At 62.5% G+C, this 50,530-nt stretch carries 50 protein-coding genes and 2 riboswitches (1 of these 52 only partly in view); of the genes, 19 read left to right on the top strand and 31 right to left on the bottom strand.

Annotated elements, in window-relative coordinates:
• The 3 genes from AB4Y87_RS05420 to AB4Y87_RS05410 all read right to left on the bottom strand — a co-directional run.
• On the bottom strand, positions 1-202 hold a 202-nt coding region (locus AB4Y87_RS05420; protein ID WP_442003401.1), incomplete at its 3' end, for a helix-turn-helix domain-containing protein.
• 109 nt (positions 203-311) lie between these two features.
• The gene (locus AB4Y87_RS05415; RefSeq protein WP_216926797.1) at positions 312-572 is read right to left on the bottom strand and encodes a DUF4235 domain-containing protein; all 261 of its coding nucleotides are present in this window, start codon (positions 570-572) and stop codon (positions 312-314) included.
• Positions 573-608: 36 nt separating this feature from the next.
• Positions 609-1,286 carry an NUDIX hydrolase gene (locus tag AB4Y87_RS05410; protein ID WP_442003400.1) on the bottom strand — a complete coding sequence of 226 codons (678 nt, stop codon included), beginning with the start codon at positions 1,284-1,286 and terminating at the stop codon, positions 609-611.
• Positions 1,287-1,417: 131 nt separating this feature from the next.
• Positions 1,418-1,554, top strand: a riboswitch (TPP riboswitch).
• A 78-nt stretch (positions 1,555-1,632) separates the two neighbouring features.
• Here AB4Y87_RS05410 and AB4Y87_RS05405 point away from each other — a divergent pair.
• The 5 genes from AB4Y87_RS05405 (at position 1,633) to AB4Y87_RS05385 (ending at position 7,629) form a co-directional block, all read left to right on the top strand.
• Positions 1,633-2,253: an ECF transporter S component gene (locus AB4Y87_RS05405; RefSeq protein WP_442003399.1), complete on the top strand. Its 621-nt coding sequence runs from the start codon at positions 1,633-1,635 to the stop codon at positions 2,251-2,253.
• Positions 2,253-3,881 carry an ABC transporter ATP-binding protein gene (locus tag AB4Y87_RS05400; protein WP_442003398.1) on the top strand — a complete coding sequence of 543 codons (1,629 nt, stop codon included), beginning with the start codon at positions 2,253-2,255 and terminating at the stop codon, positions 3,879-3,881. Before AB4Y87_RS05405 ends, AB4Y87_RS05400 begins: the two co-directional genes overlap by 1 nt.
• Positions 3,878-4,672 carry an energy-coupling factor transporter transmembrane component T family protein gene (locus AB4Y87_RS05395; protein ID WP_442003397.1) on the top strand — a complete coding sequence of 265 codons (795 nt, stop codon included), beginning with the start codon at positions 3,878-3,880 and terminating at the stop codon, positions 4,670-4,672. The genes AB4Y87_RS05400 and AB4Y87_RS05395 overlap by 4 nt, the downstream gene beginning before the upstream one ends.
• 105 nt (positions 4,673-4,777) lie before the next feature.
• Positions 4,778-6,301 (top strand): UDP-N-acetylglucosamine 1-carboxyvinyltransferase, encoded by a 1,524-nt coding sequence (locus tag AB4Y87_RS05390; protein ID WP_442003396.1) that lies wholly within the window; start codon positions 4,778-4,780, stop codon positions 6,299-6,301.
• A gap of 128 nt (positions 6,302-6,429) precedes the next feature.
• The gene (locus AB4Y87_RS05385) at positions 6,430-7,629 is read left to right on the top strand and encodes a glutamate--cysteine ligase 2 (protein ID WP_442003410.1); all 1,200 of its coding nucleotides are present in this window, start codon (positions 6,430-6,432) and stop codon (positions 7,627-7,629) included.
• On the opposite strand, the gene AB4Y87_RS05380 is transcribed toward AB4Y87_RS05385, so the two are convergent.
• Genes AB4Y87_RS05380 through AB4Y87_RS05365 form a run of 4 tightly spaced genes read right to left on the bottom strand, consistent with a single transcriptional unit; the run spans position 7,626 to position 10,115 of the window.
• Positions 7,626-8,222 (bottom strand): hypothetical protein, encoded by a 597-nt coding sequence (locus AB4Y87_RS05380; protein ID WP_442003395.1) that lies wholly within the window; start codon positions 8,220-8,222, stop codon positions 7,626-7,628. The two genes, AB4Y87_RS05385 and AB4Y87_RS05380, sit on opposite strands and share 4 nt — an antisense overlap.
• 10 nt (positions 8,223-8,232) lie before the next feature.
• On the bottom strand, positions 8,233-9,441 hold the full coding sequence (locus AB4Y87_RS05375; RefSeq protein ID WP_442003394.1) for an O-succinylhomoserine sulfhydrylase: 1,209 nt from the start codon (positions 9,439-9,441) through the stop codon (positions 8,233-8,235).
• Positions 9,442-9,852 (bottom strand): rhodanese-like domain-containing protein, encoded by a 411-nt coding sequence (locus AB4Y87_RS05370; protein ID WP_442003393.1) that lies wholly within the window; start codon positions 9,850-9,852, stop codon positions 9,442-9,444.
• Positions 9,849-10,115 carry a DUF1737 domain-containing protein gene (locus AB4Y87_RS05365; protein ID WP_442003392.1) on the bottom strand — a complete coding sequence of 89 codons (267 nt, stop codon included), beginning with the start codon at positions 10,113-10,115 and terminating at the stop codon, positions 9,849-9,851. Before AB4Y87_RS05365 ends, AB4Y87_RS05370 begins: the two co-directional genes overlap by 4 nt.
• A 14-nt stretch (positions 10,116-10,129) precedes the next feature.
• Positions 10,130-10,241: riboswitch (SAM riboswitch) on the bottom strand.
• Between the two features lie 166 nt (positions 10,242-10,407).
• On the opposite strand from AB4Y87_RS05365, the gene AB4Y87_RS05360 reads away from it, so the two are divergent.
• Genes AB4Y87_RS05360 through AB4Y87_RS05350 form a run of 3 tightly spaced genes read left to right on the top strand, consistent with a single transcriptional unit; the run spans position 10,408 to position 14,431 of the window.
• The gene (locus AB4Y87_RS05360; RefSeq protein ID WP_442003391.1) at positions 10,408-11,736 is read left to right on the top strand and encodes an NtaA/DmoA family FMN-dependent monooxygenase; all 1,329 of its coding nucleotides are present in this window, start codon (positions 10,408-10,410) and stop codon (positions 11,734-11,736) included.
• Positions 11,737-11,738: 2 nt separating this feature from the next.
• Positions 11,739-13,382 carry an aromatic amino acid ammonia-lyase gene (locus AB4Y87_RS05355; RefSeq protein ID WP_442003390.1) on the top strand — a complete coding sequence of 548 codons (1,644 nt, stop codon included), beginning with the start codon at positions 11,739-11,741 and terminating at the stop codon, positions 13,380-13,382.
• Positions 13,379-14,431 carry a PLP-dependent cysteine synthase family protein gene (locus tag AB4Y87_RS05350; protein WP_442003389.1) on the top strand — a complete coding sequence of 351 codons (1,053 nt, stop codon included), beginning with the start codon at positions 13,379-13,381 and terminating at the stop codon, positions 14,429-14,431. The genes AB4Y87_RS05355 and AB4Y87_RS05350 overlap by 4 nt, the downstream gene beginning before the upstream one ends.
• Positions 14,432-14,595: 164 nt before the next feature.
• Here AB4Y87_RS05350 and AB4Y87_RS05345 read toward each other — a convergent pair whose 3' ends face one another.
• The 3 genes from AB4Y87_RS05345 to AB4Y87_RS05335 are packed head-to-tail and all read right to left on the bottom strand — an operon-like array spanning position 14,596 to position 17,355.
• Positions 14,596-15,198 (bottom strand): cupin domain-containing protein, encoded by a 603-nt coding sequence (locus AB4Y87_RS05345; protein ID WP_442003388.1) that lies wholly within the window; start codon positions 15,196-15,198, stop codon positions 14,596-14,598.
• Positions 15,191-15,595 carry a PAS domain-containing protein gene (locus AB4Y87_RS05340; protein WP_442003387.1) on the bottom strand — a complete coding sequence of 135 codons (405 nt, stop codon included), beginning with the start codon at positions 15,593-15,595 and terminating at the stop codon, positions 15,191-15,193. Before AB4Y87_RS05340 ends, AB4Y87_RS05345 begins: the two co-directional genes overlap by 8 nt.
• A complete protein-coding gene (locus tag AB4Y87_RS05335; protein ID WP_442003386.1) occupies positions 15,592-17,355 on the bottom strand; it encodes a GMC oxidoreductase in 1,764 nt (587 codons plus the stop codon). The genes AB4Y87_RS05340 and AB4Y87_RS05335 overlap by 4 nt, the downstream gene beginning before the upstream one ends.
• Before the next feature lie 335 nt (positions 17,356-17,690).
• Between AB4Y87_RS05335 and AB4Y87_RS05330 the strand changes: the two genes are divergently transcribed.
• Complete coding sequence (locus tag AB4Y87_RS05330; protein ID WP_442003385.1) at positions 17,691-18,179, top strand: carboxymuconolactone decarboxylase family protein; 489 nt, start codon at positions 17,691-17,693, stop codon at positions 18,177-18,179.
• Positions 18,180-18,296: 117 nt separating this feature from the next.
• Here AB4Y87_RS05330 and AB4Y87_RS05325 read toward each other — a convergent pair whose 3' ends face one another.
• Positions 18,297-19,751: an amino acid permease gene (locus tag AB4Y87_RS05325; RefSeq protein WP_442003384.1), complete on the bottom strand. Its 1,455-nt coding sequence runs from the start codon at positions 19,749-19,751 to the stop codon at positions 18,297-18,299.
• 251 nt (positions 19,752-20,002) lie between these two features.
• Positions 20,003-20,944 (bottom strand): aminodeoxychorismate lyase, encoded by a 942-nt coding sequence (locus AB4Y87_RS05320; RefSeq protein ID WP_442003383.1) that lies wholly within the window; start codon positions 20,942-20,944, stop codon positions 20,003-20,005.
• An 83-nt stretch (positions 20,945-21,027) separates the two neighbouring features.
• On the opposite strand from AB4Y87_RS05320, the gene cls reads away from it, so the two are divergent.
• Positions 21,028-22,500: a cardiolipin synthase gene (gene cls / locus AB4Y87_RS05315; RefSeq protein ID WP_442003382.1), complete on the top strand. Its 1,473-nt coding sequence runs from the start codon at positions 21,028-21,030 to the stop codon at positions 22,498-22,500.
• A gap of 5 nt (positions 22,501-22,505) precedes the next feature.
• Here cls and pabB read toward each other — a convergent pair whose 3' ends face one another.
• The 3 genes from pabB to AB4Y87_RS05300 form a co-directional block, all read right to left on the bottom strand.
• Positions 22,506-24,539: an aminodeoxychorismate synthase component I gene (gene pabB / locus AB4Y87_RS05310; RefSeq protein WP_442003381.1), complete on the bottom strand. Its 2,034-nt coding sequence runs from the start codon at positions 24,537-24,539 to the stop codon at positions 22,506-22,508.
• Complete coding sequence (locus AB4Y87_RS05305; RefSeq protein ID WP_442003380.1) at positions 24,536-25,129, bottom strand: low molecular weight protein-tyrosine-phosphatase; 594 nt, start codon at positions 25,127-25,129, stop codon at positions 24,536-24,538. The genes pabB and AB4Y87_RS05305 overlap by 4 nt, the downstream gene beginning before the upstream one ends.
• A 110-nt stretch (positions 25,130-25,239) precedes the next feature.
• Positions 25,240-25,908, bottom strand: coding sequence for a TetR/AcrR family transcriptional regulator (locus AB4Y87_RS05300; RefSeq protein ID WP_442003379.1), 669 nt, complete (start codon positions 25,906-25,908; stop codon positions 25,240-25,242).
• Between the two features lie 100 nt (positions 25,909-26,008).
• Between AB4Y87_RS05300 and AB4Y87_RS05295 the strand changes: the two genes are divergently transcribed.
• Positions 26,009-26,350 carry a hypothetical protein gene (locus tag AB4Y87_RS05295; RefSeq protein WP_442003378.1) on the top strand — a complete coding sequence of 114 codons (342 nt, stop codon included), beginning with the start codon at positions 26,009-26,011 and terminating at the stop codon, positions 26,348-26,350.
• A gap of 82 nt (positions 26,351-26,432) precedes the next feature.
• Here the strand turns inward: AB4Y87_RS05295 and AB4Y87_RS05290 are convergent, their stop codons facing one another.
• Genes AB4Y87_RS05290 through uriH form a run of 3 tightly spaced genes read right to left on the bottom strand, consistent with a single transcriptional unit; the run spans position 26,433 to position 29,952 of the window.
• On the bottom strand, positions 26,433-27,404 hold the full coding sequence (locus AB4Y87_RS05290; protein WP_442003377.1) for a ribokinase: 972 nt from the start codon (positions 27,402-27,404) through the stop codon (positions 26,433-26,435).
• Positions 27,401-28,867 (bottom strand): uridine transporter UriT, encoded by a 1,467-nt coding sequence (gene uriT / locus AB4Y87_RS05285; RefSeq protein WP_442003376.1) that lies wholly within the window; start codon positions 28,865-28,867, stop codon positions 27,401-27,403. The genes AB4Y87_RS05290 and uriT overlap by 4 nt, the downstream gene beginning before the upstream one ends.
• Positions 28,867-29,952: a uridine-preferring nucleoside hydrolase UriH gene (gene uriH, locus AB4Y87_RS05280; protein ID WP_442003375.1), complete on the bottom strand. Its 1,086-nt coding sequence runs from the start codon at positions 29,950-29,952 to the stop codon at positions 28,867-28,869. The genes uriT and uriH overlap by 1 nt, the downstream gene beginning before the upstream one ends.
• Positions 29,953-30,063: 111 nt before the next feature.
• On the opposite strand from uriH, the gene AB4Y87_RS05275 reads away from it, so the two are divergent.
• On the top strand, positions 30,064-31,098 hold the full coding sequence (locus AB4Y87_RS05275; RefSeq protein ID WP_442003374.1) for a LacI family DNA-binding transcriptional regulator: 1,035 nt from the start codon (positions 30,064-30,066) through the stop codon (positions 31,096-31,098).
• Here the strand turns inward: AB4Y87_RS05275 and AB4Y87_RS05270 are convergent.
• The 3 genes from AB4Y87_RS05270 to AB4Y87_RS05260 all read right to left on the bottom strand — a co-directional run bounded on the left by AB4Y87_RS05270 (position 31,082) and on the right by AB4Y87_RS05260 (position 32,721).
• Positions 31,082-31,447: a hypothetical protein gene (locus AB4Y87_RS05270; RefSeq protein ID WP_431116856.1), complete on the bottom strand. Its 366-nt coding sequence runs from the start codon at positions 31,445-31,447 to the stop codon at positions 31,082-31,084. The genes AB4Y87_RS05275 and AB4Y87_RS05270 overlap by 17 nt on opposite strands.
• Positions 31,448-31,482: 35 nt before the next feature.
• On the bottom strand, positions 31,483-32,109 hold the full coding sequence (locus AB4Y87_RS05265; RefSeq protein WP_442003373.1) for a LysE family transporter: 627 nt from the start codon (positions 32,107-32,109) through the stop codon (positions 31,483-31,485).
• Positions 32,110-32,202: 93 nt separating this feature from the next.
• A complete protein-coding gene (locus tag AB4Y87_RS05260; RefSeq protein ID WP_442003372.1) occupies positions 32,203-32,721 on the bottom strand; it encodes a hypothetical protein in 519 nt (172 codons plus the stop codon).
• Positions 32,722-32,906: 185 nt separating this feature from the next.
• Here AB4Y87_RS05260 and AB4Y87_RS05255 point away from each other — a divergent pair, with 185 nt between their 5' ends.
• Positions 32,907-33,980: a DNA polymerase IV gene (locus tag AB4Y87_RS05255; RefSeq protein WP_442003371.1), complete on the top strand. Its 1,074-nt coding sequence runs from the start codon at positions 32,907-32,909 to the stop codon at positions 33,978-33,980.
• Positions 33,981-34,003: 23 nt separating this feature from the next.
• On the opposite strand, the gene AB4Y87_RS05250 is transcribed toward AB4Y87_RS05255, so the two are convergent.
• The 5 genes from AB4Y87_RS05250 to AB4Y87_RS05230 all read right to left on the bottom strand — a co-directional run bounded on the left by AB4Y87_RS05250 (position 34,004) and on the right by AB4Y87_RS05230 (position 38,089).
• Positions 34,004-34,987, bottom strand: a complete 984-nt coding sequence (locus tag AB4Y87_RS05250) for an aldo/keto reductase (RefSeq protein WP_431116853.1) — start codon at positions 34,985-34,987, stop codon at positions 34,004-34,006.
• Between the two features lie 18 nt (positions 34,988-35,005).
• Positions 35,006-36,241 carry an RNA polymerase sigma factor gene (locus AB4Y87_RS05245; RefSeq protein WP_442003370.1) on the bottom strand — a complete coding sequence of 412 codons (1,236 nt, stop codon included), beginning with the start codon at positions 36,239-36,241 and terminating at the stop codon, positions 35,006-35,008.
• 1 nt (position 36,242) lies between these two features.
• Complete coding sequence (locus AB4Y87_RS05240; RefSeq protein WP_442003369.1) at positions 36,243-36,602, bottom strand: YciI family protein; 360 nt, start codon at positions 36,600-36,602, stop codon at positions 36,243-36,245.
• A 117-nt stretch (positions 36,603-36,719) separates the two neighbouring features.
• Positions 36,720-37,535 carry a methyltransferase domain-containing protein gene (locus tag AB4Y87_RS05235; RefSeq protein WP_442003368.1) on the bottom strand — a complete coding sequence of 272 codons (816 nt, stop codon included), beginning with the start codon at positions 37,533-37,535 and terminating at the stop codon, positions 36,720-36,722.
• 44 nt (positions 37,536-37,579) lie between these two features.
• Entirely contained in the window at positions 37,580-38,089 is a 510-nt protein-coding gene (locus tag AB4Y87_RS05230) for a MarR family winged helix-turn-helix transcriptional regulator (RefSeq protein ID WP_442003367.1), read from the bottom strand.
• A 161-nt stretch (positions 38,090-38,250) separates the two neighbouring features.
• Here AB4Y87_RS05230 and AB4Y87_RS05225 point away from each other — a divergent pair, with 161 nt between their 5' ends.
• A complete protein-coding gene (locus AB4Y87_RS05225) occupies positions 38,251-40,422 on the top strand; it encodes an MMPL family transporter (RefSeq protein ID WP_442003366.1) in 2,172 nt (723 codons plus the stop codon).
• A 4-nt stretch (positions 40,423-40,426) separates the two neighbouring features.
• Here AB4Y87_RS05225 and AB4Y87_RS05220 read toward each other — a convergent pair whose 3' ends face one another.
• The 3 genes from AB4Y87_RS05220 to AB4Y87_RS05210 form a co-directional block, all read right to left on the bottom strand.
• Positions 40,427-42,679 (bottom strand): PEP/pyruvate-binding domain-containing protein, encoded by a 2,253-nt coding sequence (locus AB4Y87_RS05220; protein WP_442003365.1) that lies wholly within the window; start codon positions 42,677-42,679, stop codon positions 40,427-40,429.
• A gap of 52 nt (positions 42,680-42,731) precedes the next feature.
• Positions 42,732-43,214, bottom strand: a complete 483-nt coding sequence (locus AB4Y87_RS05215; protein WP_442003409.1) for a GNAT family N-acetyltransferase — start codon at positions 43,212-43,214, stop codon at positions 42,732-42,734.
• A 77-nt stretch (positions 43,215-43,291) separates the two neighbouring features.
• Positions 43,292-43,684, bottom strand: coding sequence for an ArsR/SmtB family transcription factor (locus AB4Y87_RS05210; protein ID WP_442003364.1), 393 nt, complete (start codon positions 43,682-43,684; stop codon positions 43,292-43,294).
• A gap of 110 nt (positions 43,685-43,794) precedes the next feature.
• Between AB4Y87_RS05210 and arsB the strand changes: the two genes are divergently transcribed.
• The 4 genes from arsB to AB4Y87_RS05190 are packed head-to-tail and all read left to right on the top strand — an operon-like array spanning position 43,795 to position 47,768.
• The gene (arsB, locus tag AB4Y87_RS05205) at positions 43,795-44,919 is read left to right on the top strand and encodes an ACR3 family arsenite efflux transporter (protein WP_442003363.1); all 1,125 of its coding nucleotides are present in this window, start codon (positions 43,795-43,797) and stop codon (positions 44,917-44,919) included.
• Complete coding sequence (locus AB4Y87_RS05200) at positions 44,909-45,331, top strand: arsenate reductase ArsC (protein WP_442003362.1); 423 nt, start codon at positions 44,909-44,911, stop codon at positions 45,329-45,331. The genes arsB and AB4Y87_RS05200 overlap by 11 nt, the downstream gene beginning before the upstream one ends.
• A gap of 40 nt (positions 45,332-45,371) precedes the next feature.
• Positions 45,372-46,349: a thioredoxin-disulfide reductase gene (gene trxB, locus AB4Y87_RS05195; protein WP_442003408.1), complete on the top strand. Its 978-nt coding sequence runs from the start codon at positions 45,372-45,374 to the stop codon at positions 46,347-46,349.
• A gap of 45 nt (positions 46,350-46,394) precedes the next feature.
• Complete coding sequence (locus AB4Y87_RS05190) at positions 46,395-47,768, top strand: FAD-dependent oxidoreductase (protein ID WP_442003361.1); 1,374 nt, start codon at positions 46,395-46,397, stop codon at positions 47,766-47,768.
• 3 nt (positions 47,769-47,771) lie between these two features.
• On the opposite strand, the gene AB4Y87_RS05185 is transcribed toward AB4Y87_RS05190, so the two are convergent.
• Positions 47,772-48,629: a prephenate dehydratase gene (locus AB4Y87_RS05185; protein ID WP_442003360.1), complete on the bottom strand. Its 858-nt coding sequence runs from the start codon at positions 48,627-48,629 to the stop codon at positions 47,772-47,774.
• A 112-nt stretch (positions 48,630-48,741) separates the two neighbouring features.
• The gene (locus AB4Y87_RS05180) at positions 48,742-50,154 is read right to left on the bottom strand and encodes an aldehyde dehydrogenase family protein (RefSeq protein WP_442003407.1); all 1,413 of its coding nucleotides are present in this window, start codon (positions 50,152-50,154) and stop codon (positions 48,742-48,744) included.
• Between the two features lie 162 nt (positions 50,155-50,316).
• Between AB4Y87_RS05180 and AB4Y87_RS05175 the strand changes: the two genes are divergently transcribed.
• Positions 50,317-50,530, top strand: the beginning of a protein-coding gene (locus tag AB4Y87_RS05175; RefSeq protein WP_442003359.1) for a LysE family translocator. It continues 422 nt past the right edge of the window; 214 of the gene's 636 nt are visible here — the first part of the coding sequence; it begins with the start codon at positions 50,317-50,319; the stop codon falls past the right edge of the window.

Genomic DNA, 50,530 nt, shown 5'->3' with positions numbered 1-50,530 from the left:
GAGGGGAGTTGACCGGCCGGCTGGAACGATCCTGCATGCCTGCCTCGCCGTGCTCACGGTAGCGGGCTGCCCACCGCGCCGCTGTCGTGACCGATACCTGGAAACGTTCAGCGGCCCGCCGCAGCGGCAACTTTCCATCGACAATGCACTGAGCCAGCCGGAGCCGGCCCTTCGGCGTCAAGATCGCGTTAGCATGGGACATTGAAGACCTCCTTGTGAAGCGGACTCTTAGACAAGCCCCACTCCACTCGGAGGTCTTCTTTTTGTCACCTAACCACGCCGAGTGTCCCTAACGTCCATGGTCAATACACCTAGACGATGTCCTGCGTCTTGGCGAAGCGGGCGATGGCACGCTGGGTGCCGCGGCTCGCGAAAACCTGGATGAGCGTACTGACGAAGGCCGAAATCAGCGCGAAGGACAACGCTGAGCGGAGGCTCGTTTCCATATCGTCGTGGCCCGTGGGCGGTTTGTTGCCCGTGGCCTTTTCCCAGCCCTTGTTGACCAACTTGGTGCCGACGAATCCGGCTGCCAGGCTTACTCCGGCACCCAGCAGCTTGAAAAAGAGGTTCATGCCCCCAGCCTAGCCTCACTTCCAGGTGGGTTGGGACTAGCGGCGGTTTTCCCGTTCTTTGAGGAAAGCTGCCATGGAACCGCGTGGTGCAAGGACAGGAACAACGTCGTGATCGGCTTCCCAGACGGCATCCACTGTTCCGAGGCCGGCAATTTCCTTGAGCAGGTAATACGTGGGTGGCATCAGCTGCAATGTACCGGAAGCTTCAGCCGTCAGGATCCCGTCCACAGGCATCCAGAGTGATTGCCACGCTTCGGTGGTTTGATGCTGGGGTTCTGCGTCCGGAGCAGGCTTGGCTACGTAGAAGTAGGTATCGAAACGCTTTGGCATGTCCGTCGGCGTGACCCAATTGGCCCACGGTCGCAGATCTGAGGCATCAAGGGTAAGTCCCGCCTCCTCCCAAACCTCCCGCAGGGCAGCCGTGAGAACCATGCCCGACTTTGCCGGTGCGTGTTCGGTATCGACGGCGATGGAGGTCAGGCGCCAGTCTGCAGCATGCCGTTCCAGCAAGTCAGCCGGGTAATCCCATCCGTCCTGGTCCGCGGCATCAACCCGGCCTCCCGGAAAGACCACCATGCCGGCGGCGAAGTCCATAGTGGTAACCCTGTGCTGGACGAACGCTTCGAGCCCGCCCGGGGCGTCGCGGAGCAGGATGACGCTCGCAGCAAGGCGCGGTTGGGGAACCGGGATGTCCGTAGTGGGAAGGTCCGTCATGAAATACCCCTTTGCCGCGTCGATTCTGCTGGATCATTCTCTCAGGTGTGGTTGCCAGCCGATTTGTGACTAACCCCCACCTCCCACGAACACCCACAGGTGTAAACTGAACCACGCCCATAAGGGCAGATTAATAACGACAGGGGAGCGCCGCCGTCGGACCTTGCAGAGATGCAGGAGACGCGAGGGCGCTGAGAGTGCGGACAGCCGCAGACCCTCGAACCTGATCCGGTTAGTACCGGCGCAAGGGAGTCGAGCTTCTCAGAGTGTCCGGATCCGGTCGGCGCAGGCCGACCGGGGGTTTCCGGGGAGCACTTTCCCCTCCTGTACCTCAGGAGGCAGAAAAATGACCACGGCAAGCGTGAAGAAAACCAGTTATAACTGGCGTGTTGTAGACATCGTGGTGGCAGCTTTGATTGCCATCGCCGGCGGCGTGATCTTCTGGGCCTGGTCCCAGGGCGCCGCAATCGTATCCATCCCCATGAACGCCACGTATCCGCCGCTCACCGGTTTGATCGCCGGTGGCTGGATGATCCCGGCCGTCCTGGGCATGCTCATCATCCGCAAGCCGGGCGCAGCCCTGTTCTGCGAAGCCGTCGCCGCCACCGGCGAACTCATCATGGGTTCCCAGTACGGCACCACCGTCCTCATCTCCGGCATCCTCCAGGGATTGGGCGCAGAACTCGTCTTCGCTGCGTTCAGGTACAAGAAGTTCGACCTGTCCGCTGCACTCCTCGCAGGTGCTGGCGCGGGCCTCTTCTGCGGTCTGAACGATTCCTTCCTGCCTTGGGGCTGGAACATCGCCTACGAAGCGATCGACAAGCTGGCCTACATCGCCTTCTGCACGCTTTCGGGTGCGATCATCGCCGGCGCGCTGTCCTGGGTTGCCACCCGCGGGCTGGCCAAGACGGGCGTCCTCAGCTCCTTCGCGTCGCGCAAGGCTGCTTCGGAGCCCGTCTTCAACTGATGCCTGCGAAAGAAGGCAGCAACCAGCAAAGCAGCCACCAAGTCCGGCCTGCCGCCATCACCGCCCAAGGGTGGGGATGGCGGCATGCCGGGCGTTCCACACCCGCCATCCAGGACCTCGATCTCCGGATCGAGCCTGGCGAGCGTGTGCTCCTGCTTGGTCCATCAGGCGCAGGGAAGTCCACACTGCTCCATGCCCTCGCCGGTGTACTGGGTGACGAGGAAGACGATTCGGATGAGACCGGCTCGCTGTTAATCGACGGCGTCGCTCCCCGCGAACAGCGCGGCCGCGCAGGTCTGATGCAGCAGGATCCGGAAACCCAGGTGGTGCTCTCCCGGGTGGGTGACGACGTCGCCTTTGGCGCCGAAAACCTGGCCGTTCCCCGGGATGAAATTTGGGCGCGCGTCCATGAAGCGCTCGACGACGTTGGGTTGCGAACCGCTGCAGGCGGCGGTTTGGCACTGGATCACCCGACGGCGGCCCTCTCCGGCGGGCAGAAGCAGCGCCTTGCGTTGGCTGGCATCCTGGCGATGCGGCCCGGGCTGATCCTGCTGGACGAACCCACGGCCAACCTGGATCCAGTGGGTGTGCTTGAGGTTCGCGACGCCGTGCAGCGCTGCCTCGACAAGACCGGGGCCTCCTTGGTTGTTGTGGAGCATCGTGTGTCCGTGTGGAAGGACCTGGTGGACAGGATCGTGGTCCTCCAACCGCCCTCGGCCGGGGGCGGTGTGCTCCTGGACGGCCCCCCGGATCAGGTGCTAACTGAAGCCCGCACCATGCTGATGGCCGCGGGAGTGTGGGTGCCGGGGTATGTTCCGGCTACTCGCGCCCGCAGGACCACAGCTCAGGCATTGGGCGGCCAAGAATCCACCGCCCAACTTCTCCTCGTGGCACAGGACCTGGCTGTTTCCCGTGAAAAGCCACGCCGTCGCCGCTTCAAAACCATCCCGCCCCTCCCCGTGCAATCGGGTATCAGTGCACAAGTCAGGGCGGGCCAGGCGCTCACCATCACGGGCCCGAACGGCGCCGGCAAGTCTACTTTTGCACTCACATTGGCCGGCCTTCTGGCGCCCGTGGACGGCAAGGTGAGTGCCGCCGTCGAGCTTTCCGAAGGAGCTGGAATCGACCCTTTCATGTGGAAGGCGGATCAGCTGATTTCGCGAATTGGCACCGTGTTCCAGGAACCGGAGCACCAGTTCGTCACGGGCAAGGTCCTGGACGAGCTGATGTTCGGACCAAAGCATCTGGGACACGGTGAAGAACGCGTGGATGAATTGGTGGAGCGTTTGCGGCTCACGCACTTGGTGGATGCGAACCCTTACACCTTGTCTGGCGGTGAGAAGCGCAGGTTGTCCGTGGCTACGGTCCTTGCGGCCCATCCCAAGGTGCTGGTGCTGGACGAGCCCACATTCGGACAGGATGCCAACACCTGGGCCGAACTGGCATCCTTCCTGTCGGAACTCCTCGACGCTGGAACGGCTGTTGTGTCCGTGACGCACGACGAAGAATTCAGTGCGGTCCTTGGCGGCACGGAACTCCGTCTGGATCCGGCGGCGTCGCACGTACCGGACCCGCACGTCCCGGACCCACGCAGTGACGTAGCCCACCAGGAAGCCGGTGCCGCATGAGGGACGCCCTGAACCTGCGCGGCAACCACGCCCTCCTCACACGGGCCAACCCTTTGGTGAAGTTCGTCTCCGTGTTCCTCATTTCGCTGGTGCTCGCGTTGTCGATCGACTGGGTATCCGCTTCGACTGCCCTCATCGCCGAGCTGGCCCTGTTCCCGCTGGCTGGCCTCACACTCCGGCTTCTGTGGCAGCGGGCCTGGCCGCTCATCCTTGCGGCAGCGATTGGCGGCTGGAGTACCGCAATCGTGGCGGCTGACAGCGGGGCTGTACTGCTCGACGTCGGACTCTGGTCCATCAGCGAAGGTTCCCTTCAGCTGGGACTGGGATTCATGCTGCGCGGTTTGGCGATAGCGCTGCCAGCGATCCTGCTGATGACCTGCACGGATCCCACCGACCTGGCTGATGCTCTGGCGCAGAAGGCAAGGCTGCCACACCGCTTTGTCCTTGGATCGCTGGCCGCGATGCGCCTGGTGGGGTTGATGGCTGAGGAATGGCAGACAATCGGCATGGCCAGACGCGCCCGCGGAGTGGGGTCCCAGGGCAGCCCGCTGCAACGGCTGAAGGCAACACTTGGACAGAGCTTCGGGCTGCTGGTCCAGGCGGTCCGGCGGGCCTCTCGGCTGGCCATCACCATGGAGGCACGTGGTTTTGGCGGCGGGCAGAGAACGTGGGCCCGGGAATCCACCTACTCGCTTCTGGATGTCTGGGTGCTCCTGGGCGGCCTCGTCATCGCTGCAGCTGCGGTACTCACTGCCGTCGGCGCTGGAACGTGGAGTTTTGTCTGGCGCTAGCGCTTCCAACTACAGATATCGCACTATGCGGGTAGCGTGTGATGTTTACCGCTGAATCAGCGATTTGTTGTCCGCTTCTAACTCATTTGTGATATTTTTTTGAGTATGACGCAACCTACCGCCGAACATGTAGGCCTCCTGCTCCGCAACGCGCGAAGCGAAAAGGGCTGGACGCAGGGGCAGTTGGCTTCTGAGCTGGGAACCAGCCAGAGCGCTATCGCCCGAATGGAGCAGGGCAAACAGAATCTCAGCCTCCGAATGATCGAACGGTTGGAGGCCATCTTCGGCCGCTCCATCGTCAAGGTCGGCAAACCGCAGATGACGCACCTCCGGGTGGAAGGCGGTCACACGCTATCCGGTGAAGTGGATGTCAACAGCAGCAAGAATGCCGGCGTGGCCCTGTTGTGTGCCAGCTTGATCAACCGGGGCACCACCACGCTGCGTCGCTTGGCCCGCATTGAGGAGGTCAACAGGATCGTTGAGGTGCTGACGTCCATCGGCGTCGAATGCACCTGGCTCAACGGCAGTGACCTCCGTATCCGCAGGCCTGAAGTCCTTGACCTTGAGTCGATGGACGTGGAGGCTGCTCGCCGTACACGCAGCGTCATCATGCTGCTCGGGCCGCTCCTGGACGAGACCGCCGAGTACCTGCTTCCGTATGCCGGTGGATGCGACCTCGGCACGCGAACCGTCGAACCACACATGCAGGCATTGCGCCAGTTCGGGCTCACTGTGGGGGCAAAGTCCGGCTTCTACTCCGTGGTTGCACCCCCTGCTGATGGGCACGACCGTTCCTTCGTCCTCTCCGAACGTGGCGACACCGTCACCGAGAACGCAATCATGGCTGCTGCACACCGTGAGGGCACCACCGTGATCCGTAACGCGAGCCCCAATTACATGGTCCAGGATCTTTGCTTCTACTTGCAGGGCCTGGGCGTCACCATCGAGGGCGTCGGCACAACTACATTGAAGATCACGGGCCGGTCATCCATAGATGTGGAGATCGAGTACTTCCCTTCAGAGGATCCCATCGAGGCCATGAGCCTGATCACTGCGGGCATCGTGACCAACTCCGAGGTCACCATCCGCCGGGTACCTATCGAATTCATGGAAATCGAGCTGGCAACCCTGGAACAGATGGGCCAGAAGCTCGAAATCTCAGGCGAATACATGGCCCGCAACGGCAGGACGCGTTTGGTGGATGTCACCACCAAGCCCTCCGAGCTCCACGCGCCACAGGACAAGATCCACCCCATGCCGTTCCCTGGGCTCAACATCGACAACCTGCCCTTCTTCGCCGTGATTGCGGGCAACGCCGAGGGCCAGACCATGATCCACGACTGGGTCTACGAGAACCGCGCCATCTACCTGACGGAGCTCAACAAGCTGGGCGCCCAGGTGCAACTCCTGGACCCGCACCGGATCTACGTGAACGGTCCCACCAAGTGGCGGGCCGCGGAGATCGGTTGCCCACCAGCCCTGCGTCCGGCAGCCTGCCTGCTCCTGGCGATGTTGGCTGCGCGTGGAACCTCGGAGCTTCGCAACATCTACGTGATCGAACGTGGTTACGAGGACCTCGCCGAGCGTCTGAACACCATTGGCGCCAAAGTGGAGTACTTCCAGGACTAGGCACGCTTTTCTGCTGGATCATCCAGCTTGCCACGTGGGGTGGAGCCCGGATTTCCCGGGGACGCCACGTCGGCAATGGAGGGATGGTCCAGCAGAATTTCTCCGGCCGCATGAAGCAGAATGGTGCCATGCGGACTTTCGGGGTGGAGGAAGAGCTACTCATCGTCGATCCTGTCACGGGCGAGCCCTTGGCCCTCGCGGATGCGCTGCTGGCAGGAACGGAACCCGCGCCTGAAACAGGGATGGGGCTGAGCCACGAACTGAAGCTGGAACAAATCGAAACCCAGACCCGCCCGTGCCATAGCTACAGTGAGCTCCTCCAGCAGATCCGGCGCGGACGTGCGATGGCCAATGACGGAGCCAGGAAACACAACGCCCGGGTGGCCGCGCTTGCCACGTCACCCCTGGCTAAGAACACCCATACGACTCCAGATCCGCGCTTTGCCGTGATGCTTGAACGCTTCGGGTTGACGGCCCACGAGCAACTGACGTGCGGCTTCCATGTGCACACTGCCGTGGAGTCGCCTGAAGAGGGCGTGGTGGTCCTCGATCACATTCGCGACAAACTTGCTGTTTTAACGGCCATCAGCGCCAATTCCCCATACTGGCGTGGGCTGCCCACGGGTTTCGAGAGCTACCGGATCCAGGCCTGGAACCGGTGGCCGACGTCCGGGCCTTCTGCCGTTTTTGGCTCCTTGACTGCCTACCGGCGCATGGTCCAGCGCCTCCTGGACACGGGTGTGCTCCTTGACGAGGGCATGATCTACTTCGACGCCCGCATCTCCCGCAACCATCCCACCGTGGAAGTGAGGGTGGCTGACGTCTGCCTCCGCTCGGAAGACGCGGCATTGATCGCAGTGCTGGTAAGGGCATTGGTTGAGACTGCTTCCCTGGAAATGCTCGACGGCGTTGAGCCCGCCTCAGTCCCGACGGCCCTGCTCCGGATGGCGAGTTGGCAAGCGAGCAATTCGGGACTTCGCGGAGACCTCCTGGACTTTAGCGACTTCCGTCCCCAACCGGCCGCAGATGTGGTCTGGGCATTGGTGGATTATCTGAGCCCCGTCCTGGACGACCAAGGTGAACTGGAACTGGTGAAGGCTGGAATCTCGGACATCCTTGAGCGCGGGAACGGAGCCCGGGAGCAACGCGAAGCAGCAGAGCGTTTCAACAATCGGCAACGTGAGGCACAAAATCCGCCGGGGAGTCCGCCCAGCAATGAGGCGCTGGGAGCGGTGGTTGGACATGCGGTGAAGATGACGCTTCGTGGCGCTACCGCAGACTCGCACAAGGATCCGGCCCCCATCCTGACCAGGGTCCGCCGGCCCTAGGCTTCAGTGGGATCTGTCTCTTCCCATGTCATCAGGTACGCCCCAGTCAAGCCCTCGACCAGGTAGAACACGAATGGTGGGATGTCCTTCTTGGCCACAAGGATGGCGCCGTAGATGGGCGCGCTGGCTGCGGCCGTGACCCCGATCCATCGTTTGGCGGGCGACGCCAAGAGGCTTCCGCCCAGCGCCACCAAGGCAAGAACGTGGAGCCCGGAGTAGGCGAGGAATGGCGCATTGGATCCCCGGCCGTAGGCAAAGCGTTCCAGGTCCGAGGCCCGGCGGGACAAACTCGACACAAAGAGCGGTGCCCCTGCCAGCAAAGAGACCGCGGCTGCAACAGCCCACCGCTTCGCCCGTCCGCCCGGAAGACGACGGGCAAAGGCTGCGAATCCCACAGGCACCGCGACGGTTCCAGCCGCTGCGAGGTGCTGCCCAATAACCCAGCCACGCTCGCCGGCCTCAAGCATACGAAGACGTTCGGCGGCGTCGGGAGTGATGTAAACGCGCGACACCGGCGAAATACCTGCAAACCAGATCGCCGTGCCGGCAACGATGACCGCTCCGGCACGGCGATAGGGATGATTCCCGCTCATGCGAGACAGGTTAGACCTGCTTGAGGGCCTTCTCCAGATCCAGAATGAGATCGTCTACATCTTCCAGGCCAACGGACAGACGGACCACGCCGTCGGTCAGCCCGATGGCCGCGCGACCTTCCGGACCCATGGCCCTATGGGTGGTAGTGGCCGGGTGCGTGATGAGGGATTTGGAGTCGCCCAGGTTGTTGGAGATGTCTATGACGCGCAGACCGTCCAGCAACGCGAACGCGRCATCCTTGGCGGACCGCCCGGAAGAAGGCAGCAACTCGAATGTCAGCACGGTACCGCCGGCCTTCATCTGCTTTGCAGCGAGCTCGTACTGCGGGTGCGATTTCAGCAACGGGTACTTGACCCAGCTGATGGCGGGTTGCTGCTCAAGCCATTCCGCGATTTTCAAAGCGGAGGCCGAGCTGTGGTTCACGCGCAGGCCGATGGTCTCCAGTCCCTTGGTCAACACCCACGCGTTGAACGCGGAGAGCGACGGTCCGGTGTGCCGCATCAACTGCTTGACCGGGCCATCGATGAATTCCTTGGTGCCCATGATCGCGCCGCCGAGGACGCGCCCCTGGCCATCGATGTGCTTGGTGCCGGAGTAAACAATGACGTCTGCGCCCAAGTCACCGCAACGCTGCAGCAGGGGAGTGGCAAAGACGTTGTCGACGACGACGGTCGCTCCCGCTGCATGCGCGAGCTCGCTGACGGCGGCGATGTCCACGATTTCCTGCATCGGGTTGGACGGCGACTCGAAGAACACAGCGGTGGTGGGTTCGGAGAGGGCAGCACGCCACTGATCGAGGTCGGGACCATCGACAAACACGGTCTCTACGCCCCAGCGCGGCAGGATCTCATTGAGGATCACGAAGCACGAGCCGAACAGGGAGCGGGCGGCAACCACGCGATCACCCGCAGCCAACAGGGCACCCAAGGCGGTGAACACAGCGGACATGCCGGACGCCGTCGCAAAGCAAGCCTCGGTTCCTTCGAGCAACCGCAACCGCTCTTGGAACGTGGCCACGGACGGGTTGCCGTAGCGGGAGTAAACGAAGCGTTCGTCCTCGCCAGTGAAGGCGCGTTCGGCGGCGGCAGCGGATTCGTAGACGAAGCCGGAGTTCAGGAAAACGGGTTCGGACGTCTCCTGGAAGTTGGTACGGTCAAGGCCACCGCGTACTGCCTGGGTGTCAGGGCTCCAGCTGGCGGCATCGGGATTGAAAGTCACTTAGTCGTTCCCCAGGTTGGTCGGCAGGCCACGGTTCTTCCAGCCGTTGATGGTGCGTTCGCCATACCGGTCCGGGTCACCTTCGAAGCCCTCTAGGACGTTGTAGGCGGTGAATCCGGCCTGCGTCGCGGCGATGGCAGCAGAGATGGAGCGCTGGCCTGAGCGGCAAATGAAAACGAGTTCCACGCCCTCGCCCTCAGGTGCCTGCTGCTGCAGGTCCTCGAGGAAACGGGAGTTGGGAATGCCGCCGGCGAGGTTCCACTGAATGAACAGGGGATCGTTCTCTGTGGCTTTGGTGTCCGGAATGCCGATGTGTGCCCACTCGGCCTCGGTGCGGACGTCTACCAGGATTGCGCCTTCTTCAAGCTTGGCCCATGCGTCCTGCGGGGTCAGGTCACCTGCGTAACTCATGCGTGTCCCTCGAATGCTTCTTCGTCGTCGTCGTTCTCCAACTGGTCAACAGCATTCGCGACGGCGGCGTCTGCGTTGGCGATGGCCGTGGGCAGCACGACGGCCTGCGCCACGATGACATCCGTGCCATTGAACGTGGCTGCCGGGCTGCCGTGGAGCACGTAGCCGTCGGCGAGGGCCGTGGTGATCCGCTCGCAGAATTCACGGGTATCCGGACCTGTAATCAGGCGGTAGGAGAGTTTTTCTTCAGTGGGTTCAGGCATTGGCTGGTGCTCCTCAGTCACGCTTGCAGTTCGAAGTGTCGATACGCCGAGTAGTCACCTGAGGCACCCCGCCGGAGAGAGGGTTGCCGACCAGCAAGTCAGGGCTTGGCGCTGGTGCTCATTACTCAAGAAAAACGTAACATCCCGCGGCGGCGGCCCGCACTTGCAAGCGGTTACGCGGCCGTCATGTTGCGTAACCGGCCGGTGCTGGAGTAGCAGCCCAAATGTGACGCCCCGGGAGCATAATTGACGCAGTACGACCCCCTGTAACTTCGCAAGAAATCAGGTCGCGGTGAACGGACAAGGCAGCTCTACACTCAAGCCCATGCTGCATTTTGGATGGTTCGTGGGGCACGGGTTCGGTGTCCAGGGCTGGGGAACACCCGGCTACAGCCTGGGCTACGACTGGAAGAAACCTGCCCTGTATCAAGACGCCGTGCGCGCGTTTGAGCAATCCGGCCTTGACCTTTTCATCATCGAGGATTCCCTTACTGTTCCTGATACTTATGGCGGCACTGCCGAGGTCTCGCTGGCACACGCCTCCTTTGCGCCTAAGCATGATCCTTTGGCGCTGGTCCCGTACCTTCTTTCCGCCACCGAGCACCTTGGAATTGTGCCGACGGTCAGCGCATCGTTCTACCCGCCCTTCACTGCCGCCCGGCTCCTGGCCACGCTGCAGCACTTCTCCGAGGGGCAGCTCGGCTGGAACGTTGTCACTTCCGGCAGTGACCTGGCAGCACAGAATTACGGTTTGGACCAGCAGATTGAACACGACCTTCGGTATGAGAAGGCGGAGGAATTCGTCGACGTCGTACGGAGGCTTTGGCGGAGCTGGGAACCTGACGCGGTGCTCGAGGACGTTGAGGCCGGCAGATTCGCCGACCACACCAAAGTGCACCCTATTAACCACCAGGGCGACTTCTTCAAGGTCCGCGGTCCGCTGAACACCGCACCTCTGACGGAGGAGCCCGTACTGGTTCAAGCCGGTGCTTCTCCTCGGGGCAAAGCGTTCGCGGGTGGGCATGCCGATGTGGCGATCGCCTTGGCGCGTGGCGTGGACGGCATGAAGGCCTACCGGGATTCCATCCGTGCCGAGGCTGCCAAGGCGGGCAGGAACCCCGACGACGTCAAGGTACTTTTCGTGCTCAAGCCCACCGTGGTTGGTTCATCAGCCGAGGCCGAGGAGTTGCGTGCACAGCGCCGGGAGCTTACCCAGCGTGATATCGACAGCCAGCTCAACTCGATCTCCTACCTGTCCGTGATCGACTTCAAGCAGTTCGACCTCGATGCGCCGTTGCCTGAATTGAGCACCAACAGCAACCAAGGCACATTGGAGCACTTCGCCAAAGCAGCGCCTCCGGGGTCTACCCTGCGCCAGATCCTTCAGGCACGCAGCGGTGGTGCCGGCGATTCGATCATTGGCACGGTTGGTGAACTCGCGGACTACCTTGAGGAGACTGGCGAGGCTGTGGGTGGCGACGGCTTCCTCTTCTCTGGCTTCGTGGACCCCGTCACCGTGCACGGAGTGCTGGACAAGCTCACTCCCGAACTGCGACGCCGTGGCCTGTTGAGGAAGAGTTACGGCGACGGCGGCTTCCGCCAGAATCTTCTGGACTTCTGACCATGTCTTCCGAACCAATCCCCTCCGAGCCCATTTCCTCCGAGCCCAGGACCCTGTTGATCGGCACATCGCCGGTGGACCCTGAAAGCGTGGGGCAGGCTGCCTTGGATCCGGCGTTTCACGTGAAACTCAACCAAGATGCGTTGTCTTTGATCACCCTCTCACGCGAAGTGTTGGAGCGCGCTTCGACGTCGGGGCAGAGAATCTACGGCCTCAACACACTCCTCGGGTCCGGACGCGATACGGCTGTAGAGGAGAAGTCGGTCCTGGCGTACCAGATCCAGGTAGTCAGGTACCACAACAGTGGTGTGGGCGACTATCTGGACCGACCATCTTCCCGCGCTGTGATCCTCGCACGGCTCATCGGTTTCAGCCGCGGCGGCTCCGGTGTCCGCCCGGAGACGGCCCAGTTTTATGCCGAACTGCTCAACCGCGGAGTTCTACCCGCCATCCCGCGCGACGGCTCAGTCGGCTCGTCGGACCTCACCCAACTCGCCGCCGTCGCCGCCGTTGCCATCGGTGAAGGTGAAGCGTTCGATGCGGACGGCACCTTGGTGCCCGGGGCCAAAGCGCTCGCCGACGCCGGTCTACAGCCGCTGCGGCTCGCGCCCGGTGAGGCCCTGGCCCTGGTCAGCGCAAACGCCTACTCGGTGGGGGCCGGCACCCTCGCCTTGGTGCGCCTGCAGCAGCTGGCGGAACTTGCCGACGTCGCGCTTTCGCTGTCCTTGGAAACCATTGCAAGATACGACGGCGGCGGGAACCTCAGCCCGTTTTCGCCGGTTATTCAGGCGGGAAAGGCGGTGGACGGGCAGAAGGACTCGGCGGCCGCGGTACGTTACCTGTTGCGCGGCGGCTGGTTAGAGGACGTTCGTCCCGAAGTCTCGGTGCAGGACGCTTTGTCATTCCGTGCTGCGCCCCAAACGCATGGCGCTTTTCGTTCCTTGGTTTCACAGCTTGGCGCTGCATTGAGCGTGGAGTTGAACGGGCGAGGCGACAACCCGTTGGTGGATATCGAAACGGGGCACATGGTGTCCGGCGGGAACTTTCAACCGATGCAGCTGGCTCTTTCCTTTGAGGGCCTGCGGCTTGCTCTGGCGCACGTGGGCATTTCCAGCGAGCGGCGTATCGCCAAGCTGTATCCGCCACAACGGGTGATCCGGGCGAGGCATCTGGACGCTGCCGCCAGGCACCAGGAGGATGCGTCGTCGAATGGGGTTTCTGAGTCCGGGCCGGCCGCAGGCCTTGTGGAGGAGGAGTTGCCCGGGTTGCTCTGGTACTCAGCAGCTGGACTGCTATCCGAACTGAAGTTCCTGGCAGCGCCGGCGACGCTCGGGGCACCCACCCTCTCGGCCGACGTCGAGGACCACTCCACCTTGGCGCCGCTGGCATTGCAGCAACTCGAAAAGTCCGTGGAGGCTTTGGAGAAACTGCTTGCCATTGAGGCGCTGACGGCGTCGTATTTGCTGCTCGAAGCGGGAGCCGCGCAGCCGCTCGGGAAGGGGACTGGCGCCGTCGCGGGCCGGCTGGCTGATGTGCTGGCGGATCGGCCGTCGGCTCCGGATCTGGTGGAGCGCGCGCGACGTGAATTGCGTGATGTGGTGGCGCAGGAATTGCCGCCTACGCCTCAAAGGGAGGGGACCACGTGAGTACCGCAATCCGCAAACATGGCGCACACTCGGCGGCGGGGTTGCCTGATGGGCTGGATGCCTCCGTCCTGGACAAAGTGGGCAACACTCCGCTGGTGAAATTGGAGGCGCTGGGCCGTGGATTGGGCAGCACCATCCACATCAAGCTTGAGTCCGAGAACCCAGGCGGATCGATCAAGGACCGTACTGCGTTGAGCATGGTCCGGGCGGCCGAGCGCTCCGGAGAGTTACAGCCGGGCGCAACCATTGTGGAAAGCACCTCCGGCAATACCGGCATCGGTCTGGCGCTCATTGGGCGGTTGACGGGGCATCCCGTGGTGGTGGTCACCGGCGACACCATCTCCCAGGAGAAGCTCGCCGCGCTCCACAGCTACGGGGCGCGCGTGGTCCTGACGGACTGGAGCGCGCCCTCAGAATCGCCGGAGAACGCCCGCGCTGTGGCAGCGCGCATCACGGCTGGGACGCCTGGTGCCTGGCGGCCCATGCAGTTCGATAACCCTGCCAATCCAGCCGCACATTATGAAACGACAGGACCGGAAATCTGGGAGCAGACCCACGGGTTGGTTACGCATTTTGTGGCCGGCATCGGAACCGGCGGGACGATCAGCGGCAATGGCCGGTTCCTGAAAGAGAAAGTTGCAGCTTTGCGGCCGGGCGGGCACCTTGAAGTGGTGGGCGCCGACCCCTACGGCTCCGCCTACAGCGGGGGACATCCCGGCGAGATCCTGGTGGACGGTGTGGGTAACTCCTGGCCCCAGGCTGAATGGCCCAAGGCCTTTGACCGCTCCATTGTTGACCGTTTCCTGCGCATTCCTAACGACGAGGTCTACTCCACGGTGCATCGGCTCCTCGACGAAGAAGGGCTTGCGCTTGGTCCGTCATCCGGGCTCGCGGTGGCCGCTGCCCTGCGGGTGGCGCGGGCCGCGCCCCACGGTTCCGTGGTGGTGGCCATAGCCCCCGACGCCGGCACGAACTACCTGAGTAAGGCCTTCAACCCGGTGTGGCTGGCAGAGCACGGAATCCACCTGGCCCGCGACGCCACCGACTAGCACCCTCTCTCACATCCAACGGCTATTGGGCGGTTGCTCTCTCACATCCACCGGCTTTTGGCCGGTTGTTCTTTCACATCCACCGGCTTTTGGGCGGTTGCTCTCTCACGTCCGCACCGCCACGGGGTGCACCCGCCCTCCAACGGGCGCACCCCGAGCGGCGCTTAGCCGGCCGCGAGCCTCCTGATCAACTCCGACTGACCAGGGAACTGCGCCACGAGTGCCTCCACATCTTCACTCGTGGGCTTCGCGGAATCGCTCGGTTCGTAGCCGGGCGACAGGCTGCAGCTGATCAGGACAAAGCCGTCCCCAGCCAACTCGGCCCCGAACCACGTGGAATGCGGCGCCGCGCCATGCAGGATTTCACCAGCGTCCGGGTCCGGACCGAAGACCGTTGATGAGTATCCGTCTGTCTGCGAAAAGACGTGCAGCCGTATTGATGCACCCAGATGGAAGAACCACAACTCGGCCTGCTTCAAGGTGTGCAACTGAAGGACTTCGCCCGCCTGCAGCAGGTACCAGTTGGAGCTGTACAGCGGATGGTCACTGCCGAAACGCGGAGGCAAGGCYGGACCAGCGATCAACTCGTCGCTCACCATTGCCGGCGCGAACCAGCCGCCAACGCCTGACGGCGTCATGTCCAACCGCTTGATCCATTCCTTCGCGTCGGGGCTGGCGGAGTCCGGGCTGGCTGAATGCGGGCTGGCTGAATCCCGGTTGGCGGAGTGGATGCCCGGGCGCCCGGCCGCCAGATTCACGTCAGTCATTGGGAGGATCCGCCAGTGAGAAGCAGACCGTGATCCCGATGATCGCGCCCGTGTCCAGCGACCGAAGGAGCCCCTTCTGGGTCACGATGTGCACGTTCACGTTCCCGCCATCCTTCAGCGGGACTTCGATGACTTCGTGGAAGTTGAGCAACGGCCTGCCACTCGTCATCACCTCCTTGTCATGGGCAACATGGGCCGCCCGTGAGTCCTGATGCCCGATCAGTTGGTCCTTGGTCATCCCCACGAGGTCGGCGAAGTTCTGGTTCACCCATAGGAAAACGGAGTTCGCATCCTTGACCACCCAATACACGCCGTCCTGCCTGTCCAGAACGTCGGCGACTGTCATCGGCGGCAAGGTGGGCAGGACTGCCGGATCCAGGGCCGGAACCGCGGTCACAGCGCAACTCCCGTACCGCCGTCGGCCTCCAACCGCTCGGCGAGGTCCTGCGTCAACGCAACCATGGTCATGGTTGGATTCCAGGACCCGCCGGTTGGCCACAATGAACCACCCGCTACGTAGACATTTTCGACGCCGTTGAGGCGGTAGTCGGTGCCGACGGTGGAGTCCTCCTCCTCGCCAATAGGAAGGCTCGAGCTCTCGTGCACGAGCCCCGGCACACGGCGTTCGGGAATGCCCGGCCGGTCCGATCCCCAGGTTCCGGTGTCCGGGTCGCCGTGCCAATACTCCACGTGATCCGCCCCATCGGGTGACAAAACGCGCTCCAACATCTGGAAGGTTCCCTCATCCATGGTGTCCCACGTGGCATCGTCCGTGGAGTTGGCCAGCACCTGCAAAGTCACGTTATTGGTGGGGTCCGCTCCGCCGGAGTAGCGCAGATGGTTTTCAGGGTTATCAATGTCCAATTCGCCCAGTACCGCACATACGAACACCAGGTAGTCCTCTGACGACTGGAGTTGGGCCAGCGACGCTGTTGCGACGACGTCGGGGGCATACCGCTCGGACTTCTGGGCGTTCTTGTCCGGGCTCCGGTCCGAAAGCACTGAAAGCTGCACGTGGTACTGCATGCCAGCGGGGCTCATGCCCGCCATGTAGATGGCAGCCAGTTCCAACTCTCCCAGGGCCTCACTGAAGTCAAAGTCCTTGCGGGGAACCCTTGCCACGACGGATGTGATGAAGTGGGCGCTGAACTGCTCACCAACTCCAGGTACTTCCGGGAAGGAATTGAGGACCAGAGTGGCAGGTGGCAACGTGCCCATGGCAAGCACCAGGTTTGCGTTTCCGATGTTCACCACGCCCCGGGTGGTATCGAGCGCTGTGGCCCGGCCGTCCTGCTGGATGATGCTGTTCACCGTGCAGTCGGTAATGATGCGGAGCGGCGATCCCTTCCCTGCCGCTGCCAACCGCTGCTGCTTGTCCGATAGTTCAAGCAAGACCGACGGCGTGGAGAATTTGGCGAAGTCAATGCCTGAGGTCGCGCCCGAAGCTGCTGCCAGCGGTGCCGGCATGGATCGGGTGGCGGAATCGATCTTGTGCAGACCCACCGCCAGCCGATCCTGAAGCGCCTTCTGCATGATCCCGTAGACCGGGCGGGTGTTGTTGATGAGATCAACGACGTCGGCAGACGCGCCGGCGTCGATTTGGTCGGCGCTGACCACATTCAGCAGGTCCTCTGCAGTGGTGAAATGCGCCTTTGCGGCATCCATGACGGTGCGCGGCCATCCACGCATCTCATCCTCTTCAGGGCGCGGACACCAGGCACTCCACATAATGGAGCGGCCACCATAGAAGGGGACCATGCCGTGCTGCCAGGAGATCTTGCCAGCGGGTTGGTTGGCCGTGGCTGCAGCCAGCGTCCACGGGAATGTTTCAGAAAGCCCGCCAAGGGTTTCGCGGTAGGGCAACGGAAGGTTTTGGAAATGCTGGGGCAAGAAGAACGGGCCCCGCTCAATAACCAGGATCCTGGCTTGCGGGTTAATCGTCAGGGTCCTCTCTGCGAACGCGTACCCGCAGAACCCGCTGCCGATGACTATATGGTCGAATTGCTCCGTTTCGCGGACGTCTTTCCATTCTTCCTGGCTAAGGAAGAATACGTGATCCATGACCTTCTGCGGAGACGGATCCTGGGGTCCGGGTGTGGGAAACCCGTGGTTGAAATTCTGGGACGAAGAAACTGCACTCACAATGATGCCCTCCATCAACATTCTGTTCTCACGGCGTAGTGAAAACAGTGTGTCCTGCCGGACAGAGAGGGAGTTCTCCCGCCCCAGCAGGGATCACTGCGCCTCAGTGAATCACTGTTGGAATGGGCGCGCAATAGATACTGGAAGCGTATTTATTTGCGTCATTGAGTGCGTCCATCATTTGCCATGATTAGTAGTCAAGTATCATTTTCAGTATGTGATGAAGTGGTCATAAATTAGTCAATAATGCGGGCTGGTGGGACGCGTTTGCACCGGATGAGGCTGGCATTCCAAAGCGGGGTGCTCTTGGGCGGCCCGGCACTCCGAGCCGGTTGCGCTAGGCTCCAAGCATGCCTGAACAGGAAACAAAAGCACGTCTCGCCGGCTATCTGGATAAGCAACAGCCCGAGCTTTACGCAACACTGAGCCACTATGCCCAGCAGGTGATTGGGGAAGCCGACCGGACAGGTGTCCCACGCCGGACCATCGAACTTCTGAACTACCTTGCCTCGCAGATCAATGGCTGCGCATTCTGCTTGGACCTGCACCATCGCAGGGCGTTGGGGTACGGCGAAACGGAACAGCGTCTGTCTTTGGTAGCTGTCTACAAGGAAGTGACGCTGTTCGAGCCGGCCGAACGGCTGGCCATGGAAATCACGGAGCAAATCACCCGCATGAGCACGTCACGGCCGAGCCCGGAACTCTTCGAGCGGGCCCGGGAACACTATAACGACGAGCAAATCAGTGTCCTGTGCATGGCAGCCATTGGAATCAATGCCTTCAACCGCCTGTCCATCCTGAGCGAGCACCCGGTCAGGACGGTCAAGCCGAAGTCCTAAATCTGGCAGGCCCTGTGGCGTCCTGACCTCCTTTCAAACAACATCAGCCCCTGGGCAACCCCGTAAAGGTTGTCCAGGGGCTGATTTGCAGGCAAAGAAGCTCAGGGGCCACGGCGACTAGACGCCAACCGCCTTCTTGAGTGACCGGCGTCGTCCGTACTTGAAGTAGAAGAACGCGTAGCAGGCGCCTACGAACGGGACGCCGAAGAGCAGTGCCGCCACCTGGTTGGGGTCGAACGCGATGCCGATCAAGGAAACTACGCACAGCGCGAACGCCAGGATCGGAACCAAGGGAAAGAGCGGCGCCTTGTACGGGAGCGTGCTGAGGTCGCCGCCGTTCTTGATAAACGTKCGCCTGTACACGAAGTGCGAGGCAACGATGGACATCCACACGCCCACGGTAGCGAAGCCGGCAATCGAGACAAGCACCAGGTACACGGTTGCCGGCGCAACGATGCTGCTGATCAGCGAGGCCAAGCCGCCGAGCATGCTGACGCACAAGGCAATCATTGGGATCCCACGCTTGGTCAGCTTCCTGAACGCCTTGGGTGCGTGTCCTTCGTCGGCCAGCGAGAAGAGCATGCGGGCGCAGGAGTAGAGTCCGCAGTTTCCAGCCGACAACAGCGCAGTGATGATCACGAAGTTCATGATGTCCGCAGCGAACGGAATGCCGAGCATCGAGAAGACGGTGACGAACGGGCTTTCGTCCACGCTGACCTTCTCGTAAGGGATGGTGGCGGCGATAACGGTAATCGCGCCGACAAAGAAGATCATGAGACGGATGACCGTGGTCCGCATGGCCTTGGGGATGTTGGCGCCGGGATTGGATGTTTCGCCGGCGGCCACACCGATCAGTTCGGAGCCCGAGAAGGCGTAGAACACTGCCAGGCAGGTGACGAACACGCCCGTGAAGCCGTTGGGGAAAAGCCCTTCGGGCGTGCTGAAGTTGCTGGTGAGCGAGGGGTATTCGCCTGCGGCGAGCGGGTGGAAGCCCATCAGAGCGGCGCCGCCCAGGATAATCAGGCCGACGACGGCGGCAACCTTGATGAGCGCGAACCAGAACTCAGATTCACCAAAGACTCGCGATGAAATGGCGTTCAGCGTGAACAGGACCGTGGCGAATACGAAGCACCAGATCCAGACGTCGACGCCAGGGAACCAGCGTTGCATGAGCAGGCCGGCCGCAGTGAATTCCGAACCCAGCGCCACCGCCCAGCAAAGCCAGTAGAGCCAGGCTGTCGCGAAGCCAGTGGCGGGTCCGATGGTCCGGGCGGCGTAGATGTGGAAGGCACCTGAAACGGGGAACGCAACGGCGAGTTCCCCGAGGCATGCCATCACCAGGTAGACCACCACGGCTCCGATGAGGAACGCGAGAACGGCGCCCAAGGGGCCGGCGGTGGCAATGGTGTAGCCCGAACTGACGAACAGGCCTGAGCCGATGACGCCGCCCATGGCAATCATCACCAGGTGCCGGGCCTCCATGGACCGGCGAAGTCCTGTCTGTGAGGCGCCAGTCTCCGACTGGGCCTCGGGTGCCGATGCCTCGGCTGTTGTGGGGGAGCTGTGTCCCATATTCCCTCCGGGAAGTTAGCCAGCAAAGTCTGAAGTGGTGTCAGGCGGACGTGATCCAACTAACACGAGAACAAGATTCATCACACGACGGACACCCATTTCAAGGAGGATAAGGAACGTGATTGAACCTCTGTGAAGCTCAATGCTGAGGCAAAGAATTCCTTATCAATGAGTCATGCGAGCAATTACTCTACTTGTGATCTGCTAAGTTCCAAGCGGAGCAGAGTAGGCCTCAGTCTGGCCGGCCGGAATTACTCGATTCCGGCAAACAACTCATTCAGTTCTTCTGTGAGCTGCTTCCGGACAGCGGGCGTGCCGATCTCCTGGCCGTTAATGTGATTCACCGGCGCGATCAAGCGGATGCTCGATATGAGCCAAACGGCGTCGGCATCGAACAGGTCCTGTGGCACCAGCGGCCCGTAGCCGAGCTCCCACCCGGCTGCCTTTGCGGCGGCGAAAAGGGCGCCCTGCGATGTGCCGGGCAGGATCCCGCTATCGTGCTGCGGCGTGATGAGCCGGCGAACCGTCCTGACGGAACCTTCGCCGTCGTCGACTGTGTCCAGGTGGGCAAGCAACACGGTGGACGTCGGCCCCTCGAGGACACGACCATCCGTGGAGGTGAAGATGGCGTCATCTGCACCCTGTTTGTGCGCGTAGCGCAGCGCCGCCATGTTCACGGCATAGGACAGTGTCTTTGCTCCCAACAGCAGCCACGGCGCACGCTCACCGGCCTCGGTGTCAAAGCCACGGTCCAGAAGTACGACGTCGATGCCCGTCTCGCGCTGCCGGCGGCTGCCCGCGGGTGAGGGCGAAGCCTGTACCCAGCATGTGGGGCTCGCCGCGCCTTCAATTCCACGGGTCACGATCAGCTTGACGACGACTTCGTCCTCTTCGGGCGTGGGTGCCGGGTAATTACCGCGGAACTCTGTAATCGCCGTGTCAATTGCTCGTCGCCAGGCATCCTGCTCCGGGATCGCCAAGTCCAAAGCCGCCGCGGAACTGCCCAAACGGTTCAAATGTGCCTGCACTTTGCGTGCGCGTCCCTGGACGGCGAGCAGCGACTCGAACACGCCATCGCCACGGGTAGCGCCGAGGTCGGTGGCCATGAGCTGGGGCTGGCTGGAATCGGCAATGCGGCCGTTTTCGAAGGCTGGGTCCAGGAAAACGAGGACCGTAGGGGCAGGTGAAGTCATGCTCCAAGCTTAGTGCGGCCCTCCAAAGGACCGGGCGGATAGGCTGTGGTTACCGTTAGTTCTTGGACCGTGGGGGTTGTGGAGTGCTTTTTCCTTTTCCGATTGGCCTGGAGTGGACGTGGCTTCTGGGTGCTTGGGCCATTGCGGAAGTCATCATGCGCATCGTTCTGCTGGGCATCATCCCCGGTAACCGTCGCCCCACTACGGCCATGGCCTGGCTTCTGGCTGTTTTCCTCGTCCCGACCGTAGGATTCGTGCTCTTCCTGCTTTTTGGAAATTTCCGCTTGTCCAAGCGGCGGCGTCAGCAGCAGGAACAAGTTAATCATCGCGTTCGGGCGGTGACCTCTGACCTGTCCGATCCTGTGAGTACCTATTCCGGCCCGGAGTGGGTGAAGTCCGCAGGTGAGCTGAACCACCGCCTTGGCTCGCTGCCCATGGTTGACGGCAACAAGGTGGAGCTCATTCCTGGTTATGAGGAGTCCATCAAAGCCATGGCCGAGGCCGTGCGGGGAGCTACGGACTATATCAACGCGGAGTTCTACATCATGAGCAGCGACTTCGTGACGGACGAGTTGCTCACCGAACTGGAGAAGGCCGCCGAGCGCGGTGTCACCGTCAGGTTGCTCTTCGACCACATCGGAACGTTGCGCATCAAGGGCTACCGTCGGCTGGTCCGCCGGCTCAAGGCAGGCCAGATCCAGTGGAAGCGAATGTTGCCCCTGCTTCCGATCCACGGCCAATGGCGCCGCCCGGACCTTAGAAACCACCGCAAGATCCTGGTCATCGATGGGACACTGGCGTTCACGGRCTCGCAGAACCTGATCGAGCCGTCCTACAACAACCCCAAGCATCGCCGTGCGGGCCGTCAATGGGTTGAGCTCATGGCCCGGCTCGAGGGTCCCATCGTGGCCACCCTGAACGTAGTTTTCGCCACGGACTGGCTCAGCGAAACCGACGAGTCACTCGAAAGCCAGCTTCGCCTGCCCTCCCAACCCTCCCCGGGGAACGTCACCGCCCAGGTGGTCCCAAGTGGTCCGGGGTTCGCCACGGAGAACAACCTGCGCCTGTTCAATACGCTGATCTACTCGGCGCAGCACAGGATCTCCATTTGCAGCCCGTACTTCGTGCCCGATGACTCCCTGCTCTACGCCATCACCACGGCGGCCCAGCGGGGCGTTGATGTGGAACTCTTCGTCTCCGAAAAGGGCGACCAATTCCTCGTCCACCACGCCCAGCGGTCCTATTACGAGGCTCTCCTCGGAGCAGGTGTCCGCATCTACCTGTACCGCGCTCCGTACGTACTCCACGCCAAGCACTTCACCATCGACGACGAAGTTGCGGTTCTCGGCTCCAGCAATATGGACATGCGCTCCTTCTCCCTGAACATGGAGGTTTCGGTGATGCTCCTGGGCGCCGAAACCGTGAACCTCATGCGGGCCGTGGAATCCACGTATCGCGAGGTATCCCGTGAGCTTACGTTGGATGACTGGATGGATAGACCCCCGTTGGCCAAGTATGTGGATAACGTCGCGAGATTGACGGCGACGCTCCAATAGGCTGCTCAGCCTGGGAAGTCAGCCCCCAGCGTCGACAACACGCCAAACGCCTTGGTCCGGATCTCTTCGTACTCGTCATCTGCCACAGAATCTGCAGTAATTGCCCCGCCGACGCCAAGGCTGAGTGTTCGCACACCGTCATCGTCCGGATTGACCACCAGGGTGCGTATCACGACGGCGAGGTCCGTGGCAGCGTTCAGGGAGAAGTAGCCGATCGCTCCTGAATAGATACCGCGGGGGCCCGCCTCAAGCTGGTCAAGAATGTCCATGGTGCTGATCTTCGGCGCACCGGTCATTGACCCAGCCGGGAAGGCGGCAGCCAAAGCCTCTGCCCGCGGAGCGCCCGGTCGAAGGTGCGCGTCCACGGTGCTGACCATTTGATGGACCGTGGCGTAGCTTTCGATCGCGCACAGCCTGCTGACCGTCACCGAGCCTGGAATCGCGAAGTGGCTCAAGTCATTGCGCAGCAAGTCCACGATCATGATGTTTTCCGCGCGGTCCTTCAGCGAGGTCTCCAGGTCGCGGCGCAGCTCGGCGTCCTCCGTGGGGTCGGCGGAACGCCCACGCGTGCCCTTGATCGGCTCGGCCCGCATGCCGCCGTCGGAGAGAATCCGCAGGAAGCGCTCGGGCGAGGTGCTCGCGACAACCAGCTCGCCGAACCGAAGGTAGCTGGCAAATGGTGCCGGATTGCGGCGGCGCAACGCCCGATAGCTCTGCCACGGATCAAGCCCGCCGGCAGGGGCTTCAAGCATGGTGGTCAAGCAAATCTCGTACGAGTTGCCTTCGCTGATTTCATGCTGGGCGTCGGCGATCTTGCTCTTATAGTCCGTCGCGCTATCCCGGCAGGTAAATTCCGGAGCCGCCCCTTGAGCGGACACGACGGCGGCAGTCGGGGCGGCTGAAGCAGCCCCGACGGCGGTCCGAGCCTCGTGCAACCACTCATCGGCGTCGGGCGCGTCCAGGGCGAGCAACCACACAGTGTTTTCCCGATGATCCAGCACCACGGCCCGCCCAGCGAAGAGCAGCGCGGCATCGGGAGTCTCGGCTTGGACGTCGTTGCCCCCGGTTTCCCGCTTGAGTTCGTAGCCCAGATAGCCCAGCCAGCCGAGCGTGAACTGGCCATCGTAGCCGCGGGGTGCCCGCACGGCCCGGCGTCCCCAAACAGAATCGAGCCAGCGGAAGAACGGTCCGGAAGTTTCCACAGTGGCTGTTCCGGCGGTCACTTGGGTGATTCCCGCGCGGTGTTGGACGGATTGGCCGAACGTGCCGCCATCGTCTGCCAAGATGCTGAAGCGGCTCCGGGCAGCAGCCTGGGACGTCCCTGAAACTGCGGAAGCGTTGGAGGAATCCAGCCAGACGGCATTGGTCGAGGAACCGCAGAGGTTCTGAAAGAGCGCCTCGGCGTCAGGAACGGCGCTGATCTTTTCGGACCGGAGCTGCAGTCCTCGACGCGCGCTGAGTTCCRGCGAGAGGATCGCTGACAACGACGGCAAGTACCGCATTGCCTGCAGGACGTCGTCCGGGGCGTTGCCATCCGCGAGGTTCTGGACCCGGATGTCTGCTGCGCCGATTACCTCGTCAGCTTCGAGCCAAATATCCTCTTGGGCAGCCCAGCTGTCCCAATAAGGTTCGTAGGTATTTCCGTCACGAGCCAAAGCCCGACGACGGCGATCGTCACCGGGGGACTCGACCCACACGATGGCGTCCAGCATGGGGCGTGCCGCGTTCGCTGCGGCGCCAACGCCCTCCACGATCACGATTTCGGCCGGCAGCGTTACGTGCAGCGCGCCGTCGTAATGTCGTTCCCAATCCCAGCTGACCCATTCTGCCGCTTCCCCTTGGCTCAAAGGTGTGAGGACCGTCGCGACGTATCTTTCGATGCCCGTGGCAAGGCCGTTCCATCCGGGATAGATGTCTTCCAGATGGAAAAGGGAAACCTTGTGGTGCTCCCGAAGGCGGGCCGCCAGTTCAACGGCCAGCGTGGTCTTGCCCGCGCCGGACCGCCCGTCCACGGCGATGATCACGGGTGCAGGGGTCATGACATAGAGGTTACCTGCTGGTGCTCGCTGGCTTCGTTTCGGGCATCGCTGGGGCTACGTCCGGAGTCTCCTGTTGCCTGTTCTGTAATTGCGGCGCTCACGTAGCGCACGATGCCTGGAATAGCGGCTTTGATAAGGGTCCAGGTGTTGTCGAAGTCGGTGTGACCGCCGTACCAGGGATCCTCGATGCCCTGATCCAGGGAGCTGCGCCCAACCATCACGGGATCGAAGCTGCGCAGCATCCGGACTTTGGCCAAGGATTCGCGATCCGGAGCGCCCTCCTGAAGCCAGCCGAAATGATCCACGTCCAATGCCAGGATGAGATCCCGCTCAGCGAACCACTCGCGCCTCCAGTGGCGTGCGACGTGGTCCTCCGAAGCGATGTGGTGGGCGGCCAGTTTGCGGGCTGCCCGGGGATCGATGGGGTGCCCCACCTCGTACCCGGTGGTGCCCGCTGAGTCCACCAGTATCAGCTTGCCGAGCCCTTCCGCTTCGAAGGCTTCGGTAAGCATGAGCGCTGCCATGGGCGAGCGGCAGATGTTTCCAGTGCAGACCGTGATGATGCGGTATGGGCTCGTCGTTGAGTACATGCAGCAAGCATGGTTGATGGCACCCCTTTTTGGCTAGGGGCCACTTCACAACGGAGTCACTTTTCCTGTCAAAGCTGTCACAGGGTGTAGGGGGCGCGCAGTGAATTGGCCTACTTGGCCGCTGGAGCTGGCGCCGTTTCTGTGGTTGCTGAGCGGGCGGGCGCTGAGCCGGAAGGCGCTGACCCGGCAGACGCTGCTTCGGCAGTCAGCGCGGAGGCAGCCAAGTGGACGGTGCGTACGACGGCGGCGCGTCGCCTCTCGAGGCGGCCGGGGTCGTTCCCGGCCATGAGTCCATCGAGTGCGGGCAGCACGGGGGCCGTATCGCAAAGACTGACGATGGTGATCAGGAGATCACCGGCGTCTTCCTTTGAGATTCCGGGAAGGGCTGCAATGGTGCTGTTGACCTTGGACGCACAGTTGGCCATCCGTTTGGGCAGGCCCACAACTTCGGTGCCGCGTTCCAGGCCTTCCCAGAAGAGAAGGCGTGGCGCGGTGGCGTCCTCTTGATGATGATCGAACAGACGGCCCGCATAGTTCGCCATCGCCTCTGGGCCCTCACCGTGGATGGGCACTTCATCCATGAGGGAGCTGAGGGCGGCTACGATGACCGCGTCGAAAAGGCCGTTCTTGTTGCCGAAGTACTGATAGATGCGTTCTTTGTTGACGCCCGCCTCTGCAGCGATGCGATCAATCCGGGCCCCGGCAAGTCCTCGCGTGCAAAACTCGGACGTCGCCGCCTCGAGCAGCAGCGACTTGGTCCGCTCTGTGTCCCATGCCATAAGTACCAGATTACCATTTCCCAACTAAGTAGTTGTAATTGTTGGCGTGTGTGGTTATTGTGAGACCAAGCTAATTGCAACTATCTGGTTGGAGAATGCCATGACCGCTCAAGCTACTGACGAAATTGATCCCGGTGAGGCCGCTGCCACGGCTGTCCCGGACCGTGCACAAGGACCTTCGCAAGCGGCTTCGCAAGCCCCGAAAGCGCCGTCCGTGCACATGCGGGCGCTGATCACCTGGATCGCGATCTTCCCCTTGGTATCCATCGGCATGCTCTTGCTCGGGCCGATCATGGAGCCGTGGCACCCCGTCCTCCGGGCACTCCTGCTGACTGCGCTTGTGGTTCCGGCAGCAGTCTATTTTGTGGTCCCACGACTGTTTGCCGGCCATGGCGCACTGAGCCGCAAGGCCGCTGAGCGCGCCGCCCGTAGGTCCGCTTAAAAACCAACTGACTGGCATTTGTGGTTGTTCCCAGCGCTGGGAACAACCACAAATGCCAGTCAGTTGGGTGGGAGCGCTGGGACTAAAGGCCCCGCAGCTGCTCTACCTGGGCAATGGTCGGGTAAGCGGTCTGGGTGCCCTTCTTCGTGGCGGCCAACGCGGCAGCCACTGAGGCAAAGCCGGCGGCGTCGGCGAGGGAATCGCCGGCAGCAAGGCGTGCAGCGACAGCTCCCGTGAACGCGTCACCCGCACCGGTGGTGTCTACGGCTGAAACGCGGGTAGGGGCAATACGGGTGATCTGGTCCTGCGTACCCCGGGCCAACGAATCCAGCACAACAGACCCGTGGGCGCCCAGCGTTACCAGCACGCGCTGCAAACCCCTGTCGGCAAACTGGCTGCGAACAGGTTCCCATGCTTCAGCCTCCGCGTCGGCGTCAGGAACGTCGGCTTCCCCGCCCAGGAACAGGGAGGCCTCGTGCGCATTGACCAGCAGCACGTCGGTCAAGTCGGCCAGAATCTCCGGTACCTCCGCGTAAGGCGAGAGGTTCAATATGACGGTAGCGCCGGCGTCGTGCCCTGCTTGTGCAGCGGCGATCACAGTATCGATCGCGACTTCAAGGCAGAGGCAGACCACCGCAGAGTTGTTGATGGCGTCCGCTGCCGTGCGCACGTCTGCCGGCGTTAGAGTCCCGTTTGCCCCGGCCGAGATGATGATGCTGTTCTCGCCGCTGGCATCCACCGAGATGACCGCGACGCCCGTCGCGGCGTCCGAGCGTCGGACGCGGGTGACGTCCACTCCGGCGTTGGCGGTCGAGTCCAGGAGCATGCTTCCGTTGGCGTCATCGCCCACTGCGCCCACCAGGCTGACCTGGGCGCCGAGCTTGCTGGCCGCCACCGCCTGATTGGCGCTCTTGCCGCCGGGGTTTACGGCGAAACCATTGCCGTGGACCGTCTCGCCGGGCTTGGGAAGGCGGTCGCAGTAGATCGTCAGATCGGCGTTCAGGGAGCCGACGACGACGATCCCCGCCGTGGGTGCGCCGGCTTCTGTGCTCATTTGCTTACCTCCACACTCGCCGCCTCTGCCTCTGCGACCTCTGCGACTTCTGCATCCAGAGGTTTCGGGATCAACAGTGAGGCGGCGAAGGCGGCAAGGGTGATGGCGAGACCCGCCACCACAACGGTGAGGTACGACGCCTTTGCGTCACCCAGTGCGGACGTCGCAACGAGGACCGCGGGCAGGACCAGGAAGCTTAGGCCGGCGCCGAGGTTGAAAGCGCCCGCATTCATTCCAGGGAGGAAGCCCAGGTTGCCTTGGGGCGAGAGGACCACGCCCAGTCCGTTCAGCATGATGTTGACGGTACCGGCGTACATGATGCCCAGCAAGGCTGTGCCCACGATCATCATCGGCAGGTTGTTCAGGCCGAAGAACGCGATGATCGCCAAGGCCACGAGGCTGCCCAGCAGTCCGATACGAAGGACCTTCGTGTAGCCGAGGACCGGGGCGAGCCTGCCGCTGATCGGGCCGAAGAGCCAACCCAGCAGTGCGTACGGTGTGAGGATCATGAGCGACATCTCGGTGGGGCCGACGCCGAAGCCGGGTTCGGCCGCCTGAACGAACGCGGGGACGATCCCATTGATGACTGCAAAGATGCCGGTCATGGTCAGTGTGGTGGTCAAAAGCGGCGCCCACGTGGAACGCTGCCGCAGGTGCACGGTTTCCACCATGGGCTGCTTGGCGCGCTTTTCAACAGTCCAGAAGGCGAAGAACGCGACGGCGGCAACCAGGATCAGGCCAATGGCCAACGTTAGCGTCCCGGCGTCGAAGGCCGTCGCCAGTTTGGAGCCTTCGTTCAAGGCTGTCAGGAGGGCGCCTACCGCGATCACGATGAAGAACACGCCCAACCAGTCCATGGTGGTTCCGGCAGCAGGTTTGCTCTCTCCCGCCAGGACGGCGATAAGGACCGTTGCCACAAGGGCCAGGGCAACCATGAGCCAGAAAATGCTGCGGAATCCGAAGTTCTCGGCGAAGTAGCCGCCCACGAACGAGTCGACACCAGCCACGCCACCGTTCACTGCGGTGATGAGGCCCATGAGGGTGCCGTATTTGCGCGGGTTGCTCACTGCGGAGCGGAGCATGATGAGGCAGAGGGGGACAGTGGGACCGCTGACGCCCTGGATGATGCGGCCTACGAAGAGCCACGTGACATCCGGTGCGAGTGCCGCGATGACCGAACCAACAGCCATCAGGAGCATCATGCCCACAAGGATCTTCTTGCGGCCCACGATGTCGCTGAGCCGGGGGAGGAAGAGGGAGAACAGTGCTGCGGCGGTGAAGAACCAGGTCTGGGACAGGCCGATGGTGGCTTGGTCCGTCTGGAGCTCATTGCCCATGGTGACCAAGGCAGGGCTGAGCATGGAGGCGTTGAGCTGGAAGGCAACACAGGCTGCCAGAAGGGCGACCATAAGCGCGGTGACGTTACCCCGGGTGGACTTGGTTTCTGGTATGAGGATGGACATTACTTTGCCTCTCCGGCTGCGACGTTAACCGCGGCGGTGGCGTCAGCGCCGCCGTCGAGGGTTGGTTCACCGATCCGTTCGATCGCATCGGTGACAAGATCCCAGAACTTCTTGTGATCCAGATCCACGGCCACGGACGTATGGCAGTCCTCCGGGGCGGGCGCGCGGAAGTCCGCCACCGTCATGCCGAGGGTGAGCTTGCCCTGCAGTTCGATGTCCACCGGCACCTTGCGTGTGGTCATCACGGTGGGGTCGATGACGTAGGCAACTGCGCAGGGATCGTGGACCGGCGGGAAATCGAAGCCCTGGGCATCCTTGTAGGTCTTCTGGAAGAAGTCCATGAGTTCCATGACGAACTTGGCCGGCTTGGTTCCGATGGCGGCAATGCGGTCCACCACCTCATCTGTGGCCAGTGCCTGGTGCGTGAGGTCCAGGCCGACCATCACCACGGGCCACTTTTCGTTGAACACAATGTGCGCGGCCTCGGGATCGATGATGATGTTGAACTCCGCCACTGCGCTCCAGTTGCCCACGTGGTAGCCGCCGCCCATGAGGACAACTTCCTTCACGCGCTCCACGATGCGCGGCTCCTTGCGGGCAGCCATGGCGATGTTTGTCAGGCCCGCGGTAGGCACCAGGGTGATGGTGCCCGGCTCATGTGCCATGACGGTTTCAACGATGAGGTCGACGGCGTGGCGCGGGTCCAGTTCGATGGTGGGCTCGGGCTGTTCCGGACCATCCATGCCGGATTCGCCGTGGATGCTGGGGGCCGTCTCGATGGTTCGAACCAGGGGGCGGTCACAACCTGCGGCGAACGGAACGCCGGTGATGCCAGCGATGGTGGCTACCGAGAGGGCGTTGCGCGTGACTTTTTCGAGGGTCTGGTTGCCCACCACCGTTGTCACTGCGAGCAGCTCGATGTCCGGGTTTCCGTGGGCCAGCAACAATGCCACTGCGTCGTCATGGCCGGGGTCGCAGTCAAGAATGATCTTCTTGCGTGCTGTCAGGGGATTGGGGTCCACGTTTGTCTCCACGTCATTGGGGCCTGCCAGGTTCTTGCCCGAAGCAGGGCGGTAAGCATTCATGGGAATTCTGGCACTGCTCCGGGGGTTACGTCAAACGCTTAACGTACTTGGCGTTAAGCGCTTGATGCCTTGGGCCACTTGTTCGCGCTGCAACAACGCTACGATCGATGCATGGATACCTTGGATCGGCGGAACGCCCGCTCGCCCCGTGTAACGGCTGCGATGGTGGCTGCCCGGGCCGGGGTTTCCACTGCCACCGTCTCATTGGTAGCCAACGGTAAGACGCAAGGACGAGTATCCGAGGACAACATCTCACGCGTCCGATCAGCGATCGCCGAACTTGGCTATGTGGTTGACAGCATTGGGAGTTCGCTGGCTCGCGGAGTCAGCTCCATCGTCATTCTCGTGACGCCCGACGTGTCCAACCCGTTCTTCGCCAACGTCATCGCAGGCGTCCGGGAATCACTCGGCCCGGCTTACCAACTGCTGCTCTCGGTGACCGACGCAGGGGAGTCGCCGCAGGCCGAGGATGTTCGCAAATTGTTGGCACTCCGTCCGGCCGGCCTGCTCGTGGGCGCCCCCAGTGCTGAGTTTCTTCAGGACCTGTCCGCGGCCGGACCGCTTGTGCTCCTTGACGCGCCCGGCCTCGAGTCCTACGCCCCGTCCGTAAACCTCGACGTCGCCCAAGGTGCGCGTGAATTGGCCCGTCACCTCGCAGCATCCGGGCATACCCGCGCCGCCTACATGGACGGGATCACCGGCACCACCACTTTCCACCTGCGCAGGGAAGCCTTCCTGGAGGAGGCCGCAGCGTGCGGGCTTTTGGTTGCCGATGGGCATGTCATCAGCACCGCGATCGACGTCGGTGCTGCCGCCGCAGCGTTCGCCGACGCTTGGCCCGCGTGGCAGCGTGAGGGGGTGACCGCCGTCGTCTGCGGTACCGATACCCATGCGTATGGCGTGCTGCAGGAAGCGCGTGTGGCGGGCGTCCTGATTCCTGCCGAACTGGCCGTTGCGGGCTTCGACGATCTCCCGTATTCGGCCACCAGCAATCCCAGCCTCACGAGCGTGCACCTGCCGGCGACCCCGCTTGGACGAAGGGCGGGGGAACAACTCCGCGGGCTCATGGAAGGGCTCGCTTTGGAGGAACCGCATGTGACGCTGGAGAGCTCGCTGGTGGTGCGGGGTTCTACGTCGCTGGGTTAGCCAATAGCGGGCGAAGCTGTGCCTCCGAGACGGGGTTCGACACCGTGAAATAGATCTGGGGCGCCGTCATATCGCCCCAGTCTTCCTTCTTCACCCGTACAGCGTCAGGTGTTACTTCGGCGATCCGGACGCGCAGCCACGTGCCGTCGTCGAGTAGCAATTCGTGGGGGTCGGCGAGGTAGCGCAGGCCGAGGTCATCGAGTGTTTCCTCAGCGGTGAACCAATCCACTTCGTCCGTGCGTGGACGTCCCAGCATGTCGATTGCGACGAATCCGTCACCTGCGGGCTTCATCCATCCCACGTGCTCGCCATCGTCCGAACGTCGGTGCTCGATCCAGTCCGCTTCCATACCTCGACGGTAGCAGCGTGTCCCGGCCGCCGTGGCTAGTGGATGGTCGCTAGCAAGATGCCAACCAGCACGAACAGGCAGCCGAACACACGGTTGAGGACCTTCTGGCCGCGCTCGTCGTGGGTGAAACGCTGGAATGAACGCGCGGCCAGAGCGAAGAAGAACCACATAACCAAGATGTCGATAACGAGGACGGTGGCCGTCAGCACGGCATATTGCTGAAGCAGCGGCTGGTCCAGCCGGATGAACTGCGGCATGAAGGCCAGGAAGAACACGATTGCCTTGGGATTCAGCAGGTTCACCCAGACGCCGCGTTGGAACATGGAAAGGCCGGACTCGTTCTTTCGGCTGTCCACCTTTTCCTCATCCAGGTCCGGCTTGCGCAGGAACTGTCGGAGGCCGAGGTACACCAGATACGCCGCGCCGGCGTAGCGGACGATGTTGAAGATCACAGGCGAATTCGAGACGAGCACGCCGACGCCCAAGGCCACGATGACGATGTGGATCACCAAGGCCAATTGCTGGCCGAGGATGCCCCAGATGGAGCGTCGGAAACCGGAATTCAGCGAGTTGCTCATGGTGAAGATGGCACCGGCGCCGGGAGTGAAACTGATCAGGGTGCCGGCGCCAACCAGGGCCAGCCAAAGGGAAAACTGCACCATCTCAGCTTATGCGGATGAGGTGCGTGGTTTGAACGCGTTGCTTCCTGACATAGTCTGGCGCTCGGGACAACAGAATGACCCCAGGGCGTTGACTCAGTTGCCGTTTGAGTTCAATAGGTGTCCGTACCTCTTCACGAAATCCTGCCACCAGTGGCATTCGGGATACTTGGACAGGCTCGAATGGCGCCAGTGGAGCATGGTTTCAGGCAGATCCCTTCCGTGTTGGTCAAAGAAGGAGTGGAGCTCGACGGCCGTTGCCCGCGACTCATCGATGCCGTAGTTCCCGATCATGAGTAGCCCACGTGCTATTGCCAGTCTCCGAAGCTTCTCCATCTCAGCAGGCGAAGGCTCAGCGCTTTCAAAATCGAAATGTTGCCAACAACCGCCGTAGGCGATGGCAAAGTACTTGATCCCTTCCGTCGTAAGAACCTCGAAAATGTCGTCGAAGAGCGGCTCCAGCGAACCATCAAACTGATAACTGGCGATGCCAATGCTGGTTAAACACATGTCGGAATTGAGGCCGATGACAACAAGCCTGCTGAGCGGTATCTCATTGGGAACTATGTATGGACGCGCGAGCACCTGGATGTCGAAGCCAGCTTGAATAATCATAATTTGACGCTATGGCCTAACTAGCAGGCAGAAAATAATGCTCTTGGCGTATGTGGACAATCCAGGCGTTAGGTCCTTACCTTGTTGGCCGCCCAAACTGCGGATTGAAGCCCAAATGGGTTGATTTGCGGGCGCCGTGAGCCCAAACAGGGTCAGGAGGCCACGGCTTAGGGCAAACTGGTGCCGTGAGCGGAATCCCATGGGTACTGCACGTTGACCTCGACCAGTTCATTGCGGCTGTCGAGGTCCTCCGACGCCCCGAGCTTGCGGGAAAACCGATCATTGTGGGTGGCCGCGGGGATCCGACGGAACGTGCTGTGGTATCCACGGCATCATATGAAGCCAGGGCGTTCGGCGTGGGCTCTGGAATGCCACTGCGCATAGCGGCCCGGAAAGTGCCCGATGCCGTGATCCTTCCCGTCGACCAGGAGGCGTACCTGGCGGCATCGCACGTAGTGATGGCCACCCTGCGCGCACAGCCGGGCGCCAAGGTTCAGGTGCTCGGTTGGGATGAGGCCTTTGTTGGCATCGAGGCTGAGGACCCGGAAGCATATGCCCGGCAGATCCAAGCTGCCGTCCTGGAGCAAACCCGGTTGCACTGCAGCGTGGGCATCGGCGACACGTTGGTCCGCGCAAAGAATGCGACAGATTTTGGCAAACCAGCGGGCATCTTTCGGTTGACCAAAGAGAACTGGCTCGACGTCATGGGCAGCAAGCCCACTAAGGAGCTGTGGGGCGTCGGGCCCAAAGTGTCGCAGCGCCTGGCGAAACACCAGATCACCACGGTGGCAGAACTTGCCGGGACCGATCCCCAGGGCTTGGTCCCGGAGTTCGGCCCCAAGATGGGCCCTTGGTATGCGCAGCTCGGACGAGGCGAGGGCGCCAACGAAGTGGACGACACCCCGTGGGTTGCCCGGGCACACGGCCGCGAGACCACGTTCCAGCAGGACCTCACGGAACCCACCCAGATCAGCGACGCCATCAAGGAGCTGACAGCGCGCGTCCTCGACGATGTGGCAGCCGAGGGGCGGCCGGTGGTGGGGTTGACCCTCAAAGTCCGGTACGCCCCGTTCTTCACCAAGACCTACGCAAGGAAGATTCCAGAGACCTTCGACAGGGACGAAGTCCTCGCGCAAGCTTTGGACGTCACAGCGCGGATCGAGCCCGACCGTCCCATCCGGCTTCTGGGACTACGCGCCGAAATGTCGATGCCCGATGACGCCCGAAAGGGACACACGCCCACCCGCAGCGGGTGGTGACATGCGCGACGGCGGTGGACCGGCTACCAGCGCGGGTGGATCGCTTCGCGGAAATACCGATCATAGATGTCCCGGACCCCGGCGGTGAGACCTGCCCCGACGTCCTGCATGGCTCCCGCCTCAGCGTTCGCATGTGCTTGGACTGACGAACGAGCACCGGGAATGACCGTGCTGACACCGTCCCGGGCGATCACCCAGGCGAGGGCCGCCTGGGCGGTGCTGACGCCGTCGGGCACTAACGCGCTGAACTCCTGTGCGGCTTTTACACCGGTGGTGAAATTGACGCCCGAGAAGGTTTCGCCGACGTCGAATGAGGAGCCGTCGCGGTTGTAGTTGCGGTGGTCGTTCTCCGCGAACTCGGTTTCCGGCGTGTACTTTCCGGACAATAGTCCGGAGGCCAGCGGCACTCTGGCGATGATGCCGACTCCGGCCTGCTTGGCTGCCGGGAGAACTTCATCGAGCGGCTTCAGCCGGAAGGCGTTCAGGATGATCTGAACGGACGCCGTATTCCCGCGGTTGATGGCTTCAAGGGCTTCATCAGTCCGCTCCACACTGACCCCGTAGTTACGGATAACGCCTTCGCTGACGAGAGTATCCAATGCGTCGTACACCTCATCCCGTGTGTAGACGGCGGTGGGCGGGCAATGCAATTGGACGAGGTCCAGGGTGTCCTGCTGCAAGTTCCGGCGCGAACGGTCCGTCCACTCACGGAAGTTGGCGAGGGTGTAGTTTTCGGGCACTTGGTCCACGCGCCGGCCCATCTTGGTGGCAACCATCAGGTCCAGCCCGGGATTGGCGCGGAGGAAGCGTCCGATCAGCTGCTCGCTTCGGCCATCGCCGTAGACGTCGGCTGTGTCGAAGAAAGTGACGCCGCCGTCAACCGAGGCCTCCAGGACGGCAAGTGCATCTTCCTCGGTTACGTCGCCCCAGTCCGCTCCGAGCTGCCACGTGCCCAGTCCAACTGTGGACACCGACCGGCCGGTCTTACCAAGTATGCGCTGTTCCATGGATTCGACTATATGGGGTCAACGTTCATCCATTCGCGCCACTTTCCCCATCAGGTACCGCCGCTCCTGCAGGCTGCCCGTCTTTTTGGCGGCGGCAAGGTAGGTGGCGCGCGCCTCTACATAAGAGCCCGCCATTTCATACAGGTGGCCCCGCACCGCATCCAGGCGGTGCGACCGACCGATCGCCGAATCCAGCCCTGCCAGAAGCTCAAGCCCAGCGGCTGGCCCATTGACCATAGCCACAGCCACAGCACGATTCAGCGTCACCACGGGACTGGGCGCTACGGCTTCCAGGACCGTGTACAAGGCGAGGATCTGCGGCCAGTCGGTTTCGGCGTCAGACGGCGCTTCCGCATGAACGGCGGCGATGGCGGCTTGGAGTTGGTACGGCCCAGCCGCGCCACGTCCAAGCACGGAAGACAGGAGTGCGATGCCTTCCTCTATCTGCCCGCGGTTCCATAGAGTCCGGTCCTGTTCGGACAGGGGCACGGGCATTCCGTCAGCCAGGGTGCGCGCGGCACGACGGGAGTCCGTCAGCAGCATCAGAGCGAGCAAACCGGTGGCCTCGAACTCGGCCGGCGCCGCGCTCACCAGCAGGCGTGCCAACCGGATCGCTTCGGTGGTGAGGTCTTCGCGTTGCAGCGAGTCGCCCGAGCTTGCCGCGTAGCCTTCGTTGAAGATCAGGTACAGGACGTGAAGTACGACGCCGAGCCTCGCCTTCCGCTCGGACTCCGGCGGCATGTCGAACCGGGCGCCTGCCTTCTGGATCCCTTGTTTCGCACGGCTGATGCGCTGGCCCATGGTCGCCTCGGGGACGAGGAAAGCAGAGGCGATTTCCGCCGTCGTGAGCCCTCCTACGGCTCGGAGCGTCAAGGCGAGTTGCGACGGTGCGCTGATCGAGGGGTGGCAACACAGGAACATCAGGGTCAGGGTGTCGTCGGCTTCGGACACGGTGCTGTCCTGGAAGTGGACCTCCATTGCGGCGACGCGTTCCTCCCGGGCACGCCGTGCGCTTTCACTGCGCCACACATCAACCAGCCGGCGCGATGCGACAGCCAGCAGCCATCCTTTGGGATTTGCAGGCAGCCCGGATGGCCATTGGAGTGCGGCCTCAATGAGTGCTTCCTGCACGGCATCCTCGCAGGCGTCGAACTGTCCGTGGTTGCGGGCCAGCACGCCGAGGACCTGCGGCGCCAAGGTGCGCAGCAGGTCCTCAATGTCGCGTGGAGGAACCTCGCATGGGAGAACGGCCAAACTAGACCTCCGGGGGACCGTCCGGGATAGCGCGCAGCTCAACCACTTGCGAGTACTTGACGATGCTCGAGCAGATTTCCACGGCGCGTTCCTCGCTGGCCACGTCCACCACCCAGTACCCGATCAGCGATTCCTTCGACTCGGCGTAAGGACCGTCCGTGGTGATGACGCCGTCCGGGGTTTGCTTGACGAGCTTTGCTGTGCCGGGATCGGCCAAGCCTGCATTGAAGACCAGTTCACCGGAATCGCGGAGGTCCTTGTCGATCTGGATCATGAACCCGATCATTTCCTTGATCCACTCCGGATCGGCGGTTTCCATCATGCCCTCGGCGGACCCGAACATCATGATCATGTATTTCATCTCAAACTCCTTATCAAGGGGCGCCCTGTTTGGGTGCTTTCACTCATGGGTCGGAACTGCGGGGCGCTTTTCTACATGGTTCGGAAAATTTTTTTGGAAAGTTCCTTTACGCGAAAACTAGGCCCGGGCGATTACCTCGCCGTTGGGAATCAGGAAGTAGCCATCGTCCGTGGCTCCCCAGCGGTGCCAGCCCGCAGCGATCCGGGCGAGATCGGCCTCATTGGCGAACCCGTACTCGAGGGCTTGCTCGGCAAAGGCGGAGTGGAGGACACGTTCGCTCCACACGCGGGACTGCCATGCCCGCTGTTGGGCTGTGGCATAGAGCCAGTTGCTGCTGCTGGGCGCCACCTGGGCGAAGCCTGCCTGCTGTGCCCACGAGACCAATCGACGGCCGGCATCCGGTTCGGCACCGTTGCGCCGTGCGATCTTCTGGTAGAGCTCCATCCAGTCATCGAGCTCGGGGACTTCCGGGTACCAGCTCATGCCGTGGAAATCGGCGTCGCGGACCGCCACGATCGCACCCGGTTTGGCCACGCGGCGCATCTCCCGGAGGGCGGCGACGGGATCGGTGAGGTGCTGGAGGACTTGATGGGCATGGACGAGATCGAAGGTCTCGTCCTCAAACTCGAGATCGTAGATGTTGCCGGTGCGGAACTCTACGTTGTTCACGCCACGGTCCTTCGCCAGTTCCGTTGCCTGGGCGACGATGTCCGCCGAGCGGTCCAGGCCGATGACCTGAGCTGGCGCGACCAGCCCCGCGAAATCGCACGTGATGCTGCCTGGTCCGCACCCGACGTCGAGGACCGACGTCCCCGGGGTGAGATGCGGAATGACAAACGCGGCCGAATTCTCGGCCGTCCGTGAGGCATGGGCCCGGACAACCGACTCGTGGTGCCCGTGGGTGTAAACATCTTCAGGCTGCTGCGCGTTCATAGGGAAACGCTACAACTTCGCCGGTGGATTTCGGCGGAATGCGGTTAGTTGCCGTTATCCGCGGTTTCGGTGCGTGCTGCCACGGTGGCCTCGATCATGTCCGTCATGAAGCGTCGGACAACGTCCAGTTCGTCAGCGCTGTACGCGCCCATGGCCTGGCCCATGCGGATGGCCAGCGGCATGAACATGGCACTTCCATCCCGGTAGGCCTTCGGGGTCATGACCAGCTGGACCTGGCGCCGGTCCGTGCCGACGCGTTCGCGCACTACGTGTCCCGATGCGTGGAGGCGATCCACCAGTGCGGTGGTGGCGGGGGAACTCAGGCGTAGTTCATTGCGCAGGATGCCAGGGGTGACAACTCGACCGGCGRCAGAATGTCGCATGATCACTGCCAGGGCGTTGAGATCCGTCCGGTGCATGTCGTTCCGGCCGCCGGCTGCGTCGACATAGTGGTTGGCTTCCAGAGTGAAGTCCTGAAGGAGCCGTACCAAGTCCTGGGGTGCCGCTGTTTCCGGGCGTTCGCCACCAGGGTGCGGGCCTGAAACTGCAGCCATTCTGCCCTCCCAATTGCGTTGGTAATTACTGCCCTGTCGGATATTACTCCCAGCCCAGCAGGAACCCGGCATCAGTAAAATGGTTCACTCTTGGAATAGTTCCATCGTAGAGATATTCTGTGGTGGAATAAAGACTTCCCCACGTCTCGGAAGAAGGACTCATGAACCCGCAGAAGGTACCGTTCTGGCTTCGATGGCTGGTGCCCGTAGTGCTCGTCATCATCTGGCTTGGCATTGCCGGCGTTGGCGGCCCAACGTTCGGGCGGTTGGACGAGGTCTCCTCCAATGACCAGGCTTCGTTCCTCCCGGCAGGTGCCGAAGCGACGGAAGCAGGCAACTGGCAGGCGAAGTTCCGGGAGTCCAAGGAGATCCCTGCAGTGGTCATTGTCGAGAACGGGACTGCCTTCACCCCGGCCCAGCTCAGTGAAGCAGCCCAGCTGAAAGCCGACATTGAGGCACTCAAACTGGGGGACGCCGTCGTCGGGCCTCTTCCCTCGGAGGACGGCAAAGCGGTCCAATTCATTGTGCCAATAGCGTCTTCGGATGAACTGCGCGACAAGATCCAGGAGCTCCGAGACGTCGTTCAGCCAGGTGCCCCGGAGGGAATGCGAGCGTTTGTCACGGGTCCCGCGGGCCTGACCGCTGATCTCGTGAACGCGTTCGGCGGCATCGACGGCGTCCTCCTCCTCGTGGCGCTTGGCGCTGTGTTTGTCATTTTGCTGCTCGTGTACCGCTCGTTCGTGCTGCCTCTGGCGGTCCTCCTGACATCGGTTTTTGCGCTTTGCGCGGCCATTCTCCTGGTGTTCGCGATGGCCAAACTGGGCTGGATCCAGCTGAACGGCCAGAGCCAAGGCATCCTGTCCATCCTGGTGATTGGCGCGGCCACCGACTATGCGCTGCTGTATGTGGCCCGATTCCGCGAGGCCCTGACCCACACCACTAACCATACGAGGGCAGTACTCACGGCATGGAAGGCCTCCTTCGAACCGATCCTGGCGTCCGGCGCGACCGTCATCATCGCCCTGCTTTGCCTGCTCTTCTCCGACCTGAACTCCAACAAGGCGCTGGGCCCAGTGGCAGCTGCCGGAATCCTTTGCTCGCTCTTCGCCGCGCTCACCCTCCTGCCGGCGCTCATGGCACTGCTGGGCCGCGCAGCCTTCTGGCCCTTCCGTCCCAAGCTCCTGCCCGACGACGAACGCGAACCTGAGCTGGTTACTGGACTTGAAGGACAAAAGGGTCTGTGGCGCGCAACTGCGTCCCTGGTTTCCCGCCGGCCGCGCGCCGTATGGGTGGCTTCGGTCCTGCTGCTCCTGGTGGCCTCGGCAGGCGTCCTGCAATTGAAGGCCAACGGTGTCCCCCAAACGGAGGTCATCCTTTCGGCCTCCGACGCCGCGGACGGCCAGGACGCGCTGGCGCGGCATTTCGACGCCGGCAGCGGCAGCCCCGCCGTCGTGGTCGCTTCCGAAGATGCCGCGCAGGAAGTGCTGGACAAGGTCAAAGCTGCCGACGGTGTGGGGGACGCCTATCTCCTGGCCGACGGAAATGTGCCCATCACCGGCGCTCCGGGGACTCCGGCCGATCCTGCCGTTCGTGAGGGCAAGGTGCTGATCAATGCGAYGCCCGACTCTGCCGCCGACTCGATTCAAGCAGAAGAAACAGTGAAGTCATTGCGGGTGGCGGTCAAAGAGGTCGACGCCGATGCCTTGGTCGGCGGGGTCACCGCCACTGCGCTGGATACCAACACCACCGCGCAGCGGGACTTGGTGGTCATCATCCCCATCGTCCTGGTGGTCATCCTTTTCATCCTGATGCTCCTGCTGCGCTCCGTTGTGGCGCCTGTACTGCTGGTGTTGTCCGTGGTCCTGTCCTATGCGGCGGCCATGGGTGTTTCAGCGTGGGTCTTTAACGGGGTCTTCGGTTTCTCGGGCGCCGATGCCACAGTTCCCCTCTTCGGATTCGTGTTCCTGGTGGCATTGGGTGTGGACTACAACATCTTCCTGATGAGCAGGGTGCGCGAGGAATCGTTGAAGCATGGGACGCGACCCGGAATCCTGCGGGGCTTGGGCGTAACGGGTGGAGTAATTACGTCCGCGGGTGTTGTGTTGGCTGCTACCTTTGCCGCGCTCGGAGTCATTCCCATCATGTTCCTCGTGCAGCTGGCCTTCATCGTTGCCTTCGGGGTGCTGCTGGATACCATTCTGGTCCGCTCTCTTTTGGTGCCCGCACTCGCGTACGACATCGGACACCGGATTTGGTGGCCAGGGAAGCCAGGCCGCCGGGCTGATGCAGTGGAGCGTCCTCGTGAGGAGGAGCGAACGGCGGTGGGGCGGTAGTTCGTCATTCGGCCGCGACGACGTAGCCCGCGCCTCCGTCCACGGTGACTCGTTGGCCCGTCTTGAGCAGCCGCGTAGCGTTGCCGGTTCCGACGACGGCGGGTATCCCGTATTCCCGGGCAACCAGCGACGCATGGGCGGCGAGGGTTCCGCCATCGGTGACCACCGCGGCGGCCCGAGCGAAAAGGGGCGTCCAGGCTGGTGCGGTGGTTCGCGCTACGAGTATCTCGCCGTCGAGGAAGCTGTCGAATTCATCCAGGCCTGACATAACCCGCACCCTGCCCGTGGCGCGTCCAGTACTGGCCGGGTGGCCGACAATTGCACCCGCGGGAACCTCGTGGGTTGTCCTGGCAGCCTCAACTGCGCTCGCCACGGGATCAGCTCCAAACCTGCCGGGTTCGCCAATGATGAGTGGTGCGTCCAGACGCCGTTGTATCTGCCACGTTGCACGGCGGTTTCCTACCAGCTCCCTTAGGTCCGCCGACGCGTTCATCACCTCACTCAGGTGGAGGAAATGGATGTCCTGCGGGTCCTCGATGGCTCCTGCGGCAGCGAGGTTTTCTCCCAGCCGTTTGGCGCAACGGCGCAGGACCGGCCATCCCAGGGTGAGGTAAAGGCACTGTTCTTCCCGTAGGGCGGCGTAGTACTGGGCCATCGTTAGGAGGGAATCAAAGCGGGTGAGGGCCCTGGGACTATCAAGCAGCACTTCCCTCGCCGCGGCTTCTGCTGCCTTTCGTTGTGCGTCAACCGCATCCTTGCCTGCGCTGGTTGAATCCGCTTCTTGGCTACGGATGCCGGCCTCGCCGTAGGTCGGGTGGTACCAGTCGAGGGAGTAGACGGCCGATTCCGATGGTGTCGCAGTGCTGCCGCTGAGGCCGGTCGTGCCGCTGAGGCCGCGGAGGAGCGCCTGATGGCCGAGCAGCCCGGCGGGTTTGTCGCTCAGGGGAGCGGCCAGGTGCTTTTGCCAGAACCTGGCCAGGGCCGCTTCGATTTTCCAAGCAGATCCGCCGACCACGGCCAGTGACCAGAGGTGGATTCCCGCCTGCTGGGCGATGGCATTCACAAGCTCGATGAGCCTTGCCGGGGATGCGGTGTCCACTTCCTGCTCGGCACTGCGCACGAGTTCCCGATAGTCGGGCAGCAGCTGGTGTCGCCATTTCAGTTCCAGCCCATGGAGAACAGCGCGGTGCGCCGCAGCCGGATTGCGGGAGACCCGGAGAAGGACGTTGAAAAGGAACCATGGCAGGCGACCACGGCTTCGAACTATCAAAGGCGCCACAATCCTTGGGGACGGAATCGGCGGGGCGTTGTAGTACCAGCCGTTGACGGAGCCGTAACGAAACGGCACCCGCACCTGAATATCGTCCTCCATGCCGTCGAGATACCCGGCCTCGATCCGGGGCAGAAGCCAGTCCTCGAACAGCGGCGTCATGGGATCTGGAAGCCATTCACCGAGCCTGAAGTTCCGTGCCCATAGGCCTTCGCCCGGAGCCGTCCAAGCTGCTGGGGTGGGAAGCGCCGTCATCGGGCGGGCCTGAAGAAGGAATAGGGCACCGTCGTGGTCCAGCGCCCACTCGATGTCTTGCGGCACTCCCGCTCGTTCGTGGATCCGACGGGCCAGCGCCGCCACTTGCCGTGCTTGGTCCGAGGTGAGGATGTTGCCGTCCCTGTTGCACGTGGCGTCGCTGGCGCGGACTGTCCATTGCTCTCCGACTGCTTCACCGGACACCAGCGACTCCCCAAGACCCGCGACGGCAGTGACAATGGTTTCGTCGAGGTCGCCGGTCAGTGGGTTGGCAGTAAAGGCAACGCCGGCGGCATGGGGCTGGACCATCTGTTGAACGAGTACCGCCATGGAAGGGCTTGCCGCATCGCCGCGGGCCGCTGCTCCGAGAGCAGTCTCATACGCTGCAACTCGTTGCTCCGCAGCGGAGGCAAAGCATTGCCGCACAGCATGCTCGAGGTCATCCTGCTCAACGTTCAGAAAGGTTTCGTAGAGACCTGCATAAGAAGCGCCGTCGAGGTCCTCGGCGGCGGAAGAGGACCTGACAGCGTACGGCCCCGGGCCTATCCTGCCGGCAGCAACTTTCAGAGCGCCCGCGAGGTTATTGCCGAGTTGCCCCACCACCTCCGACGTGACGACGAACCCCGCTGGCACCTTGAAACCCTCTGCCGTGAGCTCGGAAAGAGTGGCTGCTTTGCTGCCCAACACCGCCCGGTCTGCGCTCGCAGAGCCAAGCTGCGGAAACTCGCTCATAGCCACGGCTCTCCCTCTTCGCAGACACTTCCGGTTTCAGACAGTGGCGGTTTTAGATAGTCGCGGAGCGTCTTTCGATCATTATGGTGTCGCGCCATTGCCCCGCGAGTGGGCCAAGAGGCATCCGGGCGATCCGATTCCGTCGGCCGACAACTGTAAAGCCCTCCGCGACATGCAGCCGGATGCTCGCTTCATTCTCGGGAAATACGCTGGCCTGGATCGTCCAGATTCCTGCTTCTTCAGTGGAGGTGATCAGCGCGCGGAGAAGGGCCTTGCCTACACCCAAACCACGGGCTTCCCCGGCCACGTAAATGGAATGCTCCACGACGCCCGCGTACGCTGCACGCGAGGAGATCGCGGATACGGCTGCCCAACCGAGGATCCGGCCTTCTGCTTCCGCGACCAACCGGTGATCCTTGAGTCTTGTAGCGTCGAATTGCTCCCACTCAGGAGCAGCGGGCTCGAACGTGGCATTCCCGGACTCGATGCCTTCAGTGAAGATTTCCCTGACAACCGGCCAATCGGGCGGGGTCATTTTGCGGATCTGGACCTCGCTGTTGCGCATTGACGGGATGTTGGGTGTGGTCTCCCTTGTCCCTGTTGTCTCGCTTCTCACAGGGTCTCCAGCAGGCCGGAAGTCCGCTCAATGGCACCCGGGACCAAGGAGTAGTACGCCCATGTGCCCCGCTTTTCGCGGTGCAGAAGGCCGGCATCCACCAGGATCTTCAAGTGGTGTGAGACCGTCGGCTGGCCGAGGTCCAGGGGCTCGGTGAGATCGCAGACGCACGCTTCGCCGCCGTCCGCGCTTTTGACGATGGACAAAAGGCGGAGCCGGTTGGGATCAGCGAGTGCCTTAAACACAGAGGCGCGGACCTGGGCTTCATAGGCATCGAGGGAGGGCTGGGCTGAAGGCTCGCAGCAAGCTTCATCGCGAGCACTTGCCGGCCTATCCACAGCTGGGAGTTCTTCCGCGTGTAGCAGCTGAAGGGTTTGCGGTGAGTCCATACATCAATTATGCACATAGATTGACAATCATCGATATAGATGCTGATACTTATATCGAACTTCATCAATCTAATGCCTTGGCTGTTGCCGGGCAGAATTCCAGGAGCCTAGTGAGCACGACGCAGACCGCAGCCCGTAAGCCTGAGGGCGGCGCCGCCGTCGTAGGACGGCTTTCGGCAGTGGACCGTTTGCTGCCGGTGTGGATCATCGCCGCCATGGCGCTCGGCCTGCTCTTGGGAGGTCTCGTCCCGGGCCTCAATTCGTGGTTGGAAGCGGTGAAAGTTGGCGACGTGTCCTTGCCAATTGCCGTTGGGCTATTGGTCATGATGTATCCGGTTCTCGCGAAGGTGCGGTACGACCAAGCAGGCAGCGTGCTGACGGATCGTCGGCTGATGGTTACCTCCTTGGTTATCAACTGGTTTTTGGCCCCAGCGTTCATGTTCGGGTTGGCATGGATTTTCCTTCCTGACCTGCCCGAATACCGCACGGGACTCATCATCGTCGGCTTGGCCCGCTGTATCGCCATGGTGATGATCTGGAACGACCTCGCTTGCGGTGATCGCGAATCGGCCGCCGTGCTGGTATTCGTTAACTCGGTGTTCCAAGTGATCGCATTCGGAGGCCTTGGCTGGTTCTACCTCCAGTGGCTTCCGGCGCTCCTGGGCCTGCCCACCACCAGCGCGAACTTCTCTTTCTTGGCGATCACGGCATCGGTAGTGGTCTTCCTGGGCATTCCACTGCTAGCTGGCTTCCTCACCCGGTGGCTGGGTGAACGGGCGAAGGGCCGTGACTGGTACGAGGCCTACATGCTTCCAAGGATCGGGCCCTGGGCGCTGTACGGGTTGTTGTTCACCATCACGCTGCTTTTCGCCCTGCAGGGTGGAACTATCATGGCCCGACCGTTGGATGTTCTCCGGATCGCGCTGCCACTGCTGGTCTACTTCCTCGTGGTATTCGGGGCGGGGATCGCGATGGGCAAATGGCTGAACCTCGGTTACGCCAAAACCGTCACACTCGCCTTCACTGCCGCCGGCAATAACTTTGAATTGGCCATCGCAGTGGCCATTGGCACTTTCGGCGTCACGTCGGGTCAGGCACTTGCCGGCGTCGTTGGGCCCTTGATTGAAGTGCCCGTCCTTGTTGCACTTGTGTATGTAGCCCTCTGGGCGCGCAAGCGCTATTTCACCCCGGCGATGATCGCTGCCCCACCCATGGAGGAGAAGCATGACCACTGAAGCCAGCAAGAAGCCGTCCGTCCTGTTCGTCTGCGTACACAACGCCGGCCGGTCCCAGATGGCTGCCGCGTTCCTGACCACTCTTGCCAAGGGCGAGATCGAGGTCCGCTCCGCCGGTTCCCAGCCCGCCGACAAGGTCAACCCGGCCGCTGTCGAGGCCATGGCCGAACTGGGTATAGACATGTCCGCCGAAATCCCCAAGGTACTCACCACAGAAGCCGTCAAGGAATCCGACGTCGTCATCACCATGGGCTGCGGCGACGAATGCCCGTACTTCCCTGGCAAGCGGTATGAAGACTGGGTCCTGGAAGACCCAGCTGGCCAGGGTGTTGACGCGGTCCGGCCTATTCGGGATGAAATTAAGACACGCATCGAGGGCCTGATCGATTCCCTCATCCCTGCCTCCAAGTAATCCGGCTTCCCGCATAGGAGAGATTCTCGTGAGTAATGACATCAGCGCAGAACAACTGATCATCATCGGCTCGGGCCCGGCCGGCTACACCGCGGCCATCTATGCCGCCCGGGCAGGGCTCAAACCGCTCGTCCTGGCGGGCTCGGTCACTGCGGGTGGCGCTTTGATGAATACCACCGAGGTGGAAAACTTCCCAGGATTCCCGGGCGGTATCCAGGGTCCCGAGTTGATGGACGGACTCCAGGAGCAGGCCGAGAAGTTCGGCGCCCGCATCGTGTTCGACGACGTCACGGAAGTTGATCTGAAAGCTCACCTCAAGCGGGTGGTCACCGGCGCGGGGGAGACGCATGAAGCGCCCGCCGTCATTCTTGCTACTGGCTCGGCCTATAAGGAACTTGGACTGCCGGAAGAGAAAAAGCTCAGCGGACACGGCGTCTCATGGTGCGCCACCTGTGACGGCTTCTTCTTCCGGGAGCAGGACATCATCGTGGTCGGCGGTGGAGACTCTGCCATGGAAGAAGCCACCTTCCTGACACGTTTCGGCAAGTCCGTCACTGTCGTGGTCCGGAAGGATGAACTTCGTGCCTCGCGCATCATGGCCCAGCGCGCCAAGGACAATCCCAAGATCAGCTTCGCCTGGAACTCCGCCGTCACCAAGATCCACGGCGACACCAAAGTTACCGGAGTGACGCTCACAGATACCCGCACTGGTGAAACCCGCGAACAGGCCGCCACAGGGATCTTCGTTGCCATCGGTCATTTGCCCCGCACCGAGCTGGTCGCCGGGCAGGTAGACCTCGACGCTGAGGGCTACATCAAGGTCGATTCGCCCACCACCTGCACCAATCTCTCCGGGGTCTTCGCATGCGGGGATGCAGTGGATCACCGGTACCGCCAGGCGATCACCGCCGCCGGAACGGGGTGTGCTGCAGCGCTGGATGCTGAACGATTTCTGGCGGCACTTGAGGAGGCAGACAGCATAGCTACGGCACTGGTGGAAGAACCCACCCACGCCTGAGGATCTTTAAGCGCCCGAGGATCTTCAACGACGAAAGAGGACACCATGGAGTCAGCGAACGGCCTTCCCGTCGCGGTGATTGGTGCCGGCCCGGTCGGTTTGGCCGCAGCAGCGCACTTGCTCGAACGTGGCCTCGAGCCAGTCATCTTTGAAGCTGGGCCCGCTGCAGGTGCTGCCATCGAACAATGGCGCCACATCCGGCTCTTCTCGCCTTGGCGGTTCAACATCGATGCCGCCAGCGTTCGCCTCCTGGAACAATCAGGCTGGGAATCTCCGCGCCCCACGGCACTGCCTTATGGCCGGGAACTCATCGACAACTACCTCACCCCGCTGGCAGCTATGCCCGTCATGGCGACCCGGTTGCGGACGGGCGCCCGCGTTAGCGCTGTTACCCGCGTAGGACTGGATAAGACCCACGTCCGTGACCGGGACACCACTCCTTTCCTGGTCAGGGTGGAGCACGCAGACGGCGAAACGCGTGATCACGTAGTGGCTGCAGTCATCGACGCGTCCGGCACGTGGTCAACGCGGAATCCATTGGGCACCGCAGGGTTGCCCGCCATTGGCGAAGACACGGCAGCGAACCGCATATCTTCGCCGCTCCCAGACGTCAAAGGCCGGGACCGAACCAGTTTTGCCGGCCGTCGTATCCTCGTGGTGGGCGCTGGACACTCGGCTGCGAACACCCTGATCAATTTAGCCGACCTCTCCAAGGACAAACCCAATACCCGGATCCTTTGGGCCGTGCGAAGCGGCTCCGCAGAGAAGGTCTACGGTGGCGGAGACGCCGATGGACTGCCCGCCCGGGGTCAGCTCGGCGCCAGGCTTCGTCGGCTCGTCGAGGCCGGAAGCATCGAACTGCACACACGTTTCGGCATAGTTGGCCTGAAAACGCTCGATTCCGGAGTGAGCGTTGAATCTGTTGACGGACGCACGCTGGATGTCGATGTCATCGTTCCGTGCACCGGCTTCCGCCCGGACCTGGAGATCCTGCGCGAACTCCGTCTCAACCTCGATCCTGCCGTTGAGGCACCCACCGAGCTCGGCCCACTGATTGACCCCGAATTCCACTCCTGCGGCACTGTCCCTCCACACGGTGCCAAGGTGCTGGCACATCCAGAGAAAGACTTCTACATCGTGGGCATGAAGTCTTATGGCCGTGCCCCGACCTTCCTGCTGGCCACGGGCTATGAGCAGGTCCGTTCAGTCGCCGCTGCACTGGCCGGTGACCGCCAGGCAGCGGATACGGTGCATCTGGAATTGCCGGAAACCGGAGTCTGCTCTACGGACGCCGCGACCAGCTGCGATGTCCCCGCCACGGTCATCAACGAAGAAGCGGATTCGGGCTGCTGTGCTTCACCCGAACCAGCTTTCCTCGGCTTCCCGACCGGACTCGCGCACGGCCGTTCCGGCAATTAGTCGCTAAGCGTTGACGGTGTTCCGTTCGCGATAGCCATCGGCGGCGTAGACGCCCAGAATCCGCACCTCCGTGGTGAAGAATTCCAGCTCCTCCAGCGCCCGGCGGAGACGTGCGTCCCCAGGGTGCCCTTCGACGTCGGAGATGAACATGGTGGCCGCGAACTCGTTGCCCACCATGTAGCTCTCAAGCCTGGTCATGTTCAGGCCGTTGGTCGCAAAACCGCCCAACGCTTTGTAGAGCGCTGAGGGGACGTTGCGAACACGGAACACGAAGCTCGTGATCGCGGGACCGGGGAGCTCGTCCTTGGTGGGAATTTCGCGTTCCCGCGCCAGAACCACAAAGCGGGTGGTGTTGGTGGGGTCATCCTCGACACCGGAGGCCAGGACGTCCAGACCGTACAAGCCTGCGGCCAATGGAGGAGCGAGCGAAAGCTTGCGGGGATCGTTCCAGTCGCGCACTTCCCTGGCTGATCCGGCAGTGTCTCCGGCGATGACTGGCTTGAGGCCGGCTTCACGGATGATCTTGCGGCACTGACCCAAAGCATGGATATGGCTGTGAACCTCTGTTGCGCCTTCAATCGTGCTGCCTGGAATGCCCAAGAGGTCGAATCGGATCGGCAGGAAGTACTCGCCCACGATTTGCAGCTTGGACTGCGGGAGCAGCACGTGGATGTCAGCCACACGTCCGGCGATGGAATTCTCAATCGGGATCATTGCCAGCTCGACTTCGCCCGTGGAAACCAGTTCAAACGCGTCCTCAAAGCTGGCGCACGGCACGCTTTCGAGTTCGGGGAACATTTCCTTGCACGCGAGATCCGAGTTGGCTCCCGGTTCACCTTGATACGCAATCTTCTGGGCCATGGTGCTCATGCTTTCACGCGGAGCACCCTCAAACCCAACTAGGGGACAGATAACGGCGCTATGACGGTTCAGAGCGACGTTATCTGTCCCCCAGTTGGGCCACGGGCCGGGACTAGCCGTTGATGATCTGCGGAACACCCAGGGCCTTGAGGCCTTCCGCGCCGAACTCCAAGCCATAGCCGGACTGCTTTGCGCCACCGAACGGGATGCGGGGGTCCACTGCGCCGTGCTTGTTGATCCATACGGTTCCGGCCTGGATACGGGAGGCAACCTCGCGGGCGGCAGCCACGTCGGAGGACCAGACTGAGGCGCCCAGTCCGACGTCGAGCGCGTTTGCCTTGGCGACGGCCTCGTCAACGGTGCTGTACCGGATGATCGGCAGGGCAGGGCCGAACTGTTCCTCGGCCACCAGCGGGTTGTCGTTGTCGATGTCGGCCACCAGGGTCGTGGGGTAGAAGTTGCCGGGCTGGTCGGCGTCCGGGTTGCCACCGAGGAGGACGCGGGCACCGGATGCGCGGGCAGCCTCCACCAGTCGGGCCACGATGTCGTACTGCTGGCGGTTCTGCAGCGGGCCAAGGACGTTGTTCTCGTCCAAGCCATTGCCCATCGGCATTGCACCCGCAACAGCTGCCAGTTCCGTACACACTGCCTCGTACAGCGAGTCGTGGACGTAGAGGCGCTTCAGCGCGGCACAAGTCTGGCCTGTGTTGATGAACGCACCCCAGAACAGGCCCTCGGCGATGGCTTTCGGGTCAGCGTCGGGGAGCACAATGCCGGCGTCGTTGCCGCCGAGTTCCAGCGTGAGGCGCTTGACGGTATCCGCCGAGGAACGGATGATCGCCTTGCCTGTGGCGGTTGAGCCGGTGAACATGACCTTGCCAATGGCCGGGTGCTCAGCAAGCCGGGCGCCGACGTCGCGGCCACCGGACACCACCGACAGCAATCCCTCGGGCAGTTCCTGGTTGATGATTGCGGCCAACGCCAGCACGGACAGCGGAGTGTATTCGGACGGCTTGACCACCACCGCGTTGCCCATCCGGAGGGCAGGGGCGATCTGCCAGACGGTGATCATCATCGGCCAGTTCCAAGGTCCGATCGCGCCCACGACGCCGATGGGCCGGTAGTGCAGTTGGGCGCGGTTTTCGCCGTCGTCCACCACGGTTTCAGGGTCCAACGGCGTGGCGGCAGTTGCGCGGAGCCAGGCGGCGCAAGCGCCGACTTCGAAGCGGGCGTTCGGGCCGTTCAGCGGCTTGCCTTGCTCGCGGGAGAGCAGTTGGGCGAGCTCTTCAGCAGAGCGTTCGACGGCGTCAGCGGCCTTCATGAGCGCAGCGGACCGCGCGTCGTGGCCCAAGGCAGCCCAGGCCGGCTGTGCAGCTGAGGCAGCTGCAACAGCGGCGTCAAGATCTTCAACGGTGTGGACGGGGGCTTCACCGACAGCCTCACCCGTTGCGGGGTCAAGAATCGTGCGGCTGTTCTGGCCGGGGGCCGGGGTGATCGAGGCCAGGAGGGCGTCGTAAGTCTCCATTGGTACTCCGCTCGGGTAGTAAGTCTTGGCGGCCAGTGAGGCGCGCGGCGATGATTCCAGTGTGGTCGGCGTCACGCGTGGTCGCCTTGTCTATGCACGAACAGCCCTTGACGGGAAGCGAACGCTTTCCAGCGGACCCCTCCGTGCCGGATAATTTGGCGGGTGACTCTTGCTTCCCTCGCCGCCTTCGCCGGTCTCTGCCTGGTCCTTTCCGTGACCCCGGGCCCGGATACGTTCCTGGTCCTGCGTATTGCCCTGAACCGGCCCAGCGCTGGAATCGCTGCGGCGGCTGGGTCTGCAGGTGCGGCAATTGTGTGGGCTGCTTTGGTGGGTATCGGATTGGCCGCTCTGTTGGAACAATCAGCCGAGCTCTTCC

It is taken from the genome of Paenarthrobacter sp. RAF54_2 (assembly GCF_052113945.1).
Classification (GTDB): domain Bacteria; phylum Actinomycetota; class Actinomycetes; order Actinomycetales; family Micrococcaceae; genus Arthrobacter.
Note: the sequence above shows the minus strand (reverse complement) of the source record. Positions and strands in the feature narration are given on the sequence as shown.

What these genes read in the sequence shown, in the direction of transcription:
- AB4Y87_RS05415 (WP_216926797.1), bottom strand. Translation starts at nt 572, where the DNA reads ATGAACCTCTTTTTCAAGCTGCTGGGTGCCGGAGTAAGCCTGGCAGCC.
- AB4Y87_RS05410 (WP_442003400.1), bottom strand. Translation starts at nt 1,286, where the DNA reads ATGACGGACCTTCCCACTACGGACATCCCGGTTCCCCAACCGCGCCTT.
- AB4Y87_RS05405 (WP_442003399.1), top strand. Translation starts at nt 1,633, where the DNA reads ATGACCACGGCAAGCGTGAAGAAAACCAGTTATAACTGGCGTGTTGTA.
- AB4Y87_RS05400 (WP_442003398.1), top strand. Translation starts at nt 2,253, where the DNA reads ATGCCTGCGAAAGAAGGCAGCAACCAGCAAAGCAGCCACCAAGTCCGG.
- AB4Y87_RS05395 (WP_442003397.1), top strand. Translation starts at nt 3,878, where the DNA reads ATGAGGGACGCCCTGAACCTGCGCGGCAACCACGCCCTCCTCACACGG.
- AB4Y87_RS05390 (WP_442003396.1), top strand. Translation starts at nt 4,778, where the DNA reads ATGACGCAACCTACCGCCGAACATGTAGGCCTCCTGCTCCGCAACGCG.
- AB4Y87_RS05385 (WP_442003410.1), top strand. Translation starts at nt 6,430, where the DNA reads ATGCGGACTTTCGGGGTGGAGGAAGAGCTACTCATCGTCGATCCTGTC.
- AB4Y87_RS05380 (WP_442003395.1), bottom strand. Translation starts at nt 8,222, where the DNA reads ATGAGCGGGAATCATCCCTATCGCCGTGCCGGAGCGGTCATCGTTGCC.
- AB4Y87_RS05370 (WP_442003393.1), bottom strand. Translation starts at nt 9,852, where the DNA reads ATGAGTTACGCAGGTGACCTGACCCCGCAGGACGCATGGGCCAAGCTT.
- AB4Y87_RS05365 (WP_442003392.1), bottom strand. Translation starts at nt 10,115, where the DNA reads ATGCCTGAACCCACTGAAGAAAAACTCTCCTACCGCCTGATTACAGGT.
- AB4Y87_RS05355 (WP_442003390.1), top strand. Translation starts at nt 11,739, where the DNA reads ATGTCTTCCGAACCAATCCCCTCCGAGCCCATTTCCTCCGAGCCCAGG.
- AB4Y87_RS05335 (WP_442003386.1), bottom strand. Translation starts at nt 17,355, where the DNA reads ATGGAGGGCATCATTGTGAGTGCAGTTTCTTCGTCCCAGAATTTCAAC.
- AB4Y87_RS05330 (WP_442003385.1), top strand. Translation starts at nt 17,691, where the DNA reads ATGCCTGAACAGGAAACAAAAGCACGTCTCGCCGGCTATCTGGATAAG.
- AB4Y87_RS05320 (WP_442003383.1), bottom strand. Translation starts at nt 20,944, where the DNA reads ATGACTTCACCTGCCCCTACGGTCCTCGTTTTCCTGGACCCAGCCTTC.
- AB4Y87_RS05305 (WP_442003380.1), bottom strand. Translation starts at nt 25,129, where the DNA reads ATGTACTCAACGACGAGCCCATACCGCATCATCACGGTCTGCACTGGA.
- AB4Y87_RS05300 (WP_442003379.1), bottom strand. Translation starts at nt 25,908, where the DNA reads ATGGCATGGGACACAGAGCGGACCAAGTCGCTGCTGCTCGAGGCGGCG.
- AB4Y87_RS05295 (WP_442003378.1), top strand. Translation starts at nt 26,009, where the DNA reads ATGACCGCTCAAGCTACTGACGAAATTGATCCCGGTGAGGCCGCTGCC.
- AB4Y87_RS05290 (WP_442003377.1), bottom strand. Translation starts at nt 27,404, where the DNA reads ATGAGCACAGAAGCCGGCGCACCCACGGCGGGGATCGTCGTCGTCGGC.
- uriT (WP_442003376.1), bottom strand. Translation starts at nt 28,867, where the DNA reads ATGTCCATCCTCATACCAGAAACCAAGTCCACCCGGGGTAACGTCACC.
- uriH (WP_442003375.1), bottom strand. Translation starts at nt 29,952, where the DNA reads ATGAATGCTTACCGCCCTGCTTCGGGCAAGAACCTGGCAGGCCCCAAT.
- AB4Y87_RS05275 (WP_442003374.1), top strand. Translation starts at nt 30,064, where the DNA reads ATGGATACCTTGGATCGGCGGAACGCCCGCTCGCCCCGTGTAACGGCT.
- AB4Y87_RS05270 (WP_431116856.1), bottom strand. Translation starts at nt 31,447, where the DNA reads ATGGAAGCGGACTGGATCGAGCACCGACGTTCGGACGATGGCGAGCAC.
- AB4Y87_RS05265 (WP_442003373.1), bottom strand. Translation starts at nt 32,109, where the DNA reads ATGGTGCAGTTTTCCCTTTGGCTGGCCCTGGTTGGCGCCGGCACCCTG.
- AB4Y87_RS05260 (WP_442003372.1), bottom strand. Translation starts at nt 32,721, where the DNA reads ATGATTATTCAAGCTGGCTTCGACATCCAGGTGCTCGCGCGTCCATAC.
- AB4Y87_RS05250 (WP_431116853.1), bottom strand. Translation starts at nt 34,987, where the DNA reads ATGGAACAGCGCATACTTGGTAAGACCGGCCGGTCGGTGTCCACAGTT.
- AB4Y87_RS05240 (WP_442003369.1), bottom strand. Translation starts at nt 36,602, where the DNA reads ATGAAATACATGATCATGATGTTCGGGTCCGCCGAGGGCATGATGGAA.
- AB4Y87_RS05235 (WP_442003368.1), bottom strand. Translation starts at nt 37,535, where the DNA reads ATGAACGCGCAGCAGCCTGAAGATGTTTACACCCACGGGCACCACGAG.
- AB4Y87_RS05220 (WP_442003365.1), bottom strand. Translation starts at nt 42,679, where the DNA reads ATGAGCGAGTTTCCGCAGCTTGGCTCTGCGAGCGCAGACCGGGCGGTG.
- AB4Y87_RS05215 (WP_442003409.1), bottom strand. Translation starts at nt 43,214, where the DNA reads ATGACCCCGCCCGATTGGCCGGTTGTCAGGGAAATCTTCACTGAAGGC.
- AB4Y87_RS05210 (WP_442003364.1), bottom strand. Translation starts at nt 43,684, where the DNA reads ATGGACTCACCGCAAACCCTTCAGCTGCTACACGCGGAAGAACTCCCA.
- AB4Y87_RS05200 (WP_442003362.1), top strand. Translation starts at nt 44,909, where the DNA reads ATGACCACTGAAGCCAGCAAGAAGCCGTCCGTCCTGTTCGTCTGCGTA.
- AB4Y87_RS05190 (WP_442003361.1), top strand. Translation starts at nt 46,395, where the DNA reads ATGGAGTCAGCGAACGGCCTTCCCGTCGCGGTGATTGGTGCCGGCCCG.
- AB4Y87_RS05185 (WP_442003360.1), bottom strand. Translation starts at nt 48,629, where the DNA reads ATGGCCCAGAAGATTGCGTATCAAGGTGAACCGGGAGCCAACTCGGAT.
- AB4Y87_RS05180 (WP_442003407.1), bottom strand. Translation starts at nt 50,154, where the DNA reads ATGGAGACTTACGACGCCCTCCTGGCCTCGATCACCCCGGCCCCCGGC.